Raw genomic sequence first — 57,671 nt, 5'->3', positions numbered from 1 at the left:
TTGCTTAGTTGTGTTGGTAGCGCATCAGCGCACCAACTTTCATTTAATGAGCTCACACCAGTCAGCACGGCGATTAAAACCGAAATCACTTTTGAATTGAGCGAGATGGATATGATTAAACAGTATCATTACCGTGCTCAGTACTTTGATATTGAAAAGTGGATGACGAATAAACAACTGACATTACACAATGATCATGCAGCTGCAACAAATGGTGCACCGCAGTCGATGAATACTCGTCAGATGCAGCAACCGGAAGTTGAAATAGATGATTTAGGGGGCTTTCATGGTGTGATAGACCCATTCATGAAGCTACAAGACAATAATGTTAATTCACCCGATCTTAATAGCGTGACAAATCGAATCAATATCGCAGGACTTGTGGCTGTATCGATGTGTAATGCTTACGCTTCGATTAATATCAAAGATCAAAACAATAATCTAATGCCAAAGTTTATTGCACCCAATAGCTTTTTAGTGGGAATAGACCCTGCGACAGCACAACAAAGTGATTATTCGTTATCCGAAGGAATAAAATTTAGTTGTGTGTATAAAAATGTACTCAAGCCAGTAGTCAGAGACAGTGTACGCGACATGAAACTACAACAACCATTACTCAAAAAAGGCGGGTAAGCCCGAAAGTAACAGATTACGATGTGCCTAATGACTCGCTCTTGATCACTTGCATTATTTGGTCAAGGTGCGAGGTCAGTAATGTCCTATCATCATTTGACAGGTGGCATTCAGATAAAATGAAGTGACATGTTTTAACCACATTACGCCAGCGTGGATTAGCGGGTAATTTTTTTACCTGTAGGTATTTATCTAAAGAACGTGTTCTTAGACGGCCAGAATCGATAGATATCGTCCAAATTTGGCTTCTGTCGGCTAATTCTACTTTATTAGTTTTAGTGCTTTTCTCCCAAATACTGATGCAATCAATCATAGTATTCACTAATAACTCCGCAAAAGAAGCTGTTAATTCTGAAGGCGATAATGGCGTAGATTCCTGTTGCTGGGCGTCGTCTTGCTCTGCTGTATCGTCATTCGATAATAAAAATAATTGCTGCTTATGTGACTCTATTATGGTCATTAAATGCTGCTGGGCTTTACGTTTTCTATAAATATAAAAGCTCACAATAAAGCCGACTAACAAGCCAACACTGGTGATGCCAAGGATTAAATTAAGTAATTTATCAATTTTTTGGCTCTTCTGTTGGCTGACAATTTGCTCTTCTGCTAACGCTCGTTGCACGCGTTCATTCTCTATATCGCTTTGAATGACTTTAATGTTCTCACTGTATTTTTTCTCCAATAAGGTTTCGTGCAACTGTTGATATTTCTTTAGATAAACCAGGGACTCATAAGGGCGACCATTGTCATAATATAACTCGCTTGCGTAGTGATAAATGTTCATTTTTTGCAATGAATCTTGTTTTGTGTCGCTATAGTCCATTGCGCTTTCAATAAATTTTATTGCCTGAGTCGCATCTTTTTGATGTGTGGCTATTTGGGCTTTTAAATAGAAAATTACGTCATGAAACGAATGGTCATCGCGGGTTAAATATTCCGATAATGTGTTGGCGACATCTAGAGCGGGCGTAAATTCATTAGCATTGATATGGATGGTGGCTACATTAATGAGCGCAGAAAGCCTGTCGTCACCGACAAGGTTATCGTTGTAGGCTTCGATGACCTTATTACTGTAGAAGTTTTTCTTATTAAACTGGTTGTTTATATTATATATCTCAGCAAGGTTTCCGTAGAGATGCGACATATAACCGATAACATGAATATCTACATTATGACTGGTGTAGCGTAAGTAATGCTCCAGTGAGAGTTCAAAATAGCGCTGGGACTCTTTAAATTTTTCGAGTTTTTTATAAATTAGACCAAGGTTGTTGAGGGTTATCGCAGTATTAAAGTCATTACCTAGAGCCTCTTTAATCGCTAAACTCTTCTGGTAGTAACTCAATGCTTTGTCATATTGATTCAAATACTGTTCAGTTAGTGCTAAATCGTTATAGCTTTTAGCCAACCAAATATCTGACTCTTGGGTTTTAGCAATGCTAAAAGCTTGTTCAAATAAGGTTTTAGCTTCTTGATAGGACTTTCTATAAAGTTTTTCCGCGGCTTTCTTACGTAACCAAAGATATTGAACATCGACATTTTGAGTAAATGCAGCGCTGTTTTTAACCTCATCAAGCATTTGTTCCGTAGCTACCTTATCACCTAACTCTTGGTAAATATCATATAAGGTTAGTTGTAACTTGGCGGCAACGATGGGGTATTTATCAATGTCTAATATTTTGAATTGTTGGCTGCAAAAGCTCAAGCTGGCTTGGGGGGACACCTGTTTTATACGGGCTTTACATTGTTCTAATGCTGAACTGGTTTGTTGTTTAGTCTCTTTTTGAACGGTTAACTGAGCCGCCGTTGCAGGTATATGCATCGAGCATAACGATAACAATACACATAGCAAAACTGCTGTAAGTCCCTTCACTCAACCACCAAGTCCAATCATTAATATCGTTTAAGTCCTATTACACCGCTAAATAGGTGTAATGCCAGTTAACATATTAACAACATAAACCGATAGCTAATGTAAATACAAGGGATAGTAGCGATTGATCATGTGTCGCGTGAAGTAGCACATCTAAAATCGAAGGCTGTATTTTTATTGTTTAATCTTTATACTTCGCGGCTGTTTTGTCTCTATAGAATGTAAAAATGAAAAGTTGGATATTTTTAAGTGTAGCCATTTTAACTGAAGTGGTAGCCACTTCAGCGCTTAAAGCCAGTGATGGATTTTCAAAATTAGCGCCTTCAATAGTAGTTGTCGTGGGCTATGTGTTGTCTTTTTATTTTTTATCCCTAGCACTAAAAGGTATCCCTGTTGGTATTGCTTATGCTACCTGGGCTGGATTGGGCATTGTGTTAATTACAGCTATCGCTTGGGTGATGTATGGGCAAAAACTCGATTTAGGTGCACTGGTGGGTATGACGTTTATTTTAGTCGGTGTCGTTGTGATGAATTTATTCTCAAACGTTACGCCGCATTAATCGTTAACCGAGCTGCGTGGTTTCGTTTCTCTCTTTAATACGGCATTCATTTTTTGTATAGGGGCTAATGCGCCGCTCATTTTTGGGTAACAAAAAAGGGCTTAACAATGATAACCATTGTTAAGCCCTTTTTTCGTATCAGATAGTCACTCAAGTCCACCGATGAATAAGTGCATCGTTTGGGTTATAAGAGCTATTACCACGCCATGTCTAAAATCTTACGGCTGGTGGCTAAATCGACTTTGCCGCTTTCAGACAGCGCTGTCATACCGTGAGCTTCTAAAGCATCTACTACTAGGCTAAGTTGTTCTTGCGTTACACCGTGATCGCGTAAACGTACCGGTAAACCCACTTGCTTGAAGAAAGCCTCTGTTTTATCAATGGCTTGATCTACACGGCTCGCTTCATCACCTTCAGTGATATCCCAAACACGTGCTGCGTATTGCACTAATTTAGCGTGCTTTTGCTCTTTCAACACACGCCATAATGATGGCAATACAACTGCTAATGTTTGTGCGTGGTCGATATGGAATAGTGCGGTTAGTTCATGACCAATCATGTGAGTAGACCAATCTAACGGCACGCCTGTGCCTATCATGCCATTTAAGGCAGATGTAGCACTCCACATTAAGTTGGCACGGGCATCATAGTTTGTTGGCTCTTCAACAGTGATTGGGCCAATTTCAATGAGGGTACGCATAATACCTTCTGCCATGCGGTCTTGTACGCGGGCATCAACTGGGTAAGTCGCATATTGCTCAAGCACATGCACAAACGCATCGACAACACCGTTGGCCACTTGAATTTTTGGTAAGCTGAAGGTTAATTCAGGATCAAGCATTGCAAATGTTGGGTAGACACATGGGTGGTTTACTGGGAACTTACCACCTTGATAACTGACCACTGCAAAGGCATTCATTTCTGAACCCGTAGCTGGCAGAGTAGCAATAACGCCAAGTGGAATAACTTTGTCATTCGCCACTGGAACTGGGGTGAAGCCGTGATGTAATAAGCTGGCTGTATCACCATCAAATTGAGTTGCAAGGGCGATAAACTTGGTGCCATCCATCACTGAACCGCCGCCAACAGCGAGTAAGAAGTCGATATTTTCTTTACGAGCAACTTCAACCGCTTTAATCAGTGTGTCGTACTTAGGGTTAGCTTCAATACCGCCAAATTCAAATACTGTTCGGTTACCTAATGCTGCTTTAACTTTATCTAGTGTGCCGAAACGTTGTACGCTGCCGCCACCGTAAGTGATTAATACTCTTGCATTTGCTGGGACAAGTTGGTCTAACTCTGCAATACGGTCTTTACCGAAAACAACATGAGTAGGGTTACGATAATCAAAATTAAGCATAATTGTTGCCTTTTGGTTTAGCATTGAAACAAATAAGTGGCTGATTGTGTATATAGATTATTTGTACACAACAGCAACGATAAATCATGTAGCTATGATAGCCCTTTGAGTCTAAATAAACATACACAGAACTGTCGTGTTCATGCCTATTCCTATCTTATTTGTGTTTATATGACTAGTTATTGATAATTTTAATACCTTTTACTGTTTTTTTGGTAATATCTGCGTCATGATTTGTTCTGAGGGGAAGAGTATGAATGAGATAGCAACATTAATGGCACAGCTTGCCCCAAAAGAAGGGGTCAATGATACTCACTTATCCGGCGTGCACGTGTTTCGTAGCTCACAATATGGTGCGCGCGGGCCAATGTGCTATTCACAAGGCGTGCTTATTGTTGGCCAAGGTAAAAAGCGGGTCTATTTAGATAATCAAACCTTTGAGTATGACCGTCAGCACTCATTAGTGATGACCGTGCCATTGCCAGTAGAATGTGAAACCTTTGCCAGCATTGAAGAACCTGTGCTGGTGTTGATGGTTGATATTGATTTAGTACAACTCAATTACATTATCCGTTTAATGGATGAGCATCATCAAATCCCTAAAGATTTAAACGAGTCACGCCAGAGTGGTTTTTTTGTTGCTGATAATACTGAAGATATGGATTGCAGTGTTATTCGGTTATTACAGGCATTGCAGTCGCCGTTAGAAGCAAAAGTAATGGGTGAAGCGTTAGTGCTTGAATTATTATATCGCTTGTTAGATTCACCAGATGCAGCACCACTTTATGCATTGTCGTTAAGTCATACCCGTTTATCGAGGGTAGAAAAAGCCCTTAACTACATTCATAAACATTATGGTGAGTCGGTTGAAGTAGACACACTAGCAAGCTTGGTGAATATGAGCCCGTCGGCATTCCATCGTAGCTTTAAAGAAGTCACTGCTTCATCACCAATACAATATTTAAAAAAGATTCGCCTCAATAAAGCCAAAGCGTTATTACAACTGCAGAATCTAAAAGTAAAAGAGGTATCAACTCAGGTGGGTTATGAAAGTACGGCTCAATTTAGCCGTGAGTTTAAACGCTACTTTGATCAAAGCCCTGGCGAGTGCGCTAGGTTATAATGCGAATTTGAGCTTAACTAATGTGCTCTTGATGGGCACTTTATAGTGTTAATGAAGGTTGCCACCGATGACTGCCCCTACGCAAATTACCTTTTTTGAGTTTTTAACGCCACTAGTTGCATCGGGGCTGAAGACGATAACCATTCGTGATGCCAGCGAAAATCATTATCGGCCCAGCAGCCAGGTTGAAGTGTTTACGCTCGAAAACCATATTAAGGTGTGCGATATCATTATTTTGGCTGTGGAGCCATTAGCATTTGATGATATTAATGAGTTTCATGCTACTCAAGAAAGCTTGCCATTGGTCGAGTTAAAACAGCTTATTCAAACGGTGTACCCTAATCAGCAAGCTCTGTTTATGATTTCATTTAAATTGGTTGATGCGTCATACTCGTGACTCTTTAATAAACGCTAGTTAATATTTCCAATGCTGTTTATTGTGTGCGTATCCGACTTTAGTTGTACGTGTAGCTTGCTGTGTGTTATCTATTTGTCTTTATTATTGTTTTATTCTCGTGATAATCCTTTCATCATTGCTCAACAGCAATGTCTAAAACATGATCTGCTTAACAAATGAGCGATGATAACCGTGCTAGTTTGCATATCTATTAGCTATCTCACATTTTAGCTATCTCTAAAGTGATATTTTGTTTTTCTGCTTATGGTATGCGTCTTTTATTAGCGCTTGTTATTCAATGGTTTTGCTCTCAGGGCTTCATTCAGTTAGGATTTTTTATGTCTTCAATTATTCAATCAGCCAGCCAAGAGTTGATTAAACCTTATCAATCTAATATTACCGTCCCCAATTGGATGATCAGCTCTATGGAGCGGGTGATGCAGTATTATGTTGATAAAAATTTACGTCTAGACACCATTTCTACAGACCGTATGCCTAAACCTGTTGAAGGCAAAAAGTACATGTTGTATGCCCACATTCCGTTTTGTCATACCTTGTGCTCATTTTGTACTTTTCACCGTTTTTTATTCCGCGAAGATAAAGCGCGCGAATACTTTGTCGCGCTGCGCAAAGAGATGCAAATGGCCAAAGATTTGGGCTATGAGTTTGAGTCTATGTACATTGGCGGCGGCACGACTACTGTGCTTGAAGACGAGTTAGCTCGTACCATCGAGCATGCAAAAAATCTGTTTCCTGGCATTAAAGAAGTGTCTTGTGAGTCTGATCCACAACATTTAGCCAGCCCTGAATTTAAGCAATTAAAAGGCCTAGTAGACAGAATGTCGATTGGGGTACAAAGCTTTGACGATGGCATTTTAAAAATGACCGATCGCTTAGACAAGTTTGGCTCTGGCCAACAAACCTTTGACCGCATTATGGCGGCAAAAGAATTGTTTCCGATCATCAATGTCGACCTCATTTTCGGTTTCCGTGGTCAAACGGATGAGATTATTCAGTCGGATCTTGAAATGGCTTCTAAGCTCGACCCTCGCCAAATTACCACGTATCCATTGATGATTACCCACCAGACCCGTAAAAGCGTTAAAGGTCAGTTAGCTGCACCTCATGGTGACATGGTGAATCAGTATCGACAGATTTTAAATCACTTGACGGGGCAATATACACAATTGTCGGCTTGGGCGTTTGGTAAAACCAATGATGAAGGTTTTGATGAGTATGTTATTGATTATGATGAATATCTCGGTGTCGGTTCTGGCTCGTTTAGTTTTTTAAATGACACCCTATACGTGAATACATTTTCACTGAAAAAATACCAACAACGTATTGCTGAAGGTCGTATGGCCGTTGAGCAACAGAAAAAATATCAATTAAAAGAAGTGATGCAATATCGCTTTTTATTAGGAATGTTTTCGGGGCGTTTATCGCGTAAATATTTCCGTGACACTTTTAACGTTAATTTAGACACTGCGTTGTTTAAAGAAATGACCTCAATGAAAGCCATGGGAGCCCTTAAAAATGACCCAGTTAATCCAGACGAATTGATCGTAACCGATAATGGCAAAATGTTGGGGTTGTTGATGATGAAGGAGTTTTACTCTGGTATGGACAATGTGCGCGCCCAATTACGACAACCACTTGGCGCAACTGATATGTAATCTTGTTTAGATTAGCAAAGGCCGTGATTATCACGGCCTTTTTGTTATACTCAAGGCTCTTTTTATCTACGTTTTTTAGGTGAGTTGCATGGCCAATATTCTTTTGCTTGCCAATATCAATTGTGATCGCATTTTAATGCTTGATAAGCCCTTACAAACGGGTGGTCGATTTCATTATCAGGATGGTGGATTGCGTTTAGGTGGCGGCGGCGCAAACACGGGATTAGGTTTAGTGTGGGCTCAACATAATGTTTCACTGGTAAGTGAAGTCGGTAGCGATGACATCGGCGACTGGATTTTAGCTAAAGCCAGTACCTTAGGGCTTGATTGTCGTTTAGTTCATCGTTTTGTTGGTAATACTTGTGAGATGTTACTGGTGATGACGCCTGATGGTGAACGAACCATTATTCGACCTCAGCGACCTATTTTTGAACTTCCTGCACCACCAGACTGGCAACATTGGGATGCTTTTTATATTAACTCTTCTGCCAAAGGCGCTGGTGCTTGGGCAGCTGATGCGATGGTGAGCAACCCTAACTGCAAAGTGATATCGCAATTAGCCAAGGATGAGCGTAATCGTCCTTGTCATGTGTTGATTGCGTCAATTACTGATATGCAAGGTCGTTGCAACCAGGATCCATGGCGATTTGCACAGGCTATTGCAGGCAATGCATTAGAATACTTTATTGTGACCGACGGCGACAAAGGGGCGATGGTGTACAGCGCTGCTGGAGAACAGCATGTGCCAGCAGTCATTGCCGATGTGGTTGATACTACGGGAGCAGGGGATGCTTATGCAGCAGGCGTTATTCATGGCCTATGCGAGCAAATGTCTATTACAGATGCGATGCATGAAGGTGCGTTGTGGGCATCATTTGCGGTAGCAACAAAAAGCTCGATTCCTGGTGAGGCACTTAAGCAGTATCTAGCCTAAACCCAATTTGGCTTAAGTGATGGTTTGCTGACGAACATTGTGTATCTGTTAAGTGTATGCGGATAAATCAAATAGTATTACTTTGTCATTTTAGTGTCATTGTTGGCCTTTATGATGAGCCCGTCTAAACAACTTTTATAGTGTCTAATGGTTCAGGCTATTCTCAGCTATTATTTTTGCTATATTATCTCCCATTTTATTTATAGCCTTACTCTTCCCCAGTAAGGCTTTTTTTTGTCTGAAAATTGGGTATATTGGCACTCTATAATCATGCTTAAGCAAGGGTATGCTGGATGAGTAAGCGATTGGTAAAGAGTATTTCTGGGCTGTATTTAGGTGACCAAGTGCAAATGCATAACGGTGTTGCCAGTTGTATTAACCAAAAACATGCTGCTAAGCAGTTGACCGTGCAATTTGACCACGTAATCGGCAATCGCGAGGCCGACCCTAAACATCACGGCGGCCTCGATAGGGTGTTGCATCATTTTCCGCGTGAGCATTATGGTCAATATCGCCGCTGGGATTTAATATCTACGTTTTGTGATGCCCCTTCAATGGGTGAAAATATCAGTACCGTTGGCCTTAATGAAGCACAGGTTAATATCGGTGACATCGTTCAAATTGGCGACGTGACTTTACAAGTGACTCAATCTCGCTCTCCTTGTTTTAAGCTCAATTTACAGTTTGGCCATCCTAAATTTGCCTTAGCCATGCAAGAAAGTCGTATGTGCGGTTGGTTTTATCGGGTGCTGTCTGAAGGTGACATTCGTCCGAGTGACAGTATTTTTCTGCTAGAAAGAAAATCGGATATCAGTGTGGCTAAAGCGATGCAGATTTATTTTTTAGCTGAATTTGATGCAGAACAATATCAGACATTGCTTGGGTGCGAAGGCTTAGCGCAAAGTTGGGTTAACTCATTACAACGCCGACTAGATCTGCAAAGTATAGAAGATTGGGCAATGCGCTTATATGGCAACGCCAGTTAATGCCTCCCAGTATGATAAGAACGATATGATAAAAATAACATGATAAGGAATATCAAATGACTGAACCGATAGACGACGTTAGCAAGCAAGCCAAAGATATGGGGTTATTGATCCATGCCGCCAGTTTTGCCGGTTACGTATTTCCGCTAGGAAGTGTTTTAGGCCCTTTAATTGTCTGGTTAATGAAGCGTGATGAATTTGAGTTTGCCAATCAATGCGGAAAGAACTGTCTTAATTTTAAATTGAGCTTAATGATATATGCCATGGTATCTGCAATATTAATTTTGATTGGTGTGGGAGTAATACTATTAGCCGCTCTAGCATTGCTTGATATTATTTGTACTATTATCGCTATTGTTAAAGCTAACGATGGCATAGCTTATCAATACCCGCTCACTATCCGGTTTATTAAGTAACCCGCACTACAAGAATGTCGTGATGGTCGAATAGAATGGCCATAAAAAAACGCCACTCAAATGAGTGGCGTTTTTGTTAAAGTGAGTTAACTACGGACTACACTTTAAAGCGAGCCACTAAGATATCAAGTCTACTGGCTAACTGATTCAATGATTTACTCGCATTTGCAGCCGCGTGAGCAGTATCTGCTGTTCGCTGAGTAATATCGTTGATTTCGGTCACATTACGATTAATGTCTTCAACCACAGTAGATTGCTCTTCTGTCGCAGCAGCCACTTGAATGTTCATATCGCTAATCAGTGCAATACGTTCGCTAATACCACTTAGCGACTGGCTTGCTTCATCGACAGCTGTAACACCTTCGTGTGAGCGGCTACGAGATTGCTCCATAGCGTTAACAGCACGACTAGTTTCTGATTGAAGTTTATCAATCATAGTTTGCACTTCGTTGGTCGACGCCGCAGTTCGAGAAGCTAAGTTACGCACTTCATCTGCAACGACAGCAAAGCCACGTCCTGCTTCTCCAGCACGAGCAGCTTCAATCGCGGCGTTAAGTGCCAGTAAGTTTGTTTGCTCTGAAATGGCACGGATAACATCTAAAATGCTGCCAATCGATTTAGTGTGAGTTGCAAGCGACTCAATCACTTCACCGACTTGCTCGACGTCTTTAGACAACTGATTGATAGTCGAACGTGCACGGGTTACAACTTTTTGACCATCAACTGATTCAGTATCTGCATCACGAGCGGTGACAGCTGCCTGAGCTGCATTGCTAGCAATTTCATTAACCGTGGCGCCCATTTCGTTAATAGCAGTAACAACCATGATGGTACGGTCTTTTTGTAACTGGCTATCAGCTAATGTTTGATTGGATTGGTTTGATACATCAAGTGCCGATAAACCTAGCTGCTCACTGGTTTTAGCAACTTCGACTACAGTATCTTGGATTTTGCTGATGAAGCTATTAAAGCCTCGGGCAAGCTGGGCAATTTCGTCATCACCATTAACCGGTAGTCTTTGGCGCAAATCACCTTCACCTTCACCAATGTTACGAAATAATTCGGCAATATGTGCAATAGGACGACTAACCGAACCAGCAACAGTAATCGAAATGGCAATAAATACCGCCGCGATGAGTATTGTCCATAGTAAGATCTGATAAGCCGATTTTTGTAGCAGGGCAAATACTTCTGCTTCAGGTACTTGAGCAACCAAGTACCAATCCATCGACTCAATGTAGCTACTGGCAATCAACATGTGTTGGCCATTAACATCGGCTTTGACTAAATTAAAGTTACTTTTATTTAACAATTGGTTAGTGTTGGCATTAGGGTACAAGTTGCTGAGTTTGCTTTTACCTATTTTGTTCGTATCTTGATGCAGTTTGACTTCACCTTTAGTATCAACTAAATATACAAACCCGCTGTCTTCAATTTTAAATGAAGCCAATAAATTAACCATATCATCTAACGATTTGGCTAGACTAACCATGCCACGACCATTGGGCTGTTGGTAACTAATAAAAAGTTTTACTTCACCATTGGCTTCGGTATAAACCGTCAACAAACGCTCTTTTTTACTATCGCGGTAGTCAAAAAACCAGCCATCTTGCTCTGGATTTAATATTCGCAAAAAACCATCCTGAGTATAGTAGGCCGCAGTTTCTTTGTCGGCGTAAGACGCTTGAACTAAATCGTATTGATTTTTCATGTCATTAAGTTCTGCGATAACGAGGTTTTCTTGGTCCGCCGGGCGACCATTTTGAAGCCATTCTAGCAACATTCGGCTATTCGCTAACTGTTCCGAAGCATTGATTAAACTACGGATTTCGAGGTCGACTTCATTGCGAATTTGCATGAGTAAGCTCGGCATTTCCGAGTTTAGCATCCGCTGCTCAACAACTTGCTTTGCACTTCGTTGACTTAATAATCCGACTAAGATCGTCGATAGCAATACAGCAACCGTCACGGTCAGTAATATTTTTTGTTTAATGGTAAGTGTATTCATCTACAACAGCCTCTAGGGAGTATCTCTATGGTATATCGGACACAATGGCAATAAATTGATAGTTATTTTGCTGTTAAGTTGATTCAATCAGCAAAATAGTCTTTTGGTGTAGGTTGTTTTGATTTTATGTGGGTAATGATAGTCGATAAAACAAAAAAAACGCACCTATATTTAAGTGCGTTTTATTGACTGTGCCAATATTTTAACGATTGGTTCGCTTACATATTTGGATAGTTTGGCCCGCCGCCGCCTTCTGGTGTGACCCAGGTAATGTTTTGGCTTGGGTCTTTAATGTCACAGGTCTTACAATGAATGCAATTTTGACCATTAATGACAAATTTTTTGTCACCGGCTTCTTCAACCACTTCATAAACACCGGCAGGACAGTAACGTTGCGCGGGTTCATCAAATTTAACTAAGTTTACCGATATTGGGATGCTTTGGTCTTTTAGATGTAAATGACACAGCTGATCTTCTTCATGAAAAGTATTCGACAGATATACCGACGATAACTTATCAAAACTCAACTTGCCGTCAGGTTTAGGATAGTCAATTTTATTGTAATCGCTCGCTAGCCCCATCGTGGCATAATCTGGAGTGGTGTCTCTAAAGGTCACCGGAAACTTACCACCAAACCAATTTTGGTCGATATAGTTAAAGGCGCCACCGAGTAGCGTACCAAACTTATGCATGGCAGGGCCAAAGTTGCGCGAGCTATAAAGCTCTTCATGAAGCCAGCTTTTTTCGAAACGGTCTTGGAAACAGTCAAGATCTTTGCCACCTTCTAGTCCGGCAATTAAGCCTTCACCTAAGGTTTTTGCTGCAATAATACCGCTCTTAATCGCTGTATGCGTGCCTTTGATTTTAGCAAAGTTAAGTGTGCCCGCATTACATCCAATAATTAAACCACCAGGGAAGCTCATTTTCGGTAGTGAGTTTAAACCACCTTTGGCAATGGCTCGTGCGCCATAAGATAATCGCTCTCCGCCCGTTAATGTTGCGGCAATTACAGGGTGAGTTTTATAGCGTTGAAATTCATCAAATGGGCTGAGATGAGGGTTTTTATAATTTAAGTCGATAATTAACCCTACAGCAACTTGGTTGTCTTCCATATGATATAGGAAGCCACCACCAGATGAGCCATTCACGAGTGGCCAACCACCAGTGTGAACCACTTTACCTTGCTGATGTTGTTCAGCAGGGATTTTCCAAATTTCTTTAAAGCCTAAGCCATAATGTTGTGGTGTTTTACCATTGTCTAAATGGTATTTTTGGATCAGTTGTTTACCTAGATGGCCACGACAGCCTTCTGAAAATACGGTGTATTTGGCATGTAATTCCATACCCGGCATATAGCTGTCTTTATGTTGACCATTTTCACCAACACCCATGTCACCGATTAAAATACCTTTAACACTGTTGTCTTCATTAAACAGTAATTCACTGGCTGCAAAACCAGGGAAAATCTCTACGCCCATGGCTTCGGCTCTGTTGGCTAACCAGCGGGCTAAGTTACCCACACTAATGATGTAGTTACCATCATTGTGCATGGTTTTAGGCACTAAGCTGTTGGGCATTAAGCGAGATTGTGTTTCTGAGTTAAGCAGGTAGATTTCGTCATGAGTGACTTTAGTGGTTAGCGGGATGTCTGAATCTCGCCAATCATTAAACAATTCGTCCAGTACATCAGGTTCGAATACCGCACCCGACAAAATATGAGCACCCACTTCAGAGCCTTTTTCTACCACACAAACGGTGATTTCTTTATCGGCATCTTTAGATATTTGCATTAAACGACAAGCGGTCGCTAAACCTGCAGGGCCAGCACCGACAATTACTACGTCGAACTCCATTGACTCGCGTTCCATCTTCTCACCTTTCAAAGTTTCCCGTTCATTGCGGGTTTATTGTTTTTTATAACGATTAAAATAAGTAAACGATCGTTTATCCTTTACTCACCTTACCGCAAAATGAACGTTTGTCACAGTGGCAAACACAATCTTGTTAGCGTGAGTCGAGTCACAAATAGTCAACGATATAGTCTTTCGATCCAAGATATTCACCTAAAGGGGTATTTGTATAGCGGTAATTAGGCCTATAATTGGGTCTGACGGTTCTCCGAGCTTTTTGCCCTACGTCAATGATATGGGCAGTTAGCCGTGGTAATTTTGCCACCGGGGTGAGTAAAGAAATGCACTCACCTCCCACACTTGGAAAGGTTAACATGTCCCAACTACAAGACAGCTTTGGTCGACGATTTCACTATTTGCGGATGTCAGTTACTGATGTTTGCAATTTCAAATGCACTTATTGTTTACCCGACGGATATCGTCCAGATGGTAAACCTACCTTCTTAACGCTCAACGAGATTGAAAATCTGGTTGCCGGTTTCGGTGAAGTAGGCACACAAAAAGTTCGTATCACTGGTGGCGAGCCCACTCTACGCAAGGATTTCACAGATATTGTGCGGATCGTTGCCGACAATCCTAATATTAATACCGTAGCGATGACCACCAATGGGTATCGTTTACAGCAGCATGCCAAAGAATGGTATGACGCAGGTTTACGACGTATTAATGTGTCAGTTGATAGCTTAGATCCTAAAATGTTTTACCAAATCACTGGCGAAAATAAATTCGACCAAGTGATGCGTGGCATTGAAGCGGCTCTTGAAGCGGGTTTTGAGCGAGTTAAAGTCAATGCCGTGTTGTTGAAAGGCTTAAACGACAAAGATTTACCGCGTTTTTTACAGTGGATTAAAAACACGCCTATTGATTTACGTTTTATTGAATTAATGGAAACTGGCTTAGGTCACGATTATTTCAATGCACATCATTTAGCGGGTGTAGACATTAAAAAACAACTTGAGCGAGAAGGCTGGTTATATGACTTGCCAAGTGTTGATGATGGTCCTGCGCAAAACTTCAGCCATGCAGATTATCAAGGTCGTATTGGATTAATTATGCCTTACGCAAAGAATTTCTGTGCCAGCTGTAACCGCTTACGAGTCTCTGCAAAGGGTAAATTGCATTTATGTTTGTTTACTGAAAATGGCGTCGATTTACGCGATTTAATACAAAACCCTTCGCAGCGAGATGAATTAATTAGCCGCTTACACGGTCAATTAGCGCAGAAAAAAGAAACCCACTTTTTACATCAAGGCATTACCGGTGTGACTCAACACCTCGCCTCTATTGGTGGTTAAGCCGTCATTGAGTTAAACCGACTGACGCGGCAATACTTGTGACGCTCAGTCGATGGACATTGAATTTGATTAAGGCAGTAAAAAGCATGAACAATCCTTTTACCCATATTAACGCCGATGGCAATGCCCATATGGTCGATGTGACTGAAAAAGCCGTCACCGAGCGCGAAGCCCGCGCTGAAGCTTTTATTGATATGGCACCAGATACCTTAGCCATGATCATGAATGGCAGCCATCACAAAGGCGATGTATTTGCTACCGCACGTATTGCCGGTATTCAAGCGGCAAAGAAAACATCTGATTTGATCCCATTATGTCATCCTTTGATGTTGACTAAGGTGGAAGTGGAGCTTGAAGCTCAGCCTGAGCATAACCGTGTGCGCATTACCAGTTTGTGTAAGTTGTCGGGTAAAACCGGTGTTGAAATGGAAGCGCTAACTGCAGCTTCTGTGGCAGCCTTAACCATTTACGACATGTGTAAAGCCGTACAAAAAGACATGATTATTTCTCAAGTTCGTTTGCTTGAAAAACGTGGCGGGAAATCTGGCCATTTTAAAGCCTAATCCGCCCATTATGAGCTAACGTACACCCAGTATATTTTATAAATAAATGCATTGAGAGACCACTATGATCCAAGTGTTATTTTTTGCGCAAATCCGTGAGCTATTAGGCACCGCTAAAGTCGAACATAGTGGCGATAATATTGATACTGCAGAAGCATTACGTGCAGCGCTTGCCGCTACTGATGATAAGTGGGCGAAAGTGTTGGCATCAGACAAATTGCTGGTGGCGATTAATCAAACCATGAGCCAGTGGGACTCACCGGTAAATGACGGCGATGAAGTGGCCTTTTTCCCTCCAGTCACAGGGGGATAACATGGATCATCATAGTAACCAAATTGCTGTACGAGTCCATACGGAAGACTTTAGTGTCGCTGATGAATACGCCTTACTTGCCTGTGATAATCAGGACGGTGCCGTGGTTAATTTTGTTGGCAAAGTACGGGACTTTAACGATGGTAGTGCTGTAACTGACTTAACCCTAGAGCATTATCCTGGTATGACTGAATCGGTATTACTGCAGATTAGCCAACAGGCTTGTGAACGTTGGCCTTTAAATAAAGTGACGATTATTCATCGAGTTGGTAGGTTATCGCTTGGTGAACAAATTGTGTTTATTGGTGTGACTAGCGCTCATCGTAAAGCAGCTTTCGCGGCATGTGAGTTTTTAATCGATTTTTTAAAAACGAAAGCGCCTTTTTGGAAGCTTGAAGCCGGTGATACTGGCGCTAAGTGGGTTGAAGCGCGTGATAGCGATCAGCAAGCAGCCAAAATGTGGCAAAAGTAATCGTCTATATGGCTCGTACATAGCAAGGATAAACCCTCAATGTCTTTCATTAACGCCAACATTACTCAGCTTGCAGACTCCTTTAGGCCTCGATTCCGTGCTGGTGCTATCGCATTTTTCTTTGCCATTGTTAGTTCCGTAGGGTTTAGTTCTGCAAGTGTCGCGAGTGATGCTCCGGCCATTGCTGCGGCTGCTAACATTAAATTTGCGGTAGATGAGATAGCGATACGTTTTCAGCAGCAAACGGGTTTGGCTCTGCGGATCAGTTATGGTTCTTCGGGTAATTTTGTCACCCAAATTCAGCATGGTGCACCGTTTGAGATGATGCTCAGTGCCGATGAAGAATATATTGAGCGGTTGCATCAAGCAGGCTTTACGCAAAATGACGGTGTTGTTTATGCCATCGGTCGGCTTGCTCTTGCTGCACCTAAGAAGTCGCCGTTAATTTTAGATCTTGAGTTAGTTGGGTTAGCGCAATTAATCGCCGATGGAAAGGTGTCTCGTTTTGCGATAGCAAATCCTGATCATGCTCCCTATGGTGAACGTGCGCGTGAAGTACTTAAAGCGAAAGGTTTGTGGGACGCACTGCAACCTAAACTGATTTTAGGTGAAAATGCTTCACAAGCTGCCCAATTTACCATTAGTGGATCGACTCAAGGTGGTATTGTGCCGTTATCATTGGTGCTATCTCCTGAATTTACCAAGCGTGGTAATTATGTGGTTATCCCTGATTCGCTATATCAACCGCTTAATCAACGGATGGCATTAATGCCTAATGCATCTGAAACTGCTGAGCGATTCTATCAATACATGCAATCAGCAGATGCACAGGAAGTATTAAGTCAATTTGGGTTTAATTTACCAAAACCTGCTGTAAAGAAGGCTGATTAATGGATTGGCAAGCTCTGTGGCTGTCGGTCAAACTGAGTTGTTTTACCGTAGTATTGTTAATTCCGTTGGCCATTATTGTCGGGCGGGCGTTGGCATATCGCCAATTTAAAGGTAAATCATGGCTTGAGGCTTTGATCATGGTGCCGTTAGTGTTACCGCCAACCGTCATTGGTTATTACCTGCTAGTGGGGTTAGGTAATCAGAGCATGATTGGTCAATGGGTTGAGCAATTAACCGGACAACAATTGGTGTTTCATTTCTCAGGATTGGTAATCGCTTCCATTATCGTCAATATTCCCTTTGCGGTTCAGCCTATTCAACGTGCTTTTGAAACGATTCCGATCGACATTCGTGATGCCGCGGCTTGCTGTGGCATGAGTCGATTACGGATATTTTTTCGAATAGAATTGCCTATGATATGGCCTGGCGTTTTAACGGCCGTTGTACTGTGTTTTTCCCATGTGCTGGGCGAATTTGGTGTGGTGTTGATGCTGGGCGGTAATATTGCCGGCGAAACCAAAACTATCTCAATAGCGATTTATGATAGTGTGCAAGCATTCGATTTTGATTCTGCCGGAATGATGTCTTTGGTATTATTGTTGTTTGCGGTAAGTGCGTTAGCACTCACTACAAGTATGTCGAAGCGTTTAGGAGGGCATCGTGGTGCCACACAACGCTGACCTTATATGTGATATTTCACAAACATTGCCTATTCCATTGGAAGCTCATTTCAGTTGTCGGGCTGGTGAAGTGCTAGCCGTGGTTGGCCCTTCTGGTGGCGGTAAAACGACTTTGCTGAGAATGATTGCCGGTTTGAGTTTACCTCAACGGGGCCACATTCATTGTGGTGATAGATTATGGTTTGATGCAAAGCAGTCTATTTCGTTAACTCCCCAGCAGCGGCATATCGGTTATATGCCACAACATTTTGGTCTGTTCCCACATTTAACAGCACTCGACAATGTTATTTCTGGGCTTGATCATGTGCCAAAAGAATTACGAAAGCAACGAGCATTAGATTGGCTAGAACGTGTCAATTTACATGGGTTGCCTGATCGTTTACCCGCGCAATTGTCTGGCGGACAACGTCAACGAGTTGCGCTAGCCCGTGCTCTTGCACGTGAGCCAGCTATCTTACTGTTAGATGAACCCTTTTCTGCAGTAGACCGGGAAACCCGTGAACGCTTGTATATTGAGTTAGCTCGCTTAAAACAGCAATTGTCTATCCCGGTGGTCATGGTAACGCATGACATCCATGAGGCATTGCTATTGGCTGATAAGATGATACTTATTAGTCAGGGCCAAATGCTGCAACAAGGCAAACCATTTGAGGTGTTATCTCATCCCAATAACGAAGCGGTTGCACGACAAATGGGCTTGAGGAATATTTTTGACGGTCAAGTCGTATCGCAAGATATTGAACGTAATATGACCCAGTTTACGCTGGGTGATGAATTGATTGTCAGCGACAGTGCACCAGCATTAACTGTCGGCCAATCTATCCGTTGGGTTATTCCAAACCAAGGTATTCGTTTTAACGCCATTAGCAGCGGTCGTCTGTGTAAAAGCTTAAATAAATTAGAAGTATTAATTGAGTCTGTGTTGGTGATGGGTGAATCGTCACGAGTGATAGCGTCAGTTGTAGGCATTGGATCTATTATCAATGCAGATGTGCCGACACATTTAGTCCATAAGTTAGCCTTATCGCCAGGAGTGCAAACGACTATTGCGCTTAAGTCAGATCAAATTCATATTTTAAGTGCACAGTCTGAACTCGGATAACCAAGTTTGAAATAAAATAGGCGAATATTGTATTTTTGCCTTACATATCCCGCTTCTTAACCGTGTTGAGGTTAAATAATTCTTTTTATCGCTCAGAATGTCATTTTCGGATAATAAACTGGGGATTGATGTTTGAATAAGGCCATTTAACGATCTAAAAAGCGCATTTGATATAAAACCATCCCATTTGGGCTGATTTGTATAGGTTTACCAGAACCTGTATTTCTAAAAAACATTGTACAACGACAACCCATCTCACTGAAAAATGGTATTTATGATCAATTATTAATCTTAGATTTCTTGGGACTTTGGCTGCTCTTAGGTAGAGTAGTCGTGTGATAGAATTTTCAATTATATAGAGGCTTGTGATGGTTCGGTTGCTGCTAGCAATATGCTTTCTTCCTTGTGCCGTGATGGCCACTCCATCTATGCACTCTTTATTGATCAATGGCGACTTTTTAAAGCCAATAACGGTCATGGAACAATTAGAGCAACAAGACAAAGGCACCATTTGTGACTTTGATGTTGATGTTGAAGAAGGTTTGCTGGTGTATAAGATTTCTATGATAAATGTAGAGACACACCGAATCAGTAAATACGAATACCGAGCCTTAGACGGTACATTATTAACCGAAAAATCATCTGCTTATGCCTCTGATGATATTGGCCAAGTTAATGCGGCAAAAAAGCTGCAAGCTAAGCACATGAAGTTTTCAGAACTAGTGACCCTCGCGATTAAAAACCAACAAGGATATTTAACACAGGCGGAATTGGACCACGATTTATCGATTAGTTATCTCGAACTAAAATTACTCAATCAAGATAGTAGAAATACTATTGCTTTCGATATTGAGACTCTACGTCCACTACCTCTGCTCAAATGGGATTAAAGACTCTATGACTATGCGTATTTTATTGGTTGAAGATGATGCTACTACGTTAAAGTATGTAGCCGACGGATTTACGGCTCAGAAATATCAAGTTGATAGCGCGACAGATGGCCAAGAAGGCCTCACGTTAGCTAAACATAACCAATATGATTTACTGATCCTCGATCGCATGTTACCAAAGCTAGACGGCTTAACATTATTGTCTGCTCTACGTACCAGTGGTAATAAAACACCAGTACTTATTTTATCGGCATTAAGCCATGTCGATGAGCGTGTAAAAGGTTTACGTGCGGGTGGTGATGATTACATGACCAAGCCATTTGCCTTTGCTGAATTGTTAGTTCGTGCTGAAAAACTTGCGCAACGTAACGTGGTTGAACCCGCTGCCACTGAAATTGAAGTGGGTAGTTTAAAAATGGAATTATTAACTCGTAAAGTCACCCTTGACGATAGCGAGTTAATGCTTCAACCAAAAGAATTTCAATTGCTTAAATACTTAATGGAACATCCTAATCAAGTGATTAGCCGTACATTATTATTTGAAGCAGTGTGGGACTACCATTTTGATCCTCGCACCAACGTGATTGATGTACATATTGCCAAGTTACGTCGCAAATTTGAAGAACTTGGTCACGGTGAGTTAATTGAAACCGTTAGAGGGGCTGGATATCGCCTTTGTAAAAGGCATTAAGCCTTACCAAAGTAGTGCGTGGCGGATCACGCTGATCTTCTCGACACTAGTAACCATACTCATTGTTATGTTGGTGCTTAGTCTCTATAGACAGTTAGTGATTGAGCAACAAAATCAAGTAGATAAACATCTAGCTGCAGAAATGCAGCGCTATCAACAGTTAGCATTAACGGTTAACCGTCGCAGCTTTGCGGCTCAAATTCGTGCAGCCGATCCTAAAACAGCACTGATTGCCTGGCGCAACAGTGTTGATATGGTGGGCGCATTGACTTTCTTACCTGAAAATATGCCACAGCTGCCTGAAACGAAAGATTTCCCTATCTTTACTGGTGGTCCAGATAAACTGCATATCTTAACTGGTGGCTTAGTTATCACCCGTTATGGCCCAGTATTAATTGCTACGCGTACCGATCAACTCGCGGCCTTAATAGAGAAATTTATTAACGCTGCATTTTGGGCCGTGGCATTCACGCTTGGACTCACGTTAGCGTTAGGCTATATTTTCTCAAAAGCCATCCTTAGACGACTGGTCGAATATAACCGTTTGAGTGAACAAATTGAAGCCGGGCACTATGAAACCCGTCTACCAGTCAGTGAAAGCCAAGATGAATTTGATATGTTGGCACGGCAGTTTAATTTAGTGCTCGACACCTTAGAGCAAAACTTACGTGCTGTTCGCGGTGTGACCGATAACATTGCCCATGATTTACGCACGCCACTATCGCATTTACGCATTGGTATTGAGCAGCTGTCGCAAAAACCTACAGCTGAACTTGCCGATGCCACTGCTGAGTTACTTGAAGAGTTAGACCACTGTTTAGGAACATTTGATGCGATGTTATCGCTAACGCGCATTGAAGAAGGTCAGCAAATGCTTGATTTGCAGCCGGTGAGTTTACAGCAAATCTGCCAAGATTTATTCGAAATGGCAGAGGTGATTGCCGAGAGTCACGACCAAGTATTGAGTATTAGTCTAGAAGATGATGTTCACGTGAATGGTGATAAGTATTTGTTGTTCCAAGCTTTGTTTAATCTAGTGGATAACGCGATAAAGTATTCACCTAATGGTGCCACGATTAATATTATTCAACACGGTAAACACATTCAAATTAGTGATAATGGACCGGGTATTATTGACGAAGATAAAGAGCGGGTATTCGATCGCTTAGTGCGCTTAGACCCTAGCCGCCATTACAAAGGTACTGGTTTAGGATTATCGATGGTAAAGGCTATTCTATCGCGTCACAAAGCGACTATTTCACTTCATGATAATAACCCTGGTTTGCTCGTGAGTATTCACTTTAAATAACCCCACAAGCCTCCCATTTAATCGTTGTTGGATAATCTATGTATCAAGTGCTCAGTGATCAACCAGACTTTATTGTCATCAGCAAGTCCGTGAATGTTCATTTTCACAGTCAAGATGGAAGTGCTGGGGTGATTGCACAGGCTGAGGCTGATTTAGGTTACAACCTTTACCCTGTTCATCGACTCGATACACCGACTTCAGGGTTGCTGATTGTGGCGAAATCTCCTCAAGCTGCAAATGTGTTTACCAAAATGTTTACTGAGCATAAAGTACAAAAATATTATTTGGCGATTGCTTGTGGTAAACCTAAGAAGAAACAAGGCTGGATTATCGGCGACATGGCTAAGTCACGTCGCAGTATGTATAAGTTACTGCGTACCACTGAAAACCCTGCTGTGACACAGTTTTTTAGTCAGAGTATTGCCTCTGGTATGCGGATGTATTTACTGAAACCGTTGAGCGGTAAAACCCATCAATTAAGAGTGGCTTTAGCCAGTATTGGCGTGCCTATTTTAGGTGATAAACTCTATGGTGATGAGCTGAGCGATAGATGTTATTTACATGCTTATAGTGTGCATTTTACTTACTTAGAACAGGATTATTCTTTTAAGCAACAGCCTCAATTCGGTAAGCAGTTTTTGTTACCTGAATGCCAACAACTTATGATGAATCAATGGCAATCACCGAATGACTTGCTGTGGCCGAGTAAAGACTAATTGTCTCCCGCTTACCCTAATAGGGTATTGGTTAATTGACTAAAATCATAATGTGAAAGAGCTGACTGGATAGCCGTTACGATTGCTCTGTTATTATCGCAGCATTTGATTCTTCCATTGAATCCATTGCATCCATTGAGCAAATTGTATTGCGGCCTTTACTTTTAGCAAGGTACATAGCGTCGTCAGCTAGTTGTAATAATTGTTCAATACTAAGGTGAGTTTTACAGGTAGCATAACCAATGCTGAGAGTGGTATTAATATGGGTCTTCTGCCATAAAACAGTATTTTCATTGATTTTTTGTTGTACTTTTTCGGCCACTATTTGAGCCTCTTTTTTATTGGTTAATGGCAGTATGATTAAAAACTCCTCACCACCATAACGACAAACGAAATCAATTTTCCTCAATGATTTTTGTAATATGTCGGCAGTATTTTTGAGCACCATATCACCCGCTAAATGACCATAAGTATCATTAATGCGTTTGAAGTGGTCTAAGTCGAGTACCATTAAACTATACGCCAACCCATTTCGAAGCCATAGGGCATCAACTTCTTCGAGCTTGTTTAATAAAGAGTGCCTATTCCATAAGCCAGTTAGTTGATCTTTGTTGGCTAATCGAGCGACCTTGTAGACTAAGCGAGTTAGCGCATTACCAAACAATACTAGATTAGTGAGTAGCAGTAATATGATGTAGCTCCACATCACTAACGATGAGTTAAGCTTGTCTGCAGCTGAAATGTTGGCAAGTTCGTCGGGGAAAAGTAATAAAACAACTGCGCGTATGATAAACAGTAAGCCTATGGTGAAAAAAGGTACGTTAATCAACGCGGCATAATGCAGCGGTAAGTGTTTTTTTACCGCCCGAAAATTATCAATACCACTAAGGGTGATGAACGTTGCTGCGGTAATACTCATTACAATAACTAAGTAGACAGCGTAGGTCAGGGATGGTGGAACCAACAGCATTAATAATGCCGTGGTTGCCAGCAAAATAAGATCGAATCGGTAAGATAAAGGCTGCTTAAATAAATGTTGGCTGCCCCAACGCACCAGAGCAAACCCCACAAGTATTGTCATGTCTGCCACAAACCAGTATAAATAGTTAATTGCTTCAGTACGTTGGGTATAAAGCATAATGCCGATAAGTGTACAAATATTGGTGGCGGCGAAACACCAACTGGCTTTAGGTGCAATGCGTAATAGGCAGGCAAGTAATGTCCAAGCTATGGCGCAACTTACTGCTATTAAGCTAAAAAATTGAACGAAAATAATACTTTGGTTATGTTCCATATGACTCATTAGTATCGTGAAAAAGACTATTCCATAATGTGATATCAACATCGCAACTACAATAATAGGCTAATTGTCCTAATTAAGAAATTGCCCTAGTTAACAAATTGTATCGTATACTGTTTTTATAATAACTATAGCGAAATTAATCAACTTAAATAAGGTAACTCAAATGGATTCTAATAAATTATTACTGGTGATTATTGCGATTTTACTGCCGCCAGTGGCGGTTTTACTCAAAAAAGGCATGGGCAAAGACTTATTAATAAATATCTTATTATGTATTTTCTTTTTTGTACCAGGGCTTGTTCATGCTTTGTGGGTAGTGTTACAAGAATAATGTTTAACACCCTATGCTATCGATATTGTTTGGTCACTGATAAGTTGGAATTTATAGGGTTTTAATCAGTTTGAGATTATAATTGCCTCGTATAAATGCTATCAAGTGACCAATATGAATCGTAAAAAGAAAATTAATCAAACTCTTAAAGCTAAAGCAAAAAAAGCCAATGCTAAGCTTCATGCTGCCAATAAATCGCCATATATTGCCAAAGCAGACCGTGAGCAGCTTGCCCAAGCGCAATTGGTTATAGCGCCATCAGCCGGTGTAGCTGACAGCGTATTAAGCGACTCTGATGCAGTACATTCGCCAGCACAGTAACACACTATAGCGATGACCCTAGAGATGTGATTTTATCTACGGATTAACACCGCATACTTTACAATGTGGTTGTTTAGGTAAACGCATTTGCCTAAACTCCATGGTCATCGCATCAATCATCAACAATTTCCCGGTTAATGGCTCGCCGATAGCCGTGATAACTTTAATTGCTTCTGTTGCTTGAATGCAGCCAATCATGCCAACCACTGGCGCAAGAATGCCTGCTTCAACACAAGTTAGCTGTTGTTCACCAAATAAAGCACTAAAACATTGATAGCAAGGGCTGTCTTGTTGGTAGTCAAATACTGTAACAGTGCCTTCCATTCTAATAGCCGCGGCTGACACTAAAGGCACTTGGTGCTCAAAACAGCTTTTATTAAGCTGTTCACGCACTAACATATTGTCTGTGCAATCCAGAATTAAGCTATGTTGACTCACCAACACGTTAATCTCATCATCTTCTAATAACGCATTAATGGTATTGATGTTAATTAATGGATTTAGCAGCATCAGCGATTGCTTAGCCGATTCAACTTTTGCTTGGCCAATATTGGCGTCATAGTGCAATACTTGGCGCTGCAAATTAGACAGCTCTACGGTATCAAAATCAACTAAGGTGATTTCACCAACCCCAGCCACGGCAAGGTATTGACTTGCTGCACAGCCAAGTCCGCCTGCACCAATAATTAGTACTTTGGCAAGCTTGAGCTTTTCTTGGCCATCGATATCGATAGCCTTAATAGAGATCTGCCGGCTATAGCGCAGCATTTCATTATCAGTGAGTATCTCTTGATCAAGTGAATCCATACTATTCCTAACACAACACGTTATTAAAAGGCTCTACGGTGACTTGGGTGCCTGTTGGTGTGTCGCCTTGGAATTGATCTAATATCACAAAGCAATTAGCTAAACTCATTGATGTGAGCATACCTGAACCTTGGCCGCCAGTAATCGCAACTTCAAGTTCGCCCGCTTCATTTCGACTGAGTATACCGCGTTGATATTCGACTCTACCAGGGTGTTTTCGTATATCTGTCAGCAACTTTGCTTGGCAAAATAACGGCTTAATAGGCTTAAGTCCCTGCATTTTATTTAAAATGGGTAACACGAGTTTATAAAACGTTACCATTGAAGAAACGGGATTACCGGGTAAACCGCAAAAAATCGTATTATCTATTTTACCAAATGCGAATGGTTTACCTGGCTTAATAGCGAGTTTCCAAAAGGTAATTTGGCCTTCTTCAGACAAAATTTGTTTAGTAAAGTCAGCTTCACCAACAGAAACGCCGCCGGAGGTTAATACCATATCAGCCTTGCTGGCTGCTTCTTTAAATGCACCTCGAATGGCTTCTTTATTGTCGGCTATTACGCCTAAATCAATCCATTCAACATGGCTTTTACTGAGTAAGCCTTGGATTGAATAGCGGTTAGAATCATAAATCTGTCCAGGAGCCAGTTCACTTCCCACTGGGCGTAACTCATCACCAGTAGAAAAGAAGGCGACTTTTAATTTGCGTGTCACTCTAACCTGGTTAATACCAATAGTGGCGAGTACACCCATTTCTGCAGCGCGGATAGTGATGCCTTTATGCAATACTTTTGTGCCAGCAAGCAGTTCTTCACCACATAGGCGTACATTAGCGCCTAATCGATGTGGATGCTCGATAGTAATTTGATTTTCGTTTGCTTGGACTTTTTCTTGCATTTGCACGGTATCAAAACCCACTGGTACAGGGGCGCCAGTCATTATACGAATACAGCTATTGGGTGACACATGACCCTTATAAGGGTGGCCCGCAAAAGAACTACCCACGAGGGTAAGGGTTGTTTTATCCTGTGATGCAGCTAAATCGGTAAAACGAAATGCATAACCGTCCATTGCCGAGTTATCAAATGGGGGTAAATCAATACTCGATGCCAGATCTTCCGCGAGCACTCTGTCGATAGCTTGGGTTAATGTGACTAGCTCGGTATCTTGGGTTGCTTCAACTTGAGCTAAAAGTTGCTCAATTGCTTGATCGGGATGAAGCAATGCTGGTTGAGCGCAAGGATCTTGATTACTGGACATCAGAACTTCCTTAATGAATAGCTAAAATACTATCAACTGTATCTTGGTTGAAATAGGTCTTTGCTTTTTAATGGTGCTTAGTATGCCATGATGGCACAAGAGTTTTATGATCACACTTAAGGTTTTATATTTTATGTCGAAAAATAATGCCAAGACGGGTTGGTACTTGTACATTATTCGCTGTGCAAACTCACATTTATACACGGGTATCACCACGGATATTGCTCGTCGTTTTGCCGAGCATCAAGCCAGTGGTCCTAAAGCGGCTAAATATTTAAAAGGTAAAGGCCCGTTAACCTTAGTTTATCAAGAATCATTAACTGATCGAAGTGAAGCGTCAAAACGCGAGATTACTGTTAAAAAATATACTAGGCAGCAAAAATTATTGTTGATTGAACAGCATGCGTTAATCCACCCAACGGAACGATAAGTTGCCTATATTTATGACTTTTCTATATTGAAAAAGTTGGTCTGCAATTGTTTTACGACTAAACTGAATGATGGCATCACAATGGTGAATGGTGGCAGTACAATGGTTAAGTTGTTAATGAGTGTTGCGCTGATCATTTGTTGTTTTGCATTTCCTTTAGCCGCACAACAAGTACGCATTCAATCTGTTCAATCTTCAGAAAATATCACCTACCAATATTATTACGATTTGTTACAGCTAATATTAACCCAAACCGCTGACGATTATGGCTCGGCTGATATTGTTGTTATCAACACCCCATTGTCACAGTCTCGTGGTTTTAGTATGTTAAAAGCCGATTTGCTAGATGTCTTTTGGGCTGGCACCACGGTTGAGCGCGAGCGTAAGTTCCATGCAATTAAAATTCCTCTGGTTGGTGGCTTATTGGGTGCTAGAGTACCGGTAATTGTTCGTGATAGATTCGCGGAATTTGAAGCGATAAACACGCCAAGGCAACTGCAACAATTAGTCGCGTGCCAGGGGGCACAGTGGCCAGATTCGGATATTTTAGAATATAACGGTTATCTAGTTGAACGGGTGATTACCTTCCAGTTAATTTACAGCATGTTGAAACAGCAGCGCTGTGATTATTTTCCTCGTGGTTTAAATGAGGCTTATGCTGAGGTGAATACGAAAGGTAACGAAAGCTTGATGGTGTACGATAAACTCATATTACATTATCCATTACCGATGTATTTTTTTGTTAGTAATGACCACCCGCGCTTAGCGCAACGCATTACTCAAGGTTTAGAGGCACTCATTGCGACAGGTCAGCTACATGAGTTTATTGAGCAGCATGACACAACTCGAGATATGTTCCCGCTCAGTAAATATAACAACAGTCGTATTTTTGACTTAGCTAATCCACTGTTACCGCCACAAACACCTTTTCAAAACCAAGATTTATGGATTGATTTACCGCATCCCACAAAAAACGCCGCAGCACTTGTGGAGTGATACGGCGTTATTTAATTTCATCGTTTATACAGCGTTGAAGCTTATTTAGATGCTCGCAACACAGGGTACTTCATGTATTCGCTGTCGTAGTATGGGCTACGTTGGTAAAACCAGCGTAATCTTGCTTGGCTATCTTTCGCAAAATCAGGGTCTTTAAGCGCTTGATCAAACTCTGCCTGTAGAGCTGGATTGTCGAGTAACATTTTTGCCGCTAAAGGTTCCACTGCATAGTCTTCAATGTATTCTGTACGGGTGAAAATGGTATTAAACATGCCCCAATAAAACAATGAATCCTCAGCTTGAGGTTCAAGTAATAGCATTGCTAAGTCACCCAAAGGCTGGTCGGTTGGAATACGCATGCTACCTGCAGGAAGGTAGGCGTTTATTTTATGAATAGCCGTTGTTGCCGTTACCGTTTGATGACCTTCATAATCAGCGCTTGAGAATAATGGATCGCTAAATTGATATTGCTGCGCGGTTATCGAGGCTGGCTTATTCAGTCGTGTCATTCGAATACCATGTAAAGATAAACGCTCAATAACGTTTGTCCATTGTGGTGGAATATAATAAGCCACAGGACGAGTTACCGTGATATCAGCTTTTGTATTAGCCACAATTGGTAAGTTTTCATATAACTTAGGTTCACCAGTCCAGCGTACTACTTTGTCACCACTGATTGGGCTTTGCTCAACACGGTAATCAATCCCTTTAAAGTCTTTTCCTTCTGCTAAGGTTTCACTTTGCCAACTAATGGTTAACTCGCTTGGATTACGATATTTGTCTTCATTAATCGCAGACTTTAGCTTGGTGCTATTTTTTGCCACCGTTTTAAGGGTTTGCTCGAGTGTAATGTAAGTACCTAGAACGCGTTGCTTATAAGGTTTAAGGCTATGGTTTTCAATTAGGATCGTCGGTAAATGGCGAGCATCACCGTAACCATTGGAAAAGCGTGGGCTAGGGTTCCACAATGACAGGCCTTTAGTCATGTCAGTATTATCGTTAGCAAATACCAACTGGCCCGGAATGTGGCCTTGTTCGGTTAATGCATGTTCAACCGCGGGGCGGTAAATAGACTCTAACCATGTAAAAATACTTGGGCTATAGCCTTGTGCAACGTTGTAGCCAAAGGTGACATCGTATTGGTAGTCAATACCATCGGTCACATGGATATCAATATATAAGTCTGGCTGCCATATATTTATCGCTTGAATGAGGTGCTGCATTTCCAATGCATCAGCTTTAGCATAATCACGGTTTAAATTTAGATTGTTGGCCGTGGTGCGCCAGCCCATATTGACCGGTCCACGTTGATTGACCCGATTGAATTTGCTGCTACGTTCATGGGCATCGACACTGAAGATAGGAATAAACAGTAAATTAACGTTTTCAAGCAAATCGCGTTTGTTACGATGGCTGATATCACGTAGTAGCATCATGCCTGCATCTTTACCGTCAATTTCACCTGAATGAATACCTGCTTGCACTAATACCGTTGCTTTACCGTTATCACTTAATGCTTGTGCCGTTGACACCCCATCTTGTGACGCAACAATCATCCATATATCTCGTCCTTGGGGGCTTTTACCAATACTGACTTTTTGTAACACGTCGCTACTGTCGACGAGTTTGTCTAACCATTCCATGGTGTCGTGATAGTTTGGGCTGGAAACATAACCTTGTTGCTCAAAAGGGGTTGCCCATGGCTGATCTGCACTTAACAGTAACGTTTCACTGGCGCCTGACCAAGGGTGAATGGGTGGCAGTATGCTGTCGTTTTCGAGATGCGTTATTTGCTCTGCTGGTTCCTGAGGGGCAGTAGGCACAGCATTGTTAGCATAGGTGAAAGTGGAACAGATAAGTAACGGACTAACCATTAAACTAGCAAGCAAAAAGCGGCGCATGAATATCCCTGTGAATGGTGATGGTGTCGAAATACGGTAATGGCATCATAACACTGCCTATCAACAGTTTCAGTTGCTTTTACCCTTATAAATAAACTGGTTTTGTGCAGATAAAAAATCCCAACCGAAGTTGGGATTTTTAAATTACATCGCATTAAATAAAGCGTTGCGAATAATGAGGAGCTTGTTTATACGTTAGGGCCAGCATTTTTAATGGCTTCAGACACTTTATATTTTGCAAAGTTATCACTGAACTCTTGTGCTAGCTGCTGTGCATATTTGTCATACTCAGCTTTATCTGCCCAAGTGTTGACTGGGTTTAACAAAGCGGTATCAACACCCGATACACTAACAGGTACGTTTAAGTTCAGTTTATCGATATAAACGGTTTCAACATCTTTTAGCTCACCACTGACAATAGCATCCACAATGGCGCGAGTTGTCGGGATATCAAAACGTTTACCTACACCATGTGGACCACCGGTCCAGCCAGTGTTAACAAGGTAAACTTGGCTGCCAAACGACTCAATGCGTTTCATGAGTAGTTCAGCATACACTCCAGCTGGACGTGGGAAGAATGGTGCACCAAAACACGTCGAGAAGGTTGACTGAATTGCAGACGTAGAACCCATTTCTGTAGAGCCTACCTTCGCGGTGTAACCTGATAAGAAGTGATATGCAGCTTGTTCTTTGCTTAATACCGATACTGGCGGTAATACACCTGAGACATCACAAGTTAAGAAAACCACAGCATGAGGTTCTGCACCACGGTTATCTTCTTTACGTTGAGCAATGTGCTCTAAAGGATAAGCAGCACGGCCATTTTCGGTTAGGCTAGTATCTTTATAATCAGGCACTCGCTGTTCATCAAGCACCACGTTTTCGAGTACGGTACCGAAACGAATTGCATCCCAAATCACAGGTTCATTTTTTTGGCTCAGGTCGATACATTTTGCATAGCAACCGCCTTCGATATTAAATACGCCACCGGGTGCCCAGCCGTGCTCATCATCACCGATCAGGAAACGTTTTGGATCAGCAGAAAGCGTGGTTTTACCGGTACCCGATAGGCCGAAGAATAATGTGGTATCACCATCGTGGCCGACGTTGGCCGAACAATGCATGGGTAACACACCTTTAGCGGGTAATAAGAAGTTCTGTACCGAGAACATCGACTTCTTCATTTCACCTGCATATTTCAACCCTGCAAGCAGTACTTTTCGCTCGGCAAAGTTAAGAATAACAGCGGCTTCAGAGTTTGTACCATCACGTTCAGGTTCACATACGAACCCTGGCGCATTGATGATTTGCCAGGTGTCTTTGTTACCACTATTAAAGGTTTCTGGAGCGATAAATAAATTACGTGCAAACAATTGATGCCATGCGAACTCAGTGGTTACACGTACAGGAATATAATGTTCATCATCAGCACCAACTTCGAGTTCAGATGTAAACAACTCTTTGTCTGCAAGGTAGGCTTCTACCCGGCCCCATAACGCATCAAATTTGCCTGCATCAAACGGGCGGTTTACTTTGCCCCATTCAATGTCGGCTTCTGTATTTGCCTCTTTGACGATAAATCGGTCATTAGGTGAACGACCCGTTCTTTCTCCTGTCTTGGCCACTAAGGCACCATTTGCGGTCAGTTGACCTTCTCCACGAAGAAGCGCGATTTCTACTAGCTGTGCAGTCGTAGGGTTGAGGTGAACGCGGTTAGATACATCCGCCATAGTGTTGATCTCCATGTCTTTTAGGTCGTGTTTCGCTGTGAACTGCTATTGGGGGTTAGGTGTTCAAACTTAGCTTGTTATTATTTTTGCGCGATGGCTATAAGCTAATGTGGGGGATTGTAACGCAAGTTAATGCCGTGGTAACGAACAGTTTGGTAATTTTTTTGAAAGTTTTTGCTGTTTGATGTTTTGTTTAGACGGTTAAGACGTAAAAAAAGCGCGTTAAGCGCTTTTTTTGTAAGTTGTTACGTTTTCGGTAACGATATTGGTTACTGTTGTGACTGGCTGCTATGACTACCAGAATATAACGCTGCAATATCTATCGCATCAAAAGAGTACTTTGCTGTGCAATACTCACAATCCATCTCAATTTTCCCTTCTTCAGCTAGAATCTCTTCAACTTCAGTTTGGGGTAACGTTTTGATTGCTGCTGCACTGCGATCACGAGAACAGCTACATTTGAATGTAACATCAACAGGATCAAATAAGCGTACTTCTTCTTGATGATACAAGCGATGTAATACTTGTTCAGCATCAAGAGTGAATAACTCTTCTGCTTTAATGGTCGAGGTCAATGCTGAGAGATGTTCAAAGTCGTCATTATTACCAGATTTTGCTGGCAATACTTGCAACAACATTCCTGCAGCTTGTTTGCCGTTAGCAAATAACTGTATTTGGGTAGGTAACTGCTCTGATTGATTAAAATACTCTTCTAAGCAAGCAGCTAAGTTTACGTGGTCTAATGACACAATGCCTTGATAACGCTCACCCTCATCTGGAGTTAACGTAATGACCATGTAGCCTTTACCGAACATTTGTTGCAAGCTTGCATCGGCAGCAATATCGCCGTTCCAACGTGCAACACCACGTAATACTTGCTTATTGTTACCATTAATTACCGCTAAAGAAACCGGACCATCGCCCTGTAACTGTACGCTAATGTCACCACTGAACTTGATCGTCGCGGTAAGCAATGATGTCGCGGCCAATAACTCACCGATTAGAGCTTGTAATGCAACCGGATAAATATGTGCAGAAAGCACTTCTTGGTAACTGCTTTCTAATTGGACTATCTCGCCTCGCACATCGGCATTATCAAAAATGTAGCGATGTAAAATATCGTTGTTCATTTGTATTCTCTTACTTTTTGGGCGCCTAGTAATCTTTAAAGCGCATAATCTGTCGTCTTTGTTTTTTATCCGGTTTATGGTCTGGTGCCGGATTGTTCAAAATATTTAGCCGTCGGGCTTCAGCGTTTATAATCCGTTTGCTAATACTCTCAGGTGTTTCTTCGTATAGGGTTTGCGCCACATTAGCACTTTGTCTATGGCCAGATAATTGGAGGACAATAATCTCTTTATCATCATTACCTTGGCGAAGACGGATTTTTGCACCAGCTTCAGCATTCTTACTGGATTTAGTCCGTTGACCGTTGTAATGTACTTTACCGCCATTGATCATGTCTTTTGCGATAGCGCGGGTTTTATAAAATCGTGCCGCCCATAACCATTTATCGAGCCGAATAAAGCTTTTTTCGGGCTGATTTTGAGTCACATGACCTCCAAAACAGGGATGATTTCACAGACTGAGTAACCTAACTGCCATACAATGTGTGTATTATCGTAATAGAGGGCAATATTATGGCTCTTTTTATGAGCGCAAAGTTAGCATATTTGATGGAGATTCGCCAATCGATATGCTCTGGGGTTGTTGCTTTATCCTGTGTGGGTTAGCATGACCGCTACACATATATTTTCGCATTTTATTAACAATTAGAACAGAGACCTGTACCAAGTCGTATAGAGGGTCCAATAACATATGGATTTATTAGATAAACTGATCACCAACGCTGCAAAAATACCACATAAGCTATTGAGTATGATTGTATTTTGGCTTGGCTTGGTCATTGTGTTGCTACTCGCTGCACAGATCACATGGAAGTTGATGCCAGTATCATCGCAGTCTGCGATGTGGCAACCATCCCCCATATCAGCAGGCACTGCAAAGCGTATTGAGCTTGCCGGTGTACGTAACCTATTGCTTTTTGGTCGCTTAGACAATAATAGCAATAAACCCAAAGCTGAAGTCGTAGAGCAAATCACCGATGCGCCTAAAACAAACTTGTCTATTCAATTGACAGGGGTTGTTGCGTCTACCGAAGAAGCCCAAGGTTTAGCGGTTATTGAATCAAGTGGGCAACAAGAAACCTATAGCTTAGGCGATAAAATTAAAGGGACTTCAGCTTCTTTAAAAGAGGTTTATGCCGACCGTATTATTATTAGTAATAGTGGTCGTTATGAAACTTTAATGCTGGATGGCCTTAAATATACTACCCAAAGCGAAGCTAACTCCCAGTTGCAACAAGCCAAAGTAGGTCAACAGGTAACCCGAGTTGATCGTCGCGATAATCAACGTTTTTCTGAAGATCTGTCTAATTCTCGTGATGAGCTGTTAGCAGACCCAAGTAAAATTACAGACTTTTTAGCTATTTCACCGGTACGTAATGGTGATGAATTAGCGGGTTACCGTTTAAATCCTGGTAAAGATGTCGCGTTGTTTAAGCAAGCGGGTTTTCAAGCTAATGATTTAGCAAAATCAATAAATGGATTTGATCTGACCGATATGGGTCAGGCATTAGAAGTGATGGCACAACTGCCTGAGCTCACCGAAATGGCTGTCATGGTTGAGCGTGAAGGGCAGTTGGTCGAAATCATGTTTAGTTTGCCAGAATAATTTGGCGTTAGAGGATTGAGAAGAATGAATAATAAAGGGATCCGACATAACATTATTGCTGGAATGCTTATGGGCGCTGCAATGATAGCGGCACCGAGTGCTTGGTCGGAACAATATGCCGCCAATTTTAAAGGCACTGACATTCAAGAATTTATTAATATTGTCGGTAAAAACCTCAATAAAACCATTATTGTAGATCCAACAGTACGTGGCAAAATTAATGTCCGTAGTTACGATTTACTCAATGATGATCAATATTACCAATTCTTCCTTAACGTACTTCAAGTGTATGGTTATGCAGTGGTTGAAATGGAAAACCACGTCATTAAAGTCATTAAAGACAAAGACGCCAAAATGGCTTCTATTCGTGTTGCCGATGACAAGTCGCCTGGTGTTGGTGATGAAATGGTCACCCGAATTGTTCCTTTATACAATTCTGAAGCTAAACAACTTGCTCCATTACTTCGCCAGTTAAATGATAATGCTGGTGGCGGTAACGTTGTTAACTATGATCAATCAAACGTGTTAATGATTTCTGGTCGTGCAGCGGTAGTGAACAAGTTGGTAGAGATTGTTCGCCGAGTTGATAAGCAAGGCGACACCGACGTACAAGTCGTGGCCTTAGATTATGCCTCTGCAGGAGAAATTGTTCGCATAGTCGATACCTTATATCGATCAAGTGCTAATCAATCACAACTGCCTGGCCAAGCGCCTAAAGTGGTGGCTGATGAGCGCATGAATGCGGTTATTGTCAGTGGCGATGAAAAAAGCCGTCAACGAGTGATTGAGCTTATTAAACGTCTCGATGCTGAACAGGCGAGCACGGGTAACACCAAGGTACGTTATTTACGTTACGCCAAAGCTGAAGACTTGGTTGAAGTATTAACCGGGTTTGCACAAAACTTACAAGATAATAAAGAGGGTGCCAGTACTCAGCAAGGCAGCTCAAGTAAGCGCCGTAGTGATATCAATATTATGGCCCACAGCGATACTAACTCACTGGTGATTAGTGCCGAACCAGATCAACTGCGTACCATTGAAAGCGTCATTAATCAGCTCGATATTCGTCGTGCTCAAGTGCTCGTTGAAGCCATTATTGTTGAAATAGCGGAAGGCGATAACGTTGGTTTTGGAGTGCAATGGGGCAGTAAAGCCGGTGGCTTAACGCAGTTTAACAACATTGGGCCAACCATTGGGGAAGTCGGCGCTGGAGTCTGGGCGGCACGCGAAGAGGATGGCACTAGCGTGGCGACTATTGATGGTAATGGTAATGTGGTTACGACAACTAATCCAACTTCAGACGGTGACTATACCTTGATTGCCCAAGCATTGGGTAAAGTTAATGGTATGGCGTGGGGCGTGACCACAGGTAACTTTGCGGCGTTAATCCAAGCTGTGTCGAGTGATACAAATTCAAACGTACTAGCAACACCGTCTATTACCACACTAGATAACCAAGAAGCCTCGTTTATTGTCGGTGATGAAGTGCCGATTATTACCGGTTCAACCTCAAGTTCTAACAATGATAATCCATTCCAAACGGTAGAACGTAAGGAAGTCGGAGTTAAGCTCAAAGTGGTACCGCAAATCAACGAAGGTTCATCGGTTAAATTAACTATTGAACAAGAAGTGTCGGGTGTTAATGGTAACACTGGTGTCGACATCAGTTTCTCTACTCGTCGTTTAACGACCACGGTTATGGCAGATTCTGGCCAAATTGTAGTGCTGGGTGGATTAATTAACGAAGAAGTACAAGAAAGTATTCAAAAAGTCCCAATTCTTGGCGATATTCCTTTTATAGGTCATTTATTTAAGTCTTCTTCTAGTAAGAAAACGAAAAAGAATTTAATGATTTTCATTAAGCCCACCATTATCCGTGACGGTATGACAATGGAAGGGATTGCTGGTCGTAAATATAATTATTTCAGAGCATTACAGCTGGAACAACAAGCTCGTGGTATTAATTTAATGCCAAATACTCAAGTCCCAGTTCTTGAAGAATGGGATCAAGAGGCCTACTTGCCAGATGAAGTGAATGACATGCTTGATCGCTATAAAAGCGGCAAAGGGCTGAGCACCGATATACGTGATTCAGACCCAGCCTTGCGCACTATCGATGAAAACATGCAAAAGGACAAGGCTCAAAACAATGACTGATAGCGTGATGACAGAACCATTAGCCCAAGTATCTAGTGAAGTTGCCATGGAAGTTGTTGAAGGTGATGAGGTTTTTCATTCGACGAGTAAAGAGCGCTTGCCGTTTGCCTTCTCGCACCGCTTTCAATTAGTGTTAGCGAAAGAAAACGAGCAGCTTTGTCTTTTCTATACCGATAACACACCGCTGAGTGCCATGCTAGAGGTACGGCGTTACGCGGGTGTTGAGTTGCCGTTAATTAAGCTAGAAGTGGCTAAGTTTGAAGCTAAATTGACCCTGGCGTACCAAGCCAACTCTTCAGAAGCGCAACAGCTTATGGAAGATATTGGTAACGAAATGGACTTGTTTACTCTAGCTGAGGAGCTGCCACAAACAGAAGACTTGCTTGAGGGCGACGATGACGCGCCGATTATTAAATTAATTAATGCGCTGTTATCAGAAGCGATTAAAGAAGAAGCCTCAGACATTCACGTCGAGACCTATGAGAAACAACTCGTTGTTCGTTTCCGTATTGATGGCGTGTTGAAAGAAGTATTAAAGCCAAATCGTAAATTGTCGTCTTTGTTAGTGTCGCGTATTAAAGTGATGGCACGTTTAGACATTGCCGAAAAACGCCTGCCACAAGATGGCCGTATTTCATTGCGTATTGCGGGTCGTGCTGTCGATGTTCGAGTATCAACTATGCCATCTAGTCATGGTGAGCGTGTGGTAATGCGTTTATTGGACAAAAATACCGGCAACTTAGACTTACAACAACTGGGTATGACACCAGGCATTCGTGAAAAATTCGATGAATTAATTCGTAAGCCACACGGCATTATTCTTGTTACCGGGCCTACTGGTTCTGGTAAAAGTACCACCTTGTACGCTGGGTTAACGGAAATCAATTCTAAAGATACCAATATTTTAACCGTTGAAGATCCTATTGAGTATGAGTTAGAGGGCGTTGGACAAACTCAGGTAAACACTAAAGTCGACATGACTTTTGCTCGAGGATTACGCGCAATTTTACGTCAAGATCCCGATGTAGTCATGATTGGTGAAATTCGTGATTTAGAAACGGCGCAAATTGCAGTTCAAGCATCATTAACGGGTCACTTAGTTATTTCAACCTTGCATACCAATACCGCATCTGGGGCAATTACCCGTCTGCAAGACATGGGTGTCGAACCCTTTTTAGTGTCATCAAGTTTGCTTGGCGTGCTTGCACAACGTTTAATTCGAACATTATGCCCACAGTGTAAAGAAGCACATGAGCCTGATGAGCGTGAACGCGAGTTACTGGGTATTACTGCAAACGACACTCGTATCATTTACCGCGCAAAAGGTTGTAAGGCCTGTGGTCAAAATGGTTATCGTGGTCGAACGGGTATTCATGAGTTACTTATCGTTGATGACAATGTCCGTGAGTTAATTCATGGCGGCAGGGGCGAATTAGCCATTGAAAAATATGTGCGTAAATCGATTCCAAGTATTCGCCATGACGGCATGAGTAAAGTACTCGCTGGTGTGACAACGCTAGAAGAAGTATTACGCGTTACACGCGAGGAGTAATCAATGGCGGCGTTTGAATACAAAGCCCTTGATAGCAAAGGCAAGCAACAAAAAGGTGTGATCGAAGCAGATACCGCACGACATGCAAGAAGCCAGCTGCGTGAGCAGCGCCTTATGCCGCTGGAACTTCAGCCTGTTAGTGAAAAAGAAGCACGTTCACAGCGTGGCGGTTTTAATTTAGCAAACCTATTTAAAAAGCGTATTTCCGTTGCCGAACTGGCATTGATCACACGCCAAATCGCAACATTAGTGGCCGCAGGCTTACCGATTGAAGAAGCGTTAAAAGCCGTGGGGCAACAGTCTGAGAAAGATCGCTTAGGTAGCATGATTATGGCGGTGCGTTCTCGGGTGGTTGAAGGTTACAGCTTAGCTGACTCAATGGCCGAATTTCCGCATGTGTTTGATGACTTATACCGCGCGATGGTAGCGTCGGGTGAGAAATCAGGCCATTTAGAAGTAGTGCTTAATCGACTTGCCGATTACACAGAGCGTCGTCAGCAACTCAAATCCAAGCTTACTCAAGCAATGATTTACCCTATTGTATTAACCGTGGTCGCTATTGGTGTTATTGCCGTGTTATTGGCAGCTGTGGTGCCAAAGGTTGTTGGGCAGTTTGAGCACATGGGCCAAGAATTACCCGGCACAACTCAGTTTTTGATTCTTGCCTCAGATTTTGTACAACATTGGGGGGTTGTGGTCGTACTGCTTATTTTTGCTGCTATGGTGATGTTCCAGCGGCTGCTGACCAATCCGATTATGCGGATGAAATATGATACAGCTCTTTTGCAAATGCCCGTAATTGGCAAAGTCAGTAAAGGGCTTAATACCGCCCGATTTGCGCGAACATTAAGTATTTTGTCAGCCAGCTCGGTCCCATTACTTGATGGGATGCGAATTGCCAGCGAAGTTTTGCAAAATGTTAAGGTGCGCGCTGCTGTTGATGAGGCTACGGCGCGAGTCCGTGAGGGAACTAGTTTAGGCACGGCGTTGACTAATACTAAGTTATTCCCTGCAATGATGTTGTATATGATTGCATCGGGTGAAAAAAGTGGCCAGCTTGAAAACATGTTAGAACGTGCAGCAGACAACCAAGACCGAGAGTTCGAGTCGAACGTTAATATTGCATTGGGAGTATTTGAACCTATGCTAGTCGTGAGTATGGCATCGGTTGTATTATTTATTGTAATGGCCATTTTACAGCCTATTTTAGAGTTAAATAACTTAATCAGCGGCTAGTTTTGAAGTTGTGTATCTTGGTGGGATAACCGTATACCAAGATTAATACTTAATTTTACGCACGAATATATAGACAGTTTTTAGAGGAAGTAATTAATGCAACATAATAATAAACAACGTGGTTTCACCTTACTCGAAGTAATGGTGGTGATTGTTATTTTAGGTATTTTAGCGTCAATGGTTGTGCCCAATCTGATGGGTAACAAAGATAAAGCCGATCAACAAAAAGCGGTATCAGATATTGTGGCATTAGAAAATGCATTGGATATGTATAAGTTAGATAACAGTATTTATCCAACCACAGAACAAGGTCTCGATGCGTTGGTGCAAAAACCTACCTCGTCACCAGAGCCGCGTAATTTCCGTGAAGGTGGGTATGTTAAACGTTTACCACAAGATCCATGGCGCAGTGACTATTTATTATTAAGCCCTGGTGAAAATGGCAAAATTGACATCTTCAGCGCAGGACCAGATGGACAACCAGGTTCTGAAGATGATATCGGAAGCTGGAATTTACAAGATTTCCAATAAGATGATTCATCATCGTCAAGCCGGTTTCACTTTATTAGAGGTGTTAATTGTGGCATTGCTAATGGGTTTGGTTGCCTCTGCGGTAACCATGTCTATTAGTGTTGCTGGGCCGGAACAAATGCTCAAAAAACAGGCGCAACGTTTTATGACTGCAACTGAGATGGTGCTTGATGAAAGCGTATTAAGCGGCCAGTTTATTGGCATTGTGATTGACGAAGATCAATATCAGTTTGTGTTTTATAAAGAAGGTAAATGGATGCCTGTTGATCAAGACCGGCTATTATCGGCCAAAAAAATGGATGCCGGTATTACCTTAGATATTGTGATCGATGGCATGCCATTAGTTCAAGAAGACGAGCAAAATGAGTCTTGGTTTGATGAACCTTTTATCGACGAAGAGAGCGAAGAAAAAAAAAAGAAACATCCTGAACCGCAAATTTTATTGTTTCCCAGCGGAGAGATGACTCCCTTTGAACTGGGTTTTAATACGATCAATGATGACCGTCAGCCTGTCAATGTGCTGGTTGTGGGTGACGCGTTAGGTCGCTTAACATTAGGGCGTATAGATGAATAAACTCACATCATATCGACGCCCTCAATACTGGAAAGTTAACAGCTCAACTATTAAAAGCTTACGCGGTAAGAATCGTGGTATGACCTTACTTGAAGTTATCGTTGCTTTAGCGGTGTTTTCCATTGCTGCGGTATCGGTGACCAAAAGTTTGGGCGAACAAATGGCGAACATGCCCATTTTAGAAGAACGAACGTTAGCGCAATGGGTAGCCAGTAATCAAATGGTCGACGTGCGTTTACCTGGTACCTTTCCTGATATAGGCCAAAAAACGGGTCAGTCAGAGCTCGCAGGTCGTGAATGGTATTGGCGCCAAGAAGTGATTAAAACCACCGATGATAAATTTAGAATGATCCGTATTAGCGTCAGTGACGACGACAAATTTAAACGCGTAGTGGCTCAGGTAAGCAGTTATGTCCATAACAAAGCCTAGGCATTTTAGCGGCTTTACCTTACTCGAAATGCTTATCGCGATTGCGATTTTTGCCATGCTGGGTATCGCGGCAAACTCAGTATTGTCGACGGTAATGAAAAATGATGAAGTGACCAAAGAGTTTGCTACTCGGCTTAAGTCATTACAGCAAGGTTTTGGTGCGTTAGAGCGTGATTTGGGCCAAATGGTGGCGCGTAGCCCTAGATTATTTGAAGGTGATCGTGGCAGCCGTTTTTTTCAGGCTGGCGATAATATTCTCGACTCAGAAACCGAAGCACTGGTATTTTACCGTTTGGGCTGGTTAAACCCAGATGGCATGTTACCTAGAGGAAGTCTGCAATCGGTTGCTTATGTGGTTCAAAATGGCCGCTTTGAGCGTTGGTATTATCCTTATCCTGAACCTGTATCAGGTGCTGAGCCATTAAAAAGCGTGGTTATTGACCATGTACTGTCAGTTGAGTATTCGTTTTATATGGATGATAAATGGCAGAAGCAAGTTGATGGAACCGTGATGCCAAAAGGGATTGCGATGGAAATAGAATTAGAAGGTTTGGGTAAAATTCAACGTCGTTTTTTACTGCCTAAAGGTGCACCAGCAACTAAGTCTGACAACGATAGTGGTAACAATCGTAACGGTTCAAATAGTAAAGATGAAAATGATATCGCAGCCGATGATGGGAAATCCTCATAATGGGCGGCCAAAAGCAACGCGGGGTTGCATTAATAGTAGTGATGCTAATTGTTGCTATGGTGGTGATTATCGCCACCAACATTAGTAGTCGTAATCAGCTGTCAATGCGCCGAACGCTTAATCTAGCACAATACGATCAGGCTTATTGGTATGCCCTTTCTGCTGAAGAGCTGGCGATGAAAGTGCTCAAGCAAGATTTTGAAGATTCAGAAGGAACGGTACATTTACAACAGTATTGGGCCTTGGCCAATGTGGCATTTCCGGCTGAATACGGTGAAATTGTCGGTGAAATACAAGATATGCGGGCATGCTTTAATGTTAATGCCGTTGGTCAGGCATCGGAAAAAAACAAAAATGGTCAGCCCGAAATGACCGTTGCAGCCATACAGTTTCAATCGTTACTGATCAGCTTAGGGGTTGATGAGTTTGGCGCAGAGCAATTAACGTCAACCCTTAAAGATTATATCGATGAAGACACGTTATCTGGCCCATATGGTGCTGAAGATGCCGAATATGAATCGCGTAATGTGCCATATCGTGCAGCCAATACCTTAATGCAGCATCGCAGTGAGTTACGTGCAGTGTTAGGATTCAGCCAAGATGTTTACCTGAATCTTTTACCTTATGTATGTGCAATACCTGGTGAAGACAGCCAATTATTAAATGTAAATACCATTAAGGTTGAGCAAGCTGCTTTACTGGCAGCAATGCTAGAAAATAAAATATCAGTCAGCGAGGCTGAAAATATTATTAACAATCGTCCAGCTGATGGATATGAAAAGATTGAAGAGTTTTGGGAAGGATCGTCACTTAGTGGCATAAAATCCGAAGCGAATGTAAAGTCGAGTTTTGTGGTTGATAGCCAGTACTTTTTATTGAAAGCTGGCGCCAAAGTCGATACAGCAATATTTCGAATGGAAAGTGTCCTGAAGCGTAATGGTAAAGATTTAGATGTGCTCACCCGTCAGTATGGTGGCCAACAATAATAACAAATTCATTGCGTAACAATACGTATTGAGATCGGTGGAGAATAAACAGTGTCTGAACGGCTATTTATCCGGTTAGGAAAATCATCAGAACACCCATGTTCGTGGCTTGTATGGTCAGAACAAGAGCAAGAGATCATCGCTTCTGGTGAATTATCTGATGCCGCCAGTCTCAGCACTTTAGCTGAGCGTGCGGGTAATCGTCCTGTTGATGTACTTGTGCCTGCGGCCAACATGACATTGACACAAATTATGTTGCCCGAAAAAGGTCAACGCCAAGCATTAAAGGCGTTGCCATACATGTTAGAGGAATCATTAGCGACGAATGTAGACAATATGCATTTTGTTGTTGGGCCTCGTGAAGGTGAACAGCTTAATGTGGCTGCGGTGGCGCATGAGCAAATGCAAATATGGCTTGAATGGCTCCATCATGCAGGCTTAAAAGTAAAACGTATCGTGCCAGATTGTTTAGCGTTGCCGTTAGAGCAATGTCGTTGGGCAGCAATGAGTGTTGGTAGCGAGTATTTAATCCGAACGTCTGAAGGTGGCGGTGTTAGCGTGCCTAAAGCATGGTCTGCATTTGCACTGCCAAAGCTATTAATAGCTGCAAAACCTAATGATAATGAATCGATTAGTGTTGCAAGCTACAGTGACGATATTGTATTTGAAGGTGTGGAGATTAATAACAAGCCACTCGATTTACCAATGATGGTACTAGCAAAAGGCATTTTGAACGCCCCAATCAATTTACTAAGTGGCATTTATAAACCTAAGCATGAATACAGTAAACAGTTACTCACCTGGAAAAACGCGGCGATTGTAGTGATGATTGCGATTGTTTTAGCCTTAGCGAATAAAGGCATCGCCATCCATCAACTGAATAATCAGACCACAGAGCTGCAAGCTCAAAGCGAAATGATTTTTAAACAAGCTGTACCGGGTGTAAACCGTATTGTTAATATGCGCTCACAAATGGGCAGTGAATTACGCAGCATGCAAGGCCAAGGTGGCGGTGCAGTATTTTTTGAAATGTTAGATGGTTTAAAGCCAGCATTTAGTAAGGTGCCAGAACTTAAACCGAACACTTTGCGTTACGAAGCCAATCGTAATGAGCTACGAATGCAAGTCACAGCAAAAACGTACGGCCAAATAGATACATTTAAAGAGCTTGTTAGCAAAGACTACCTCCTCGAAGGTGGTGCCATGAATAGTAGCGAAGAAAGCGTTACCAGTACGCTGACGTTAAGGAATAAATAACATGGAAAACATGCGTAGTTGGTGGCAAGGTTTAGCCATTAGAGAACAACAACTTGTTGGTTTTTGTGCCGCAGTATTGGCAATTGGCATTATGTATTGGGGCATTTGGACACCCATTTCGAATGCTCAAGATACCGCCGAACGTGATAACAGCGCAGCGCAACAAACGTTAAATTATGTTAAACAAACCGCCAATAAAATAGCGGGTCTGAAACAAGCGGGTGCGCAAGCTAAAGTCCGTGGCAGTTTAAGTTCTGTGGTAAATCAAACGGCCGGACAATATAAATTAGATATCACCCGTATGCAGCCGCAAGGCGATAAAATTCAGCTATGGATGGATGACGTGCCATTTGATGCGTTACTGGGTTACTTACATGACTTAGTAGAGCAAAAGGGCTTAACGTTAGACAGCGTAGATCTAACCGAATCAGACGTTGCTGGCTTTGTAAAAGTAAGACGTATTCAGCTTTCTCAGTAAGGATTTTTTGTGAGCTTATTTTCAAAAATAGTCATTGGCGTCATTATTTACCTCGCGTTTTTATTGGTTTATTTACCTGCGAACTGGTTAGTCAGTATCGCTCCGTTACCTAATAATGTGGTTATTACAGGTGCCGAAGGTACGCTTTGGCAAGGAAAGGCGGCGTTAATCACCATTGAACAACGCCAAATAGAAAACGTTAGTTGGCAGTTAAGTCCGTGGGGATTACTGCTTGGTAAAGCCGATATTGATTTTAATATTGGTAATCGAGCTACGGCTGTTAGTGGCAAAGGTAGTGTGAGTTGGTCGTTATCTGGGTTGAGTGCGAAAAATATTCGACTTGATCTACCCGATAGTTTTTTATTAGCGGGCGCCCGTTTACCTTTTAAAACCCAAATTGATGGCGATGTGAGTTTAATGGTTGCAGTACTAGAGCAAGGTAAACCATGGTGCGAACAATTAAACGGAAAATTATTTTTAAATAACACCAATGTTAAAAATCAATATGGTGTGTACCCTTTAGGTAACATTGCATTGGGGCTCAGTTGTCTTGATGGTCAATTACAAATTGCCACTGATGAAACCCAAAACGTATTAGGCTTAACGGGAACCGCTATTCTAGGCGAGTCAAACTTGGTTAAAGTAAGTGCTAAAATTAAACCGACCGATGCCCAACCTAAAGATTTACGCGATTCGTTATCCTTTTTAGGCCGACAAGACAGCCAAGGGTATTACCCTATCAACTATCAAGGCGTTGTGCCTGGCTTGTAAAATCGGTTGATACTTGAATAACTAATGCCTTGATATCACTATCAAGGCATTTTTATATCGGCAATAATTTATCGAATAACCTTATCAACTACTTTATTAACTATGTTCAGACATCAACCGCTATTTAACGATCATTCACTACTTGAGTCGTTTTTATAGCGACATCGTTTATACCGATTTAAGTGCCAGTGATAGCGGCTGGTAATCAGTAATCGCTGGGAAGTCGGCAAATTCAATATGAGGTTTCTGGCTATCTGGATTTTTAATCCCGAGTTGATAACCTATACCTGCCTTTTTCGATGCCGCTAATATCACTTCGCTGTCATCAATAAATAAACACCGTGACGGATCCAAGTTGAACTTAGTCAGTGCATACTGCCAAAATTGCGGATGTTCTTTGGGATAACCACTTTCATGGCTCGATAACATTTTATCTAAACCGTGGCCTAAATTGGTATGAGTTAGCTTAAGCGCTAAGCTTTGAGGGTGAGCATTGGTAAACAAAATGCGTTGTTTGCTTGCCCCAGCTAATGCTTGTAAAAAGGGCATACTGTCTTGGCGTAGTTTAATTCTATCTGCCGACGCATGGTGCAATGCTAAAATATCGAGTTGTAAATAGCGTTGCCAGTAATCAAGGCAATACCAATCTAAGGTGCCAACCACATCGTAATAAGCTTGTCTGACAAGTGTATTGGCTTCATCCAAGCTTATTTGGCGTTGCATACTTAATTGTTGCGGTACAAGATGTAACCAAAAGTGGTTATCAAAATGCAGATCAAGCAAGGTACCATCCATGTCGAGAAGCACCGTATCTATTTTATACCAAGGAAACATGTAAATTCCGGTTGTAGAATATACCTAGAATAGTAAGATTGTACCCTGTATATATTAATTCGTCACATGAGGCTTCAATGACACAGCGGCATAAAAAGCCGGAAATCCTGCATACTGAAATTGTTGCCAAAAGCAGACTGTTTCAAATCGAGCAGGTACACCTTAAGTTTTCTAATGGCGTAGAGCGTCAATATGAAAGAATGAAGGGCGGTAGCAGAGGTGCTGTGATGATTGTGCCTATTCATCAAGGTAATTTACTATTAGCTAGTGAATACGCAGCCGGCACTGATAATTATGAGCTCGGTTTTCCTAAAGGGTTGATAGACCCTGGCGAAACAGCAGTTGAAGCCGCTAATCGTGAGCTCCAAGAAGAAATTGGTTTTGGCAGTTATCAATTGACTCATCTAAAAGAGTTATCACTTGCGCCAGGCTACTTTTCCAGCAAAATGCATATTTTTGTCGCTGAAAAACTGTACCCTAGCCGTTTAGAAGGGGATGAGCCTGAGCCAATAGACGTGATCCCTTGGCCATTATCGGATTGGCAGTTATTACTCGAGAATGTTGATTTTTCAGAATCTCGTAGTGTTAGTGCGCTTTTTTTAACTCAGCAATATCTCAATACACCAACAGATAATCTTACAAATGAAGTCAACGGCGTAAAATAGATTATTCACTAGTGGTATTGAGTTAGTCATTAAACAGCAACATCGAATAGGCAATAGCCTTATTTATTGGTGTCCTTGTGAGGTCATCTTTATCGAATCCAGCAATTGGAGTAATAATGAAGCCAGAAGATGTAATTGAGCAAGTTATAGACATCGCAACGGAAGCTGGGCAAAAAATTCGTGATATTTACCTTAAAGGTAACTTCAAGCGCGAAATTAAGTCCGACAATACTCCTGTCACGTCTGCCGATTTAGCCGCGCACGATATTATTTGCCGCCAGTTAGCGGAGCTAACGCCTGATATTCCTATTTTAAGTGAGGAAGCTGCAGATATTCCATTAAGTGTCCGTGAAACATGGAAACGCTATTGGTTAGTTGATCCATTAGATGGCACGGGTGAGTTTATTGCGGGTAGTGGTGATTTTTCTGTGATTATTGCCTTAGTTGAACATAACCGTCCTATTATGGGAGTGGTTTATGTGCCGATGACTAAGGTGTGTTATTACGCAATAGCCGGGCTAGGTGCTTATAAGCGTGATGGTAAGAACGAGATACGTATCACCAGTAAACAATTAACCGGTGATGAACCAGAGAATTTACGTTTAGCGGTCAGTCGTCGTCAAGATCCGCAATCAGTTTTAAAGTTACTCAACAAACCTAATCATTGTGAGTTAGTGGTGATGGGTGGTGCAGCATTAAAAAGTTGTTTAGTGGCCGAAGGACGTGCTGATTGCTATGTACGCTTAGGACCTACTGGGGAATGGGATACCGGTGCTGCGCAGATCATTATTGAAGAAGCAGGCGGTGCACTGATTGATATTAATTTACAGCCTATGACCTACAATGAGCGTGAAACACTCGAAAACCCAAATTTTATTGTTGTAGGCAGTGCAAATCTCCCGTGGGATATATTGTTAACTAATTAGTTTGTTTATATTTTCAATGAAGATTAATTGATTTTTTGATGTGTTGTTTTTTTAAACATAGGTCAATTTATTAATCATATACTTGGCAACGACATTAAACACGTGATGTAAGTCGTGATGGCTGTGTGCGGTACCAATGAGCCTTGAGCAACTGTTGCCTGATTCATGTTGATTTGAATACTGTATCTGACAAGTTACATATAAAAATGCCCTCATCACGAGGGCATTTTTGTGAAATGACTTATGACTTATGTTTATCTAACCATTGATGTATAGCTTGTCTGTCGCCTTGAAAGATAACTCTGTCCTGTTTCTTTTCAAGTTGATACAGATACATCGGGTCATAATAAATATCGAGTAACAGATTTATCCAGTCTAAATGCTTACTGGTATCATTTTGGCTTTGTTGTACGCTTAGCGCATTATCAACTAAGTCCTGCAATTCTTGATGTTGCTTACCACCTAAGCGTTTACGAATGCCCAATAAGCTTTGAGCCAAATAAGCTTTAAATGCATCGAAACCCGCTTGCTCACCTAATCCAGATACATAATCAGCCAGTTTTTGCTCAACATAGTCATTTAATAAACGCGGTAAACGCGCGTCTAATGGCTCGTCGAGTACGATAATATCAGCTTCTTGCATGGCGCTGTAAAAATGCTTTGGCAGGGCTGAACGACCAATTAGCATACTTTCATCTTCTAACAGCAAATGGTTATGTTGCTGTTGTTGATGCTGCAGCAATGCCACGGCTAAATTATTTTCGAAGTTGATTTGACTGGGTTGCGGATCGATATTTTTGCCAAAGCTTGACCCTTTATGGTTGGCAAGGCCTTCAAGGTCGACAGACTCATCTCGCTGATGGATAACTTCCGTTTTACCACTACCTGTTATGCCACTTAAAATCAGCACTTTAGATTGGCTTGGCGCTTGCTCGATAGTATTAATTAAAAAACTACGTATGGCTTTATAACCCCCATCAATATAAGGGATGTCCATGCCTGATTCTTTAATCCATTGCTGTGATAGCTTTGAGCGCAAACCGCCACGAAAACAATATAAATAGCTGTCAGGATGTTGTGACAATTGAGCAAGCCAAGCATCTATACGTTGCTGTTTAATTTTACCTTTCACCAGCTCATGACCTAATGCTATAGCAGCCTCTTGGCCACGTCTTTTATAGCATGTGCCCACTTTTTCGCGTTCACCATCTTGCATTAATGGTAAATTAATCGAGTGGCCAAAAGCACCTTTAATGAATTCGATAGGCGCTCTTACGTCAATTAATGGACGGTTTTCTAATAGAAGTCTGCCATATTCTGAGCTGGGGATGACCTCGCTCATTAGTTTAATTCCACAAGGATATCGTGTCCGTCAGCGCGTGGCTCATAAGTATTGAGCATACCGATACAAATAGCGTCAATTCCATTGGCTTCTAATAGTGTTTTAAGTTCCTGTTCAGCCTCTGCACTCACGGCAACTAATAGTCCTCCACTGGTTTGTGGATCGCAAATAATCGCTTTCTGGTCATCTGTTAATGGCGGCAAATGTTCGCTATAACTGTCAAAATTGCGATGGGTACCGCCTGGAATACAACCTTGAGCGAGGTAATCACTGACTTTAGGGAGTAAAGGGACTTGGGATAAAACGATATTAGCTTTAAGTTGTGCACCTTGGCAGACTTCAATTAAGTGACCTGCCAGTCCAAATCCTGTTACGTCCGTTAATGCATTAACCCCAGTGATTTTAGCGATATCAATACCTATCGTGTTGAGCTGACACATCGCATTTGGGGCAATTTGACTGTCTTCATCACGCAGCTTTTTCTGTTTCTGTGCTGTAGTCAGAATGCCAATACCAATTGGTTTGGTGAGATATAGACGATCATTCGCTTTGGCAGTGTTGTTCTGTTTTACTCGCTCAAGCGGGATTTGCCCTGTAACCGCTAAACCAAAAATAGGTTCAGGAGCATCAATACTGTGACCTCCAGCCAACATAATACCTGCATCGGCACAAGCTTGGCGTCCGCCATCAACCACTTGCTGTGCCACTTCTGGTGGCAATACATTAACCGGCCAGCCTAAAATGGCAATAGCCATAATTGGCGTGCCGCCCATGGCATAGATATCGCTGATGGCATTGGTTGCGGCAATTCTTCCAAAGGTAAATGGATCATCTACAATGGGCATAAAGAAGTCGGTGGTACTGATAATGCCGGTTTGCTCATTGAGTTTATAAACTGCAGCATCGTCACGGGTTTGATTACCGACTAATAAATTGGGGTCAGTAAATACTGGAAGTTGTGACGCAAGAATGGTGCTTAAGACTTTAGGAGAGATCTTACAGCCGCAGCCTGCGCCATGGCTATATTCGGTTAGTTTTATATCGGTATGAGGCATGGTTATGTTTCTGTCGCTGGCTTATTGATGAGCAATTATAATGTTTCTCAAGGATTATTTCTTGGTTATTCGCGGTTTATCAAACCTAGTCGTGTATTTTTAATTAAAAAAATAATTATTATGAACATTGTTTTTTATTTTGTTTGCTGTTAATTTATCAACTTAATAAGGTGCATATCATTTTTAGGTTGGTATTGTGGCGAGACGAAAAGAGCATACGCATGAGCAGATCCGCCATATGGCTATTAGTGCAGTGGTTGAGCATTTACAATGCCATGGCGTCGATAACTTAAGTTTACGAAAAGTTGCAACCACCATTGGTTACGTGCCAAGCACGTTAATTAATATTTTTGGTAGTTACCAATACTTATTACTCGCGGTATCTGAGCAAACATTGTTACAGCTTGCTGCGCAGTTACAGTTAATTAAACCGACCACGCCAAAACAAACAATTGAGCAAATGGCAATCGTTTATAGTCAGTTTGCTTTAGCGAATCGACGCTGTTTCCGATTGGTATTTGAATTATCAATGGCGGGTGACCAGCCTTTACCTGTGGCTCACCTCGGGCTGATTAAATCATTATTTTCTGACGTTGAGTCTCAGCTAGGTCAATACTTTCCTCTTGCATGTGAGCAAGAGATTGAAACGATGAGCCGCGTACTTTGGGGTGGGATACATGGGTTAACGTGTTTGTCATTGGATGGAAAGCTATTTGAGACACAATCCTGTTTACAAGACATGTTGACGAGTCATGTAAGCAGTTATATTGATGGAATGAGCATAAAAAGGAATTCAAATGCTGCTAACTAAACGATTTTTCCCCTATTTTGCGACCTTATGCCTAGGTGCGCTTAATGACAACTTTTATAAAAATGTGTTGCTCTTGTTAGTGACGTACAGCCAATTAAATGCATTACCGATTGACGTTAACTTGTTTGTTAATTTGGCTGCTGGCGTATTCATTTTACCTTTTTTCTTGTTTTCTGCTCATGCTGGTATCGTGGCTGACAATATGAATAAGGCAAAATTGATTCGACGGTTAAAGTTGTTAGAGCTGATTATCATTTCGACAGCGGCTATCGCGATTATCAGTCAGAGTTATATGGTGATGTTGCTGCTGCTATTTTTAACGGGTAGTCAGTCTGCATACTTTGGTCCTGTAAAATACTCACTATTACCTCAAGCCCTAAGCGAAGCTGAGTTAGTGAAAGGGAATGCTCTGGTTGAAATGGGCACTTTTTTGTCGATTCTTGTCGGTACCCTAAGCGCCGGTTTGGTGGTGTCTAATGAAAATGGTTTAACGTGGGCTGCAATCATTGTCTGTGTGTTGGCTATTTGTGGTTATCTTGCCAGCCGTGCGATTCCTTCATTGCCTGCCCAAGGTCATTTAAACCCTAGTAAATTTTCGTTATTTTCTGGCACTTGGCGTTGTATTAATAAAGCGCGACAAACCAAGACTATTTGGATGGCCATTCTCGCCATTAGCTGGTTTTGGTTCTTAGGGGCCACCTATTTGACTCAATTTCCAAATTTTGCCAAATTACATTTACATGCCGATGCTACGGTAGTGTCATTGTTACTGGCGTTATTTTCTGTCGGTATTGTGGTTGGGTCGTACGTGTGTGAGCGTTTTTCATTTGGGCATGTTGAGTTAGGCTTATTACCATTTGGGGTCTTGGGCTTAAGCGTATTTAGTTTTGACATGATAGCGGCTATTCCGCTAGAGCTTGTTGAGCCAGGTTTTGTGTATAGCTTCGAGTCATTTATCGCTAACGCGCAGCATTATCGTGTGATGATCGATTTGTTTCTTGTCGGCCTAAGTGGCGGGATATTCATTGTGCCACTGTATGCGTTTATTCAAACTCGTGCAGAAAAACAAGAATGTGCTCAAGCTATTGCGGCGAATAACATCATTAATGCCTTCTTTATGGTGGGCTCTGCAGTATTATCGATAGTGTTGCTTGGGGTATTTCAGTGGAGTATCCCTGAATTATTTATGCTTGTCGGCGTGCTTAATTTGGTTGTGCTGTTATATGTTTACTCGCAAGTGCCAGAGTTTACCCAACGCTTTATCAGTTATTTGCTGAGCCATGTTATGTATAGGGTGAATGTACGAGGTAGAGAACATATTCCGGCACAAGGGGCAGGAATTATTGTCAGTAATCATGTGAGTTACGTTGATGCGTTAGTCATTATGGGCGCATCGACTCGACCTATTCGGTTTGTAATGGATAAGTCGATTAGCGAAATTCCATTATTAAAGTATTTGTTTCGGCACGCTGGCGTTATCCCAATCTGTTCACCTAAAAAGTGTGAGTCGACATATCTAAATGCATTTGAACAGATACACCAAGCATTAGCTAACGATGAGTTAGTGTGTATTTTTCCGGAAGGGAAGTTAACTCCAGACGGTGAAATTGGTGAGTTTAGACCTGGCATTGATAAAATTTTACAACGGGATCCTGTGACGGTAATACCGTTAGCGTTAACAGGGTTATGGGGATCTTACTTTAGCCATAAAGGTGGGCATGCACTGACCACTTTTCCTAAACGTTTCTGGTCTAAAGTATCGGTGAGTATTGCACCTTCAGTTGACGGAGCTACGACCAATTGCAAAGCGTTACAGCAGCAGGTGACTCAGCAATTTAATTAGCACATGATGTACTAGTGAAGCTGCTCAAAACAAAAAAGGTCACGTGCGTACGTGACCTTTTAAATGGTTAGGCATTAGCTTTACTGGGCGTAGGCAGCTGTGAGGCTTTTCCAATTTCGTTGTTGTTCAAGAAACTGATTACGTAATAATTGCACTTGTTGCTTCAGATTGTGATCTGTAAGTTGCTTACGCTTCGCCTCTAACAAACTCTTTTTGGCTTGATAATAGTCAACTAAGTGTTGCTTCATCAGCTCATACTCTGCTTGAAACTTTTCTATAATTTCATCGCAGTTAGGTAAGTGAGCAACCTGATTCTGAGCTTGTAAAAGTTGCATCTGCAAACGTGCACTTTCAATACGCTCTTGTGGCACTTTACGTAAATCACTCGCTAAACCAAACCAGTTCATAAGCTTGATTAACCATTTGGTTGGATCGTAGTCCCACCATTTGATGCCATTGCGATAATCATTTTCAAAAATATGATGGAAGTTGTGATACCCCTCACCGTATGTAAGTAACGCTAAAAATGCATTATCTCGGGCTGAGTTTTTATCTGTGTACGGTTGTTTACCCCAAATATGGGCTAATGAGTTAATAAAGAAAGTACAGTGATGTACAACCACTAGGCGTAGTAAACCGGCCATAAGAACCATTGATAAAATATCGCCATTTAACCAACCTATAAATGCTGGTAAACCAATATTCATTAAGATCACTAAGGCTAAGTAGTGCTTGTGCTGCCACATAACGATACGATCGTTTTGTAAGTCGCGCACGTTGTTGTAGTCGCTGTAACGACTCGCTTGATACTCACGTAGCATCCAACCTATGTGGCTGTACCAAAATCCCATTTGAGCTGAGTACGGGTCTTTATCATTATTATCAACATGTTTGTGATGGATTCGGTGATCACTACACCAATGCAATGCGCTGTTCTGTAGTGCCAATGCTCCACCTAATGCGTATAAAAAACGAACTGATGCATGGGCTTTATAAGCTTTGTGTGACCATAATCTGTGGTAACCCGCAGTAATCGATAGACCACTTGCGTAAGCGAAAACAACAAATGCAATCCATTCAATGCCATCAAAGCCATGGGTAAAACCACGCCAAGGGATTAATACCACGGCGCCGATAAAAGTAATGGCAAATAACAAGGTATTAAGCCAAATGATTGGAGGTTTTTTCATTTAGTAGGGTTCCAATAATAGGTTTAAATAAGTTGAGCGTACAATTGTACGCTAATTTAACTTAGTGAACTAGTCATGGTCAAGCTTAACAGGGCTGTGTTTCTGTTTTAAAAACGGTATTATCTGTGAATTAATATTGACTGAATGGATTAGTAAATGGGTGTTAGAGCACAACAAAAGGAAAAAACACGTCGTGCATTAGTGGATGCTGCATTTAATCAACTCAGTGCTGAACGAAGTTTTTCCAGCCTAAGCTTACGTGAAGTTGCTCGCGAAGCTGGTATTGCGCCCACATCATTCTATCGCCATTTTAAAGATATGAACGAACTTGGCTTGACCATGGTCGATGAGGGCGGATTAACATTACGTCAAATGATGCGTAAAGGTCGTCAACGTGCGGAAGCTGGTGGTAGTGTGATCCGTATTTCTGTCGACACTTTTATGGAAGTATTAGAGTCAAATCCGAACGTATTTCGAATACTATTACACGAACGCTCTGGTACCTCAGCAGCATTTAGAGCTGCAGTTGAGCGTGAAATTGAACATTTTATTTCTGAACTTGCCCATTACACCGAAGCACAGGCAAACCGAACACCTGTATTAGCGCGTGCTCAAGCTGAAGCGTTGGTTATTTTAGTGTTTAATGCGGGAGCATCAGCTTTGGACTCTAAACGTAGTGAGCGTAAATCATTGGCCGATCAGCTCGTACTGCAGTTGCGTATGGTCGCAACGGGAGCTGAAGCGCTACAGCACAAAATAGACAATCGCGCCTAAGTATAAGCATTACGTGATAGATACAAAAAGGGCGCGAATATTCGCGCCCTAGTATTATGTGTAACTAAAATTAATCAGGTGACTTGCGAACCAGTAATACGCCCGATTCCATATGGTCGGTATATGGAAATTGGTCAAATAGCGCAAAGCGCGTTATTTTATGCGTTTGGCCTAAGGTTAACAAATTGTCATTCAGTGTTTCTGGATTACATGAAATATACAAAATCCGCTCATAACCTTGGATAAGCTTTAATGTTTCAGGGTCAATGCCTGCTCGAGGAGGGTCAACAAAGATAGTATTACAATCGTAACTGTCTAAGTCGATGCCTTCTAAACGTCTAAATTGGCGCTTTTTCGCCATAGCATCACTAAAGTCTTCAGCAGACATGCGAATAATTTGAACATTATCAACGTGATTAATATCGATGTTGTATTGCGCTGCATCAACTGAAGGCTTGGCCAGCTCTGTTGCCAATACACGATTGAAATTTTGTGCCAGTGCAATCGTAAAATTACCATTACCACAGTACAATTCTAGTAAATCACCCTGGCTGTCTTTAGTCGCATCAATAGCCCATTCCAACATTTTTACAGAGACTTTTGCATTCGGCTGAGTAAAGCTGTTTTCAATTTGTTTGTAATGCAATACCTGTTCATTAACCGTTAAGGTCTCAACAACAAAATCTTTGTCTAAATCGATTTTTTGCTTACGCGCACGGCCTATAATGTTGACATTGAATTGAGCAGATAGCTTAGCTTTTAATTGAGTCGCTTGTTCACGCCATTCTTCATCAAGCTGGCGGTGGTACAACAAAGACACTAAAATTTCGCCACTTAACGTCGACAAGAAATCAACTTGAAACAACCGATAACGTAATGCAGGGTTAGGTGTTAATTCTGCAATTAATGCAGCCATCATTTGATTAATGATTAAACCCGCAGGTAAATATTGATCGCAACGCACTTTTGCATTCAGTGCTTTATCAAACATGTAGTAATATAAGTCATCACCTTGATGCCACATCCTAAATTCAGCACGCATACGATAATGCATAGGCTCAGAAGCAAAGACTTCAAGTGCTGGTGGATTGAAATCGGCAAAGGCCTTTTCTAGCTTGATGCGCTTTTGTTGTAATTGTGCATCGTAGTTTTTAGGATCCATTGCAGCTAAATTCATATCGTCCACCTAATTACGTAAAAAAGGGCGCAAATATTATACTAAATGACGCTGATGTCTAGTATTACGCACCTAAGTATAAAGTGACCCGACGATTAATGCTGAGCATATACATATTTGGAGCCCATATTGTCTGGACCTATTTTAGTGTTTGATTCTGGTATCGGCGGATTGTCGGTAATGAACGAAATTAGAAAACAGCTACCACTGCATGATTATTGTTACTTATTTGATAATGCACGTTTACCCTATGGCAATTTATCAGAGCAAGAGTTAATAACTGGATGTGTTGCACTTATTACTCATCATGCGCGACGTTTGAATGCCAGTATTGTGGTGGTTGCCTGTAATACCGCCAGCACTTTGGTATTGCCTCTATTACGCCAGCAATTAACCATTCCTATCGTGGGAGTTGTTCCTGCTATTAAACCTGCGGCAATGTTATCGAAGAAAAAGCACATTGGCTTATTGGCTACGCCTGGAACAGTGAAACGAGATTACACTCAAGCATTAATCAATCAGTTTGCAGGAAACTGTAAAGTTGAATTATTTGGGACTTCAGATTTAGTATTACTTGCTGAGCAGTATGTTGCTCAACAGCAAATAGATATGGACAAGCTAAACGAAATCTTAGCACCCATAGCGGCATCAAATATTGATGTCCTAGTATTGGGCTGTACCCATTTCCCTATGATAGCGACAGAAATAAGTCATTATCTTGGTGAAGGGGTAACACTATTAGATTCAGGGGAGGCGGTAGCAAAGCGGGTAAGGTTTTTACTGAGTAAAGAAAGTAATAGTAATAAACAATTACAAGCGTGTTATACCAAAGATATTGGCCAAGGGCTGAAAGCAGCATTAGTCGATTATGGTTTTAGTGATTTTTCGCTGGTAACCATAACCGACTAACAACACTATTAATTAACGATAGTGCTAAGAACCTAGTTCAATAACGATTAGCTATTTTCTGAATCAGATTCTTGTGATTTAGCTTCTCTTACCTTTAACGTGCGCTCTTGAAAGCTATAGTCGTTTAATTTCGACATTGCTTTTTGAGCTCCCGCCTCAGACATCTCAACAAATCCAAATCCCTTGCGACGTCCAGTTTTACGGTCTCGTACTAAACGAACTGAGTTAACAGGCCCGTACTCACCAAACAATGCCTTTACTTCTCCCTCATGAACACGATAAGGCAAGTTGCCAACATATAGTGTCATTGTAGGACCAACATAAGGTTCGTCAGAAGAGCTTGAACCACTAGATGGCATAAAGGTGAAAATTAACGTTGCAACGACTACACCAGCAATAAACGCTACCGAAGATGATGTGCCGCCAAACTGAGAAAAAACAAAAGCGCCAAGAAGCGCCGCAATCAAAACAATCACGAATGATTTCTGCATAAAATAATCTCTAATGAATATAAAAATGATAAATAACTGTTAAATACTATTACATACTAATTAAAAATTACCAGATAAACCAGACCACTGTTGAAAAATTGAGCTCAAAAGCGACTTAAATATCAAAAACAAGTAATTTACTAATTAGCCAAAGGTGGTTCTTTAATCAAAAAAGTTAAAAAAAGAACGATCTGCATAAAAGTTCAACGCTCGAAACATATCTTGCACAAAAGCGCTTGCACTAAATCTTAAGCTGCTTATAATGCGCATCCACTGACACGGCATACAGCGAAAGCGAAAACCGGTTAGCGTTATTAACAGTCACTTAGTGGTGTTGATAACAGGCAAAAAGAAGTTTGAAAAAACACTTGACGCCATAAAGG

57 protein-coding genes, 1 pseudogene and 1 riboswitch (1 of these 59 running past the window's edge) are annotated in these 57,671 nt (G+C 41.7%); of the genes and pseudogenes, 41 read left to right on the top strand and 17 right to left on the bottom strand.

The features are described 5' to 3' along the window. Positions 1-633, top strand: the 3' portion of a protein-coding gene (locus H5181_RS12680; RefSeq protein WP_011635562.1) for a hypothetical protein. Its footprint begins 27 nt before the window's first position; the window shows 633 of its 660 coding nt (coding positions 28-660); the start codon falls outside the window, past its left edge; the stop codon is at positions 631-633. 16 nt (positions 634-649) lie between these two features. On the opposite strand, the gene H5181_RS12675 is transcribed toward H5181_RS12680, so the two are convergent. Continuing rightward, positions 650-2,503 carry a tetratricopeptide repeat protein gene (locus H5181_RS12675; protein WP_182751198.1) on the bottom strand — a complete coding sequence of 618 codons (1,854 nt, stop codon included), beginning with the start codon at positions 2,501-2,503 and terminating at the stop codon, positions 650-652. 227 nt (positions 2,504-2,730) lie between these two features. Between H5181_RS12675 and H5181_RS12670 the strand changes: the two genes are divergently transcribed. Then, the gene (locus H5181_RS12670; protein ID WP_182751197.1) at positions 2,731-3,063 is read left to right on the top strand and encodes a multidrug efflux SMR transporter; all 333 of its coding nucleotides are present in this window, start codon (positions 2,731-2,733) and stop codon (positions 3,061-3,063) included. A 196-nt stretch (positions 3,064-3,259) separates the two neighbouring features. Here the strand turns inward: H5181_RS12670 and H5181_RS12665 are convergent, their stop codons facing one another. Continuing rightward, a complete protein-coding gene (locus H5181_RS12665; protein WP_182751196.1) occupies positions 3,260-4,423 on the bottom strand; it encodes an iron-containing alcohol dehydrogenase in 1,164 nt (387 codons plus the stop codon). Between the two features lie 253 nt (positions 4,424-4,676). On the opposite strand from H5181_RS12665, the gene H5181_RS12660 reads away from it, so the two are divergent. From H5181_RS12660 to H5181_RS12635, 6 genes are all read left to right on the top strand, one after another. Beyond that, complete coding sequence (locus H5181_RS12660) at positions 4,677-5,546, top strand: AraC family transcriptional regulator (protein WP_123778649.1); 870 nt, start codon at positions 4,677-4,679, stop codon at positions 5,544-5,546. A 67-nt stretch (positions 5,547-5,613) separates the two neighbouring features. Further along, the gene (yqfB, locus tag H5181_RS12655; RefSeq protein ID WP_182751195.1) at positions 5,614-5,943 is read left to right on the top strand and encodes a N(4)-acetylcytidine aminohydrolase; all 330 of its coding nucleotides are present in this window, start codon (positions 5,614-5,616) and stop codon (positions 5,941-5,943) included. Positions 5,944-6,281: 338 nt separating this feature from the next. Then, positions 6,282-7,619, top strand: a complete 1,338-nt coding sequence (locus H5181_RS12650; protein WP_011635568.1) for a coproporphyrinogen III oxidase family protein — start codon at positions 6,282-6,284, stop codon at positions 7,617-7,619. 88 nt (positions 7,620-7,707) lie between these two features. Then, a complete protein-coding gene (locus H5181_RS12645; protein ID WP_123884330.1) occupies positions 7,708-8,553 on the top strand; it encodes a PfkB family carbohydrate kinase in 846 nt (281 codons plus the stop codon). 293 nt (positions 8,554-8,846) lie between these two features. Next, positions 8,847-9,539, top strand: a complete 693-nt coding sequence (locus tag H5181_RS12640; RefSeq protein WP_182751194.1) for an MOSC domain-containing protein — start codon at positions 8,847-8,849, stop codon at positions 9,537-9,539. Positions 9,540-9,595: 56 nt separating this feature from the next. Then, entirely contained in the window at positions 9,596-9,955 is a 360-nt protein-coding gene (locus H5181_RS12635; RefSeq protein ID WP_102036998.1) for a DUF4870 domain-containing protein, read from the top strand. A gap of 97 nt (positions 9,956-10,052) precedes the next feature. On the opposite strand, the gene H5181_RS12630 is transcribed toward H5181_RS12635, so the two are convergent. Further along, positions 10,053-11,963, bottom strand: a complete 1,911-nt coding sequence (locus tag H5181_RS12630) for a methyl-accepting chemotaxis protein (RefSeq protein WP_182751193.1) — start codon at positions 11,961-11,963, stop codon at positions 10,053-10,055. A gap of 218 nt (positions 11,964-12,181) precedes the next feature. Beyond that, positions 12,182-13,831: an electron transfer flavoprotein-ubiquinone oxidoreductase gene (locus H5181_RS12625; RefSeq protein ID WP_011635573.1), complete on the bottom strand. Its 1,650-nt coding sequence runs from the start codon at positions 13,829-13,831 to the stop codon at positions 12,182-12,184. Positions 13,832-14,067: 236 nt separating this feature from the next. Continuing rightward, positions 14,068-14,200, top strand: a riboswitch (molybdenum cofactor riboswitch). On the opposite strand from H5181_RS12625, the gene moaA reads away from it, so the two are divergent. From moaA to H5181_RS12570, 11 genes are all read left to right on the top strand, one after another. Next, complete coding sequence (gene moaA / locus H5181_RS12620; RefSeq protein WP_041413268.1) at positions 14,188-15,168, top strand: GTP 3',8-cyclase MoaA; 981 nt, start codon at positions 14,188-14,190, stop codon at positions 15,166-15,168. It overlaps the preceding riboswitch by 13 nt. An 86-nt stretch (positions 15,169-15,254) precedes the next feature. Further along, a complete protein-coding gene (gene moaC, locus H5181_RS12615; protein ID WP_182751192.1) occupies positions 15,255-15,731 on the top strand; it encodes a cyclic pyranopterin monophosphate synthase MoaC in 477 nt (158 codons plus the stop codon). 64 nt (positions 15,732-15,795) lie between these two features. Continuing rightward, positions 15,796-16,044, top strand: a complete 249-nt coding sequence (moaD, locus tag H5181_RS12610) for a molybdopterin synthase sulfur carrier subunit (protein ID WP_011635576.1) — start codon at positions 15,796-15,798, stop codon at positions 16,042-16,044. Position 16,045: 1 nt separating this feature from the next. Then, complete coding sequence (moaE, locus tag H5181_RS12605) at positions 16,046-16,516, top strand: molybdopterin synthase catalytic subunit MoaE (RefSeq protein WP_182751191.1); 471 nt, start codon at positions 16,046-16,048, stop codon at positions 16,514-16,516. A 39-nt stretch (positions 16,517-16,555) separates the two neighbouring features. Further along, positions 16,556-17,407 carry a molybdate ABC transporter substrate-binding protein gene (gene modA / locus H5181_RS12600; RefSeq protein ID WP_182751190.1) on the top strand — a complete coding sequence of 284 codons (852 nt, stop codon included), beginning with the start codon at positions 16,556-16,558 and terminating at the stop codon, positions 17,405-17,407. Beyond that, positions 17,407-18,087, top strand: a complete 681-nt coding sequence (modB, locus tag H5181_RS12595) for a molybdate ABC transporter permease subunit (RefSeq protein WP_059745246.1) — start codon at positions 17,407-17,409, stop codon at positions 18,085-18,087. Before modA ends, modB begins: the two co-directional genes overlap by 1 nt. Next, positions 18,068-19,189 (top strand): ABC transporter ATP-binding protein, encoded by a 1,122-nt coding sequence (locus H5181_RS12590; protein WP_102036527.1) that lies wholly within the window; start codon positions 18,068-18,070, stop codon positions 19,187-19,189. The genes modB and H5181_RS12590 overlap by 20 nt, the downstream gene beginning before the upstream one ends. Before the next feature lie 413 nt (positions 19,190-19,602). Continuing rightward, positions 19,603-20,079 carry a hypothetical protein gene (locus H5181_RS12585; RefSeq protein ID WP_259397045.1) on the top strand — a complete coding sequence of 159 codons (477 nt, stop codon included), beginning with the start codon at positions 19,603-19,605 and terminating at the stop codon, positions 20,077-20,079. Between the two features lie 13 nt (positions 20,080-20,092). Further along, positions 20,093-20,770 carry a response regulator transcription factor gene (locus H5181_RS12580; protein ID WP_041413271.1) on the top strand — a complete coding sequence of 226 codons (678 nt, stop codon included), beginning with the start codon at positions 20,093-20,095 and terminating at the stop codon, positions 20,768-20,770. A gap of 67 nt (positions 20,771-20,837) precedes the next feature. Beyond that, complete coding sequence (locus H5181_RS12575; protein ID WP_011635583.1) at positions 20,838-22,079, top strand: HAMP domain-containing sensor histidine kinase; 1,242 nt, start codon at positions 20,838-20,840, stop codon at positions 22,077-22,079. A gap of 38 nt (positions 22,080-22,117) precedes the next feature. After that, positions 22,118-22,795 carry a TIGR01621 family pseudouridine synthase gene (locus H5181_RS12570; protein WP_182751188.1) on the top strand — a complete coding sequence of 226 codons (678 nt, stop codon included), beginning with the start codon at positions 22,118-22,120 and terminating at the stop codon, positions 22,793-22,795. Positions 22,796-22,871: 76 nt separating this feature from the next. Here H5181_RS12570 and H5181_RS12565 read toward each other — a convergent pair whose 3' ends face one another. Next, positions 22,872-24,089, bottom strand: coding sequence for a GGDEF domain-containing protein (locus H5181_RS12565; RefSeq protein WP_182751187.1), 1,218 nt, complete (start codon positions 24,087-24,089; stop codon positions 22,872-22,874). A gap of 172 nt (positions 24,090-24,261) precedes the next feature. Between H5181_RS12565 and H5181_RS12560 the strand changes: the two genes are divergently transcribed. Next, entirely contained in the window at positions 24,262-24,429 is a 168-nt protein-coding gene (locus H5181_RS12560; RefSeq protein WP_011635586.1) for a YqaE/Pmp3 family membrane protein, read from the top strand. 114 nt (positions 24,430-24,543) lie between these two features. Beyond that, a complete protein-coding gene (locus tag H5181_RS12555; protein WP_182751186.1) occupies positions 24,544-24,750 on the top strand; it encodes a DUF2986 domain-containing protein in 207 nt (68 codons plus the stop codon). 36 nt (positions 24,751-24,786) lie between these two features. Here the strand turns inward: H5181_RS12555 and moeB are convergent, their stop codons facing one another. Together moeB and glp are read right to left on the bottom strand one after the other, a co-directional pair. Continuing rightward, positions 24,787-25,557, bottom strand: coding sequence for a molybdopterin-synthase adenylyltransferase MoeB (gene moeB / locus H5181_RS12550; RefSeq protein WP_182751185.1), 771 nt, complete (start codon positions 25,555-25,557; stop codon positions 24,787-24,789). Between the two features lie 7 nt (positions 25,558-25,564). Then, positions 25,565-26,818, bottom strand: coding sequence for a gephyrin-like molybdotransferase Glp (gene glp / locus H5181_RS12545; protein ID WP_182751184.1), 1,254 nt, complete (start codon positions 26,816-26,818; stop codon positions 25,565-25,567). A gap of 160 nt (positions 26,819-26,978) precedes the next feature. On the opposite strand from glp, the pseudogene H5181_RS12540 reads away from it, so the two are divergent. Both H5181_RS12540 and H5181_RS12535 read left to right on the top strand, forming a co-directional pair. Further along, positions 26,979-27,248: pseudogene (locus H5181_RS12540) on the top strand (GIY-YIG nuclease family protein); the annotation flags it as partial. Between the two features lie 102 nt (positions 27,249-27,350). After that, complete coding sequence (locus H5181_RS12535) at positions 27,351-28,244, top strand: ABC transporter substrate-binding protein (RefSeq protein ID WP_182751183.1); 894 nt, start codon at positions 27,351-27,353, stop codon at positions 28,242-28,244. 41 nt (positions 28,245-28,285) lie between these two features. Here H5181_RS12535 and H5181_RS12530 read toward each other — a convergent pair whose 3' ends face one another. The 4 genes from H5181_RS12530 to hslR all read right to left on the bottom strand — a co-directional run bounded on the left by H5181_RS12530 (position 28,286) and on the right by hslR (position 33,429). Continuing rightward, positions 28,286-30,145 carry a M14 family metallopeptidase gene (locus tag H5181_RS12530; protein WP_182751182.1) on the bottom strand — a complete coding sequence of 620 codons (1,860 nt, stop codon included), beginning with the start codon at positions 30,143-30,145 and terminating at the stop codon, positions 28,286-28,288. 188 nt (positions 30,146-30,333) lie between these two features. Next, a complete protein-coding gene (locus tag H5181_RS12525; protein WP_182751181.1) occupies positions 30,334-31,890 on the bottom strand; it encodes a phosphoenolpyruvate carboxykinase in 1,557 nt (518 codons plus the stop codon). Positions 31,891-32,144: 254 nt separating this feature from the next. Then, a complete protein-coding gene (hslO, locus tag H5181_RS12520; protein ID WP_011635594.1) occupies positions 32,145-33,005 on the bottom strand; it encodes an Hsp33 family molecular chaperone HslO in 861 nt (286 codons plus the stop codon). Between the two features lie 25 nt (positions 33,006-33,030). Further along, positions 33,031-33,429, bottom strand: coding sequence for a ribosome-associated heat shock protein Hsp15 (gene hslR / locus H5181_RS12515; protein ID WP_011635595.1), 399 nt, complete (start codon positions 33,427-33,429; stop codon positions 33,031-33,033). A gap of 264 nt (positions 33,430-33,693) precedes the next feature. On the opposite strand from hslR, the gene gspC reads away from it, so the two are divergent. The 12 genes from gspC to H5181_RS12455 all read left to right on the top strand — a co-directional run bounded on the left by gspC (position 33,694) and on the right by H5181_RS12455 (position 45,271). After that, positions 33,694-34,608, top strand: a complete 915-nt coding sequence (gene gspC / locus H5181_RS12510; RefSeq protein WP_123778625.1) for a type II secretion system protein GspC — start codon at positions 33,694-33,696, stop codon at positions 34,606-34,608. Between the two features lie 24 nt (positions 34,609-34,632). Next, positions 34,633-36,765 carry a type II secretion system secretin GspD gene (gene gspD, locus H5181_RS12505; RefSeq protein WP_182751180.1) on the top strand — a complete coding sequence of 711 codons (2,133 nt, stop codon included), beginning with the start codon at positions 34,633-34,635 and terminating at the stop codon, positions 36,763-36,765. Between the two features lie 7 nt (positions 36,766-36,772). Further along, positions 36,773-38,317, top strand: a complete 1,545-nt coding sequence (gene gspE, locus H5181_RS12500; protein WP_404948506.1) for a type II secretion system ATPase GspE — start codon at positions 36,773-36,775, stop codon at positions 38,315-38,317. 3 nt (positions 38,318-38,320) lie between these two features. Beyond that, on the top strand, positions 38,321-39,553 hold the full coding sequence (gene gspF / locus H5181_RS12495) for a type II secretion system inner membrane protein GspF (RefSeq protein WP_011635599.1): 1,233 nt from the start codon (positions 38,321-38,323) through the stop codon (positions 39,551-39,553). Between the two features lie 96 nt (positions 39,554-39,649). After that, positions 39,650-40,084 carry a type II secretion system major pseudopilin GspG gene (gene gspG, locus H5181_RS12490; protein ID WP_011635600.1) on the top strand — a complete coding sequence of 145 codons (435 nt, stop codon included), beginning with the start codon at positions 39,650-39,652 and terminating at the stop codon, positions 40,082-40,084. Position 40,085: 1 nt separating this feature from the next. Next, on the top strand, positions 40,086-40,658 hold the full coding sequence (gene gspH, locus H5181_RS12485; RefSeq protein WP_182751179.1) for a type II secretion system minor pseudopilin GspH: 573 nt from the start codon (positions 40,086-40,088) through the stop codon (positions 40,656-40,658). Next, a complete protein-coding gene (gene gspI / locus H5181_RS12480) occupies positions 40,651-41,088 on the top strand; it encodes a type II secretion system minor pseudopilin GspI (RefSeq protein ID WP_259397044.1) in 438 nt (145 codons plus the stop codon). The genes gspH and gspI overlap by 8 nt, the downstream gene beginning before the upstream one ends. After that, positions 41,069-41,779, top strand: coding sequence for a type II secretion system minor pseudopilin GspJ (gene gspJ / locus H5181_RS12475; protein WP_182751178.1), 711 nt, complete (start codon positions 41,069-41,071; stop codon positions 41,777-41,779). Before gspI ends, gspJ begins: the two co-directional genes overlap by 20 nt. Next, complete coding sequence (gene gspK / locus H5181_RS12470) at positions 41,779-42,765, top strand: type II secretion system minor pseudopilin GspK (RefSeq protein ID WP_102036089.1); 987 nt, start codon at positions 41,779-41,781, stop codon at positions 42,763-42,765. Before gspJ ends, gspK begins: the two co-directional genes overlap by 1 nt. Positions 42,766-42,816: 51 nt before the next feature. After that, entirely contained in the window at positions 42,817-44,022 is a 1,206-nt protein-coding gene (gene gspL, locus H5181_RS12465; protein ID WP_182751177.1) for a type II secretion system protein GspL, read from the top strand. 1 nt (position 44,023) lies between these two features. Continuing rightward, a complete protein-coding gene (locus tag H5181_RS12460) occupies positions 44,024-44,500 on the top strand; it encodes a type II secretion system protein M (protein WP_182751176.1) in 477 nt (158 codons plus the stop codon). 9 nt (positions 44,501-44,509) lie between these two features. Next, the gene (locus H5181_RS12455; protein WP_182751175.1) at positions 44,510-45,271 is read left to right on the top strand and encodes a type II secretion system protein N; all 762 of its coding nucleotides are present in this window, start codon (positions 44,510-44,512) and stop codon (positions 45,269-45,271) included. Positions 45,272-45,439: 168 nt separating this feature from the next. On the opposite strand, the gene yrfG is transcribed toward H5181_RS12455, so the two are convergent. Beyond that, positions 45,440-46,105: a GMP/IMP nucleotidase gene (gene yrfG / locus H5181_RS12450; RefSeq protein ID WP_182751174.1), complete on the bottom strand. Its 666-nt coding sequence runs from the start codon at positions 46,103-46,105 to the stop codon at positions 45,440-45,442. Positions 46,106-46,182: 77 nt separating this feature from the next. Here yrfG and nudE point away from each other — a divergent pair, with 77 nt between their 5' ends. Both nudE and cysQ read left to right on the top strand, forming a co-directional pair. Further along, positions 46,183-46,770, top strand: coding sequence for an ADP compounds hydrolase NudE (gene nudE, locus H5181_RS12445; RefSeq protein ID WP_011635609.1), 588 nt, complete (start codon positions 46,183-46,185; stop codon positions 46,768-46,770). Between the two features lie 116 nt (positions 46,771-46,886). Continuing rightward, complete coding sequence (cysQ, locus tag H5181_RS12440; RefSeq protein ID WP_123778602.1) at positions 46,887-47,696, top strand: 3'(2'),5'-bisphosphate nucleotidase CysQ; 810 nt, start codon at positions 46,887-46,889, stop codon at positions 47,694-47,696. Positions 47,697-47,937: 241 nt separating this feature from the next. Here cysQ and mnmH read toward each other — a convergent pair whose 3' ends face one another. Together mnmH and selD are read right to left on the bottom strand one after the other, a co-directional pair. Continuing rightward, positions 47,938-49,038 (bottom strand): tRNA 2-selenouridine(34) synthase MnmH, encoded by a 1,101-nt coding sequence (gene mnmH / locus H5181_RS12435; RefSeq protein WP_182751173.1) that lies wholly within the window; start codon positions 49,036-49,038, stop codon positions 47,938-47,940. Next, on the bottom strand, positions 49,038-50,093 hold the full coding sequence (selD, locus tag H5181_RS12430) for a selenide, water dikinase SelD (protein WP_059745183.1): 1,056 nt from the start codon (positions 50,091-50,093) through the stop codon (positions 49,038-49,040). Before selD ends, mnmH begins: the two co-directional genes overlap by 1 nt. Before the next feature lie 196 nt (positions 50,094-50,289). On the opposite strand from selD, the gene H5181_RS12425 reads away from it, so the two are divergent. Continuing rightward, positions 50,290-50,904 (top strand): TetR/AcrR family transcriptional regulator, encoded by a 615-nt coding sequence (locus tag H5181_RS12425; protein WP_182751172.1) that lies wholly within the window; start codon positions 50,290-50,292, stop codon positions 50,902-50,904. Next, positions 50,891-52,747: an MFS transporter gene (locus tag H5181_RS12420; RefSeq protein ID WP_182751171.1), complete on the top strand. Its 1,857-nt coding sequence runs from the start codon at positions 50,891-50,893 to the stop codon at positions 52,745-52,747. The genes H5181_RS12425 and H5181_RS12420 overlap by 14 nt, the downstream gene beginning before the upstream one ends. Before the next feature lie 80 nt (positions 52,748-52,827). Here H5181_RS12420 and H5181_RS12415 read toward each other — a convergent pair whose 3' ends face one another. Beyond that, positions 52,828-53,937: a fatty acid desaturase gene (locus H5181_RS12415; RefSeq protein ID WP_123778594.1), complete on the bottom strand. Its 1,110-nt coding sequence runs from the start codon at positions 53,935-53,937 to the stop codon at positions 52,828-52,830. Positions 53,938-54,093: 156 nt separating this feature from the next. On the opposite strand from H5181_RS12415, the gene fabR reads away from it, so the two are divergent. Beyond that, positions 54,094-54,711, top strand: coding sequence for an HTH-type transcriptional repressor FabR (fabR, locus tag H5181_RS12410; protein ID WP_011635616.1), 618 nt, complete (start codon positions 54,094-54,096; stop codon positions 54,709-54,711). 70 nt (positions 54,712-54,781) lie between these two features. On the opposite strand, the gene trmA is transcribed toward fabR, so the two are convergent. Then, positions 54,782-55,888: a tRNA (uridine(54)-C5)-methyltransferase TrmA gene (gene trmA / locus H5181_RS12405; RefSeq protein ID WP_182751170.1), complete on the bottom strand. Its 1,107-nt coding sequence runs from the start codon at positions 55,886-55,888 to the stop codon at positions 54,782-54,784. A 129-nt stretch (positions 55,889-56,017) separates the two neighbouring features. Here trmA and murI point away from each other — a divergent pair, with 129 nt between their 5' ends. Further along, positions 56,018-56,797 (top strand): glutamate racemase, encoded by a 780-nt coding sequence (gene murI / locus H5181_RS12400; protein WP_011635618.1) that lies wholly within the window; start codon positions 56,018-56,020, stop codon positions 56,795-56,797. Between the two features lie 47 nt (positions 56,798-56,844). Here murI and H5181_RS12395 read toward each other — a convergent pair whose 3' ends face one another. Then, positions 56,845-57,288: an RNA-binding protein gene (locus H5181_RS12395; protein ID WP_123778590.1), complete on the bottom strand. Its 444-nt coding sequence runs from the start codon at positions 57,286-57,288 to the stop codon at positions 56,845-56,847. Positions 57,289-57,671 lie beyond the last annotated feature (383 nt).

This window comes from Shewanella sp. SG44-2, assembly GCF_014164215.1.
Classification (GTDB): domain Bacteria; phylum Pseudomonadota; class Gammaproteobacteria; order Enterobacterales; family Shewanellaceae; genus Shewanella; species Shewanella frigidimarina.
The sequence above is the reverse complement of the archived record's forward strand: the minus strand, read 5'-3'. Positions and strand labels throughout refer to the sequence as shown.

What these genes read in the sequence shown, in the direction of transcription:
- gspF (WP_011635599.1), top strand. Translation starts at nt 38,321, where the DNA reads ATGGCGGCGTTTGAATACAAAGCCCTTGATAGCAAAGGCAAGCAACAA.
- glp (WP_182751184.1), bottom strand. Translation starts at nt 26,818, where the DNA reads ATGTCCAGTAATCAAGATCCTTGCGCTCAACCAGCATTGCTTCATCCC.
- modA (WP_182751190.1), top strand. Translation starts at nt 16,556, where the DNA reads ATGTCTTTCATTAACGCCAACATTACTCAGCTTGCAGACTCCTTTAGG.
- mnmH (WP_182751173.1), bottom strand. Translation starts at nt 49,038, where the DNA reads ATGAGCGAGGTCATCCCCAGCTCAGAATATGGCAGACTTCTATTAGAA.
- H5181_RS12670 (WP_182751197.1), top strand. Translation starts at nt 2,731, where the DNA reads ATGAAAAGTTGGATATTTTTAAGTGTAGCCATTTTAACTGAAGTGGTA.
- H5181_RS12625 (WP_011635573.1), bottom strand. Translation starts at nt 13,831, where the DNA reads ATGGAACGCGAGTCAATGGAGTTCGACGTAGTAATTGTCGGTGCTGGC.
- gspC (WP_123778625.1), top strand. Translation starts at nt 33,694, where the DNA reads ATGGATTTATTAGATAAACTGATCACCAACGCTGCAAAAATACCACAT.
- H5181_RS12580 (WP_041413271.1), top strand. Translation starts at nt 20,093, where the DNA reads ATGCGTATTTTATTGGTTGAAGATGATGCTACTACGTTAAAGTATGTA.
- H5181_RS12560 (WP_011635586.1), top strand. Translation starts at nt 24,262, where the DNA reads ATGGATTCTAATAAATTATTACTGGTGATTATTGCGATTTTACTGCCG.
- H5181_RS12645 (WP_123884330.1), top strand. Translation starts at nt 7,708, where the DNA reads ATGGCCAATATTCTTTTGCTTGCCAATATCAATTGTGATCGCATTTTA.
- cysQ (WP_123778602.1), top strand. Translation starts at nt 46,887, where the DNA reads ATGAAGCCAGAAGATGTAATTGAGCAAGTTATAGACATCGCAACGGAA.
- hslO (WP_011635594.1), bottom strand. Translation starts at nt 33,005, where the DNA reads ATGAACAACGATATTTTACATCGCTACATTTTTGATAATGCCGATGTG.
- moaD (WP_011635576.1), top strand. Translation starts at nt 15,796, where the DNA reads ATGATCCAAGTGTTATTTTTTGCGCAAATCCGTGAGCTATTAGGCACC.
- H5181_RS12535 (WP_182751183.1), top strand. Translation starts at nt 27,351, where the DNA reads ATGGTTAAGTTGTTAATGAGTGTTGCGCTGATCATTTGTTGTTTTGCA.
- H5181_RS12555 (WP_182751186.1), top strand. Translation starts at nt 24,544, where the DNA reads ATGAATCGTAAAAAGAAAATTAATCAAACTCTTAAAGCTAAAGCAAAA.
- H5181_RS12650 (WP_011635568.1), top strand. Translation starts at nt 6,282, where the DNA reads ATGTCTTCAATTATTCAATCAGCCAGCCAAGAGTTGATTAAACCTTAT.
- H5181_RS12660 (WP_123778649.1), top strand. Translation starts at nt 4,677, where the DNA reads ATGAATGAGATAGCAACATTAATGGCACAGCTTGCCCCAAAAGAAGGG.
- H5181_RS12420 (WP_182751171.1), top strand. Translation starts at nt 50,891, where the DNA reads ATGCTGCTAACTAAACGATTTTTCCCCTATTTTGCGACCTTATGCCTA.
- moaC (WP_182751192.1), top strand. Translation starts at nt 15,255, where the DNA reads ATGAACAATCCTTTTACCCATATTAACGCCGATGGCAATGCCCATATG.
- yqfB (WP_182751195.1), top strand. Translation starts at nt 5,614, where the DNA reads ATGACTGCCCCTACGCAAATTACCTTTTTTGAGTTTTTAACGCCACTA.
- H5181_RS12585 (WP_259397045.1), top strand. Translation starts at nt 19,603, where the DNA reads ATGGCCACTCCATCTATGCACTCTTTATTGATCAATGGCGACTTTTTA.
- H5181_RS12630 (WP_182751193.1), bottom strand. Translation starts at nt 11,963, where the DNA reads ATGAATACACTTACCATTAAACAAAAAATATTACTGACCGTGACGGTT.
- gspH (WP_182751179.1), top strand. Translation starts at nt 40,086, where the DNA reads ATGATTCATCATCGTCAAGCCGGTTTCACTTTATTAGAGGTGTTAATT.
- gspE (WP_404948506.1), top strand. Translation starts at nt 36,773, where the DNA reads ATGACAGAACCATTAGCCCAAGTATCTAGTGAAGTTGCCATGGAAGTT.
- gspJ (WP_182751178.1), top strand. Translation starts at nt 41,069, where the DNA reads ATGTCCATAACAAAGCCTAGGCATTTTAGCGGCTTTACCTTACTCGAA.
- H5181_RS12570 (WP_182751188.1), top strand. Translation starts at nt 22,118, where the DNA reads ATGTATCAAGTGCTCAGTGATCAACCAGACTTTATTGTCATCAGCAAG.
- moaA (WP_041413268.1), top strand. Translation starts at nt 14,188, where the DNA reads ATGTCCCAACTACAAGACAGCTTTGGTCGACGATTTCACTATTTGCGG.
- H5181_RS12395 (WP_123778590.1), bottom strand. Translation starts at nt 57,288, where the DNA reads ATGCAGAAATCATTCGTGATTGTTTTGATTGCGGCGCTTCTTGGCGCT.
- moaE (WP_182751191.1), top strand. Translation starts at nt 16,046, where the DNA reads ATGGATCATCATAGTAACCAAATTGCTGTACGAGTCCATACGGAAGAC.
- fabR (WP_011635616.1), top strand. Translation starts at nt 54,094, where the DNA reads ATGGGTGTTAGAGCACAACAAAAGGAAAAAACACGTCGTGCATTAGTG.
- H5181_RS12635 (WP_102036998.1), top strand. Translation starts at nt 9,596, where the DNA reads ATGACTGAACCGATAGACGACGTTAGCAAGCAAGCCAAAGATATGGGG.
- gspD (WP_182751180.1), top strand. Translation starts at nt 34,633, where the DNA reads ATGAATAATAAAGGGATCCGACATAACATTATTGCTGGAATGCTTATG.
- H5181_RS12460 (WP_182751176.1), top strand. Translation starts at nt 44,024, where the DNA reads ATGGAAAACATGCGTAGTTGGTGGCAAGGTTTAGCCATTAGAGAACAA.
- yrfG (WP_182751174.1), bottom strand. Translation starts at nt 46,105, where the DNA reads ATGTTTCCTTGGTATAAAATAGATACGGTGCTTCTCGACATGGATGGT.
- H5181_RS12415 (WP_123778594.1), bottom strand. Translation starts at nt 53,937, where the DNA reads ATGAAAAAACCTCCAATCATTTGGCTTAATACCTTGTTATTTGCCATT.
- nudE (WP_011635609.1), top strand. Translation starts at nt 46,183, where the DNA reads ATGACACAGCGGCATAAAAAGCCGGAAATCCTGCATACTGAAATTGTT.
- trmA (WP_182751170.1), bottom strand. Translation starts at nt 55,888, where the DNA reads ATGAATTTAGCTGCAATGGATCCTAAAAACTACGATGCACAATTACAA.
- gspI (WP_259397044.1), top strand. Translation starts at nt 40,651, where the DNA reads ATGAATAAACTCACATCATATCGACGCCCTCAATACTGGAAAGTTAAC.
- gspG (WP_011635600.1), top strand. Translation starts at nt 39,650, where the DNA reads ATGCAACATAATAATAAACAACGTGGTTTCACCTTACTCGAAGTAATG.
- modB (WP_059745246.1), top strand. Translation starts at nt 17,407, where the DNA reads ATGGATTGGCAAGCTCTGTGGCTGTCGGTCAAACTGAGTTGTTTTACC.
- moeB (WP_182751185.1), bottom strand. Translation starts at nt 25,557, where the DNA reads ATGGATTCACTTGATCAAGAGATACTCACTGATAATGAAATGCTGCGC.
- H5181_RS12565 (WP_182751187.1), bottom strand. Translation starts at nt 24,089, where the DNA reads ATGGAACATAACCAAAGTATTATTTTCGTTCAATTTTTTAGCTTAATA.
- H5181_RS12525 (WP_182751181.1), bottom strand. Translation starts at nt 31,890, where the DNA reads ATGGAGATCAACACTATGGCGGATGTATCTAACCGCGTTCACCTCAAC.
- H5181_RS12575 (WP_011635583.1), top strand. Translation starts at nt 20,838, where the DNA reads ATGTTGGTGCTTAGTCTCTATAGACAGTTAGTGATTGAGCAACAAAAT.
- gspK (WP_102036089.1), top strand. Translation starts at nt 41,779, where the DNA reads ATGGGCGGCCAAAAGCAACGCGGGGTTGCATTAATAGTAGTGATGCTA.
- H5181_RS12530 (WP_182751182.1), bottom strand. Translation starts at nt 30,145, where the DNA reads ATGCGCCGCTTTTTGCTTGCTAGTTTAATGGTTAGTCCGTTACTTATC.
- H5181_RS12640 (WP_182751194.1), top strand. Translation starts at nt 8,847, where the DNA reads ATGAGTAAGCGATTGGTAAAGAGTATTTCTGGGCTGTATTTAGGTGAC.
- H5181_RS12665 (WP_182751196.1), bottom strand. Translation starts at nt 4,423, where the DNA reads ATGCTTAATTTTGATTATCGTAACCCTACTCATGTTGTTTTCGGTAAA.
- selD (WP_059745183.1), bottom strand. Translation starts at nt 50,093, where the DNA reads ATGCCTCATACCGATATAAAACTAACCGAATATAGCCATGGCGCAGGC.